This is a genomic window from Nocardiopsis sp. NPDC058789, from assembly GCF_042745575.1.
Taxonomy (GTDB): domain Bacteria; phylum Actinomycetota; class Actinomycetes; order Streptosporangiales; family Streptosporangiaceae; genus Nocardiopsis; species Nocardiopsis eucommiae.
On record NZ_JBHYOW010000001.1, the window covers coordinates 369,710 to 427,380 of the forward strand.

The following is a 57,671-nucleotide window of genomic DNA, read 5'->3' on the forward strand; positions in this document are numbered from 1 at the left end:
GCGACTGCGGGTTGAACTCGTCCAGCACCGCGGACTCCGCCCCCTCGAACCGGGGGTCGGTGAGCTTGAGGACGTCCAGACCGCGCTGCATGTCGGACGAGTAGACGTGCCCGTTGTAGTAGTACGCGGACCAGGATCCGGCGGTGACCAGCTGCCCGGGGTCGAGCGGGCCACGGTCGAAGTGCCCCACCTCGACCGGCGCGTCGGGGTCGGTGAGGTCGATGACCGAGACCCCGCCCTGGTACCAGGACTGCACGAAGTAGTCCTCGCCGGGGACCGGGATCAGCGAACCGTTGTGGGCCACACAGTTCTCGGTATCGGTCTGGTGGCGAGGCAATTTGTAGTAACTCCGAAATTCCAGTTCAGGGCTCTCCCCCGACGTGTCCAACGAGTGGACGGCGTTGGCCCCGCGCTCGGGACCGATCCTCTCGTTGCAGGTCGCGGCGGAACCCGAGCCGAGTTCGTCGGTGAAGACCACGTTCCGCGCGTCGTTGGTGAAGGTCGCGGAGTGCCAGAAGGCGAAGTTCTCGTCCTGGACGCGCTCCACCACCTCCGGCCGGAGCGGGTCCGTGATGTCGAGCAGCAGGCCGTCGCCCAGGCAGGCCGCGGCGGCCAGGCCGCGCGCGGGGTAGGCGGTGATGTCGTGGCAGCCCGTGGTGCTGGTGTGGCCCCCGTCCGGGAACAGCACCGGCTCGCTGACCAGTGCGGCCTTCTCGGGGGCGTCGTGCGGCACCTCGATGACGCCGATTTTGTCGTGCGGCGGCTGGCAGTTCGGGAAGGCCTCCGACGGCGAGTACGAGGACACGTACACCACGTCGCTGCGCCCGTCCGCCCCCGGCACCAGGGTGTTGGTGTGCGAGCCGCAGTCGGTGGCCACAGCCGCGACGTACCTCGGGTTCGCCTTGTCCGAGATGTCGAAGATCCGTAGTCCCTCGAAGCCGCTTGGGTCCGTGGCCGGAACGGACGGCGCCCCGCACTCGTCGCTCGCGCGCGGGTAGTCCACCGAGAAGTACAGGAGGTCGCCGCTGACGGAGACGTCGCCCTGGCCGCCCGGACACACCACCTCGGAGACGATCGTGGGCGACGCCGGTTCGGAGATGTCGTAGACGACGAAGCCGTCGTAGTTGCCGCCGATCAGGTAGTCACCGGTGAAGGCCAGGTCGGAGTTGGGCGACCCGTCCAGCGCCTCGGGCTTGGGCACGTTGGCCAGGTGCACCACTCCCCCGCCGGTGCTCACGCCGTCGTCGGCGCTGGCGCCCGGAACCGTCATCCCGGCCGCCGCGACCACGGCGAGCGCGACCGCCCCGTGACGCCGTCCCGTTGCCGAAGCCATGCGGCCACCCCCCAAAACAACCCAAAGAAGTCATCTGACTACAATGGGTTGTACTATCCGCAGAGTGCACAAGCCAGGCGAAACGCCGAGAACGGACGCCTCGGGGAACCCGGCGTACGGACACGGCGCCGACGACACACCCGCGACACTGGACAAAACACCCTTCGAGTGAGTAGAAAACCCGCAGGACGTCGGGTCAGCCGACACCGGTGGGCGACCGCTCCACCGACCCCCACCCCTGGAGGAGACCTCGTGCGCCGCCTGGCACTCGCAGCCGGAACCGCCCTCGTGCTGCTCGGAGTCTCGGCCTGTTCCGGTGACGAGGGACAGCAGTCCGCCAACGTCATCGCCCCGGGCGCGCCCGGCGAGGCCTCGACGCCCGCCACGGCCGACCAGATCGCCGCACTGGCCGAGGAGCAGGGCCACAACGAAGCGGACGTGACCTATCTGGTGAAGATGATCGAGCACCACCGGCAGGCCCTGGAGATGACCGACCTGGTCGCGGACCGCTACGAGCGCGACGGCATCGAGCGCATCGCGGACCGCATCGCCGCCGCGCAGGGCCCCGAGATCACCGCCATGGAGAGCTGGCTGGAGGTGAACGTCTTCGGCCCCGCCCGGGAGAACCCCGCCCACCAGAACTTCTGCGGCCTGGAGGGTGACGGCACCCACCACTCCACCGACGACGACGTGGTCGCCTGCGACCTCCAGGTCGACCACGACGACATGGAGGGCATGGTCTCCGACGAGGACATGGAACGCCTGGCCGACGCCGACGGCGACGCGTTCGACCAGCTCTTCGTGGAGCTCATGACCGCCCACCACGAGGGCGCGGTCACCATGGCCGAGGAGGCCATGGCGGAGGGCAAGGACCAGGAGGTCCTGCGGATGGCCAACGACCTCATCGCCGAGCAGAACACCGAGATCGCCCGCATGGAGGGGGTCCTCGAAGGCGGAGGGTGACCGGTCCGCGCCGGACACGAGAAGGGGCGCCCTTCCCGCGGGAAGGGCGCCCCTGAGCTCACGGCGGCCGCGCCGCGCGGTCCCAGCCGCTCACGGCGGCGCGGACCCGCCGGTCAGGCCGACTTCTCCTGGCGGCCGTCCTCGTCCGCCTCCAGCTGGGCGCGCGGCACGATCGTCGGGTTCACGTGCTGCTCCACCGACTCACGGGTGATGATCACCTGGCCGACGTCCTCCCGGCTGGGCACCTCGTACATCACCGAGAGCAGGACCTCCTCGATGATGGCGCGCAGACCACGGGCACCGGTCCCCCGGATGATGCCCTGCTCCGCGATGGCCTCCAGGGCGTCCTGGGTGAACTCCAGCTCGACGTTGTCCAGCTCGAACAGCCGCTGGTACTGCTTGACCAGGGCGTTCCGGGGCTCGGTGAGGATCTGGATCAGCGCGGCCTTGTCCAGGTTGTGCACGCTGGTGATCACCGGCAGACGGCCGATGAACTCCGGGATCATCCCGAACTTGAGCAGGTCCTCCGGCATGACCTCGCCGAACAGCGCGGTCCCGGCCATCTCGCTCTTGGGCCGCAGCACGGCGTTGAAGCCCATGCCCTGCTGCCCCGTGCGGGACTCGATGATCTTCTCCAGCCCCGCGAAGGCGCCACCACAGATGAACAGCACGTTCGTGGTGTCGATCTGGATGAACTCCTGGTGCGGGTGCTTGCGGCCGCCCTGCGGGGGCACGCTCGCGGTGGTCCCCTCCAGGATCTTCAGCAGCGCCTGCTGGACGCCCTCACCGGAGACGTCGCGCGTGATCGACGGGTTCTCGCTCTTGCGGGCGACCTTGTCGACCTCGTCGATGTAGATGATGCCGGTCTCGGCCTTCTTGACGTCGTAGTCAGCGGCCTGGATCAGCTTCAGCAGGATGTTCTCGACGTCCTCGCCCACGTAGCCCGCCTCGGTGAGGGCGGTGGCGTCCGCGATGGCGAAGGGGACGTTGAGGATCTTCGCCAGGGTCTGCGCCAGCAGGGTCTTGCCCGAACCGGTGGGACCCAGCAGGAGGATGTTCGACTTGGCGATCTCGACGTCCTCGTCACCGGGACGGTCGGTCTCCGAACGCACTCTCTTGTAGTGGTTGTACACCGCCACGGAGAGGGCCTTCTTCGCCTGCTCCTGACCGATCACGTACGAGTCCAGGAAGTCGAAGATCTCCCGGGGCTTGGGAAGGGAGTCCCACGTGAGCTCGGTGGCGTCGGCGAGTTCCTCTTCGATGATCTCGTTGCACAGATCGATGCACTCATCGCAGATGTAGACGCCGGGGCCAGCGATGAGCTTCTTCACCTGCTTCTGGCTCTTACCGCAGAATGAGCACTTCAGCAGGTCCCCGCCGTCGCCGATGCGTGCCACCCAGCCACTCCTCAAAACTAAGGCCGCCCCGTTCCGGGCGTACTCGGCGCCGAACGGACGGAAGGACTCGACTCCCGTGTTCGTTCGCGACCGGCCAGCCACGAACGGGGCGATCTGTGCGTCGCTCTCCGCCAGACTAAGCGAAAAACCGGACCGGCTTCACCACCGGGCTGTCCCAGGCGGGTCAGAAACCGGACCGGTGAGTACTTCGTGGCGCCGGATTCCCCCCGGTGGGGCGCCGTTCGCTCTCGCGAGACGCCCCGGCCGGGAGGGAACGGCCGCCGTGGTCCCCGTTACTTCAGGGAGGCCTTGCGGTAGGGCAGGACGAAGTCGATGAGACCGTACTCCACGGCCTCCTCGGCGGTGAGGATCTTGTCCCGCTCGATGTCCTTCGAGACCTGCTCGTGGGAGCGACCCGTGTGCTTGGCCAGAGTGGTCTCCAGCTGCGTACGGATACGGGTGATCTCGTTGGCCTGGATCTCGATGTCGCTGGCCTGACCGTGCATACCCTCGGTCGCGGGCTGGTGGATCATCATCCGGGCGTTGGGCAGGGCACCACGCTTGCCCTTGGTGCCGCCCGCCAGCAGGATCGCGGCGGCCGACGCGGCCTGTCCGATGCACACCGTCTGGATGTCGGGGCGCACGAACTGCATGGTGTCGTAGATCGCCATGAGGGAGGTGAAGGAACCCCCCGGCGAGTTGATGTACATCTGGATGTCCCGCTCGGAGTCGAGCTGCTCAAGGGTGATGAGCTGGGCCATCAGATCGTTGGCCGAAGTGTCGTCGATCTGGACGCCGACGAAGATGATCCGCTCTTCGAAGAGCTTGTTGTACGGATTCATCTCCTTGACGCCGTACGACGTACGCTCCACGTAGGACGGCAGGACGTAGCGGCTCTGAGGAGCCATCGAGGCCGCGCCGCCGATGAGACTGGGGTTGAACTCGGTCATTTCACGCCTTCCACGCACTGCGCCGATTCATGGACTGGGCCAGGTCAGCTCAGGACTGTCAGCTGGTCACGTCGAGCGTGCCCTCGAGCACCTCGTCGATGAAGCCGTACTCCTTGGCCTCCTGAGCCGTGAACCAGCGGTCCCGGTCGGCGTCCTTCTCGATCTGTTCGACCGACTGCCCGGTGTGCTCGGAGATCTTCTGGATGAACATCTTCTTCACGTAGAGCAGCTGGTCAGCCAGGATCCGGATGTCGGAGGCGGTGCCCCCGATGCCACCGGACGGCTGGTGCATCATGACGCGGGTGTGCGGCAGCGCGTAACGCTTGCCGGGCGCACCGGCGCACAGGAGCATCTGGCCCATCGACGCGGCCATACCGATACCCACGGTGCGCACGTCGTTGGGGATGTACTGCATGACGTCGTAGATCGCCATACCCGCCGTCACGGAACCACCCGGCGAGTTGATGTACATCGTGATGTCCCGCTGGCGGTCCTCCGCGGACAGCAGCAGGAGCTCACCGACGAGGCGGTTGGCGATGTCATCGTCGACCTGCTGGCCGAGGAACACGATTCGCTGGCGCAACAGGCGCTGAGGCGTCTGCTCAATAAAAGGGGAAAGCTGCTGATCCGACGTACGAGCGTCGAATCGCTGGGACTCATCAAAGGTCGGCGGCACTCTCGTCACCTGCTCCGGAATCGAAACGGTTGCGATACAGCGACACTAACGCCGACAGACGCCAGGCTCGTCCGGATACCGTCCCTGTTCGCTTTGAGCGCAGGGTGGGGCCGGTCGGGAACACACCCTTTCTCCTGACAGCGAACACCGTGCCGGGAGCGGAAGGGAAAGGGCCCCGACCGTCCCGTAACGGGTCGGCCAGGGCCCCTGGGAGCCATGGTGCCTCGCGGCGCCGTGAAGCCTCGGACTACTTGGAGTCGGCCTTGTCGGCGTCCTCGTCGGCCTCGGCCTTCTCCTCGGCCTGGTCGGCCTCGGTGACCTCGGCGGAGGCAGCGGCGGCGGCCCTGACGGCCTCGGCCAGGGCCTGGTCGTCGGTGGCCTCGACGATCTCCTGCTCGACGACGTTGCCGTCCTCGTCGGTCACCTTGGCACCGGCCAGGACGACGTCCATGGCCTTGCCGCGGACGACCTCGGTGAAGGCGACGCGGATCTGGTTCGACTCGACCAGGTGCTGGGCCAGCTGGTCCGGGCTGACGCCCATGCGCTGGGCCTGCTCGAACACGTACTGGCTGAGCTCACCCTGGTCGGCGCTGAGGTCCTCCTGGAGGGCCAGCTGGTCGAGGATGAAACCGGCCTTGACCGCCGAGTTGGCGCCGGTCTTCAGCTCCTCCTCGAACTCCTCCTCGGTCTTCTCCTGCGACTCGAGGTAGGCCTCCTTGGTCAGACCGCTCTGGGCGAGCTGCTGCTCGAGGCTCTGGCGACGGCGGGTGATCTCCTCGTCGACGACCGCGTCGGGCAGCGGGATCTCGACGGACTCGATCAGCTTCTCCAGCGCCTTGTCACGGGCGGCGGACAGCTGCTGCATCCGACGGACGTCGGCCATGCGCTTGCGCACGTCCTCACGCAGCTCGTCGATGGTGTCGAACTCGGAGGCCAGCTGGGCGAACTCGTCGTCCAGCTCGGGCAGCTCCTTCACCTTCACCGAGTGCACGGTGACGGTGACGTCCGCCTCCTTGCCCTCGTGCTCACCACCGACGAGGGTGGTCTTGAAGGTGGCCTCGCCACCGGACTCCATGCCGCGCAGGGTCTCGTCGAGGCCCTCCAGCATGGTGTTGGTGCCGACCTCGTAGGAGTAGCCGCTGACGGCGACGTCCTCGAGCTTCTCACCGTCGATGGCGGCGACCAGGTCGATGGAGAGGTGGTCACCGTCCTCGACGGGACGGTCGGCGCCAACGAGGGTGGAGAAGCGCTCGCGCAGGGTGCCGATCTGCTCGTCGACCTGCTCGTCGGTGACGGTCGCGTTGTCGACGGTCACCTCGATGCCCTTGTAGTCCTTCACCTCGAACTTGGGTCGGATGTCGACCTCGGCGGTGAAGGCGAGCTCGTCGTTGTCCTCCAGCTTGGTGACCTCCACGTCGGGCTGGCCGAGCGCGAAGATCTCCTCCTTCTGGATGGCTTCGTTGTAGAGCTCCGGAACGGCGTGGTTGACCGCTTCGCTGATCACCGCGCCACGGCCGACGTAGCGGTCGATCAGACGCGCCGGTGCCTTGCCCGGGCGGAAGCCCTTGATCCGAACCTGCTTGGCGAGCGACTTGTAGGTCACGTCGAAAGCGTGCTCGAGCTCCTCGAAGGGCACCTCGATGGTCAGCTTGACCCGGGTCGGGCTGAGCTCCTCGACATCGGTCTTCACGGGGCGGTACTCCTAGGTTTGCCGGCTGGTGTCCGCGTCGGCCCGCAGGCGCACCACACGAACGGCGAATGCACGCGCGCACCCCCGGTCGGTGATGACCACGTTCCTCGGGGTGCCCTGCGACGGGCTGGGACTTACAGTTTCCTGCTGATCGCACCAAGTCTAGGGCAGACAGACAGGGGGCCACGGCGCTCGGCCCGGAGGCCGAACCGCCGTGGACGGTTTCGTCGGGGTGGCGGGATTCGAACCCGCGGCCTCATGCTCCCAAAGCATGCGCGCTAACCAAGCTGCGCTACACCCCGTCACCCGGCGCGGACACACCTCACCGAAAACGGGTGTGCGACCAACGCCCCAGAGACTGTACTCTTGTCTCCGTCGGCTCCACGAGTCTAGAGGAAACTCAGGGGCTCCGATGCCACGCGGGCGTAGTTCAATGGTAGAACCCCAGCCTTCCAAGCTGGTCATGCGAGTTCGATTCTCGTCGCCCGCTCCACTCGAAGCGAGCTGCGTGCCTGACGGCACCAGCTCGTTTCGCCGTCCCACCCGGGGAGCGACCCCCGAAACCCCCGCACCACTCGAAGCGAGCTGCGTGCCTGACGGCACCAGCTCGTTTCGCCGTCCCACCCGGGGAGCGACCCCCGCACCACCCGAAACGAACCGTGCGCCTGACAGCACCCGTTCGCTTCGCCGTCTCACCCCGGAACGATCCGCTCGGCCACGGTGAGGCGGAAGTGGAAGTCGCTCGTGGCCCCGTCCACGTTCACCAGGTACTCGTCGGGCGAGATCCGGTAGGCCTGTCGGTCCCGCTCCGACCACGGATGCCCCGGAGCGTGCGCCGAGGTCAGACACAGCGCCTCCGCCCTGGCCTCCTCCCCGGTCGCGAACTCGGTGTCACGTCGCCCGTCGAACGACGGCGGGACCAGGCCCCAGCGCTGGCGGTCACCGCTCCCCCGGATCTCCTCGATCAGCACCACCCAGGACATGGACACCTCTTCCTCTCGACGCGGATTCCGGTGATGGGACTCACCTCCGCCCCCGGGGGTTCCCGGTGACGTGGCGCACACCGTCAGAACTCGGTTCGGTTTCACCGGCCCACGAGGCGGAATACCGAGCTTGAACGGGTACGTTGACCTTTCGGGCGGACCCGTCGGCGCGACCTGGAACGGGCGCCACTCGGGTTCGGTGGAACGGGGGCCAGATGACGGACACGGACGGCACGGGCGAGCAGGCGACGCCGCTCCGCCTGCTGTGGTTCCAACGACCGGAGCCGCCGGAGCGGCCGGTCGTCGTGACCGGTGTCTTCGACGTCCTGCACGTCGGGCACGTGCGCTTCCTCCAGTCCATCGCCGCCCGCGGCCTCCCCCTCGTCGTGGGGATCGAGTCCGACGAGCGCGTCCGGGCCTGGAAGGGCCCCGGACGCCCGGTCAATCCCGACGCGGAACGGTCCGAGACCATCGCCGCCCTGGGCTGTGTGGCCGGATCGTTCGTGATCGAGGGCCCGCCCTCCGTGGCGGACTGGGCTGCCTACGCCGAACTGCTGCGCCCCCTCTCCCCCGCCGCCCTGGCCTTCACCGCCGGAGACCGCTACACCCAGGCCAAGATCCGGGGCGCCGACGCCCTGGGCGCGCAGACCTGGGAACTGCCGTTCACCCCCGGCCGGTCCACGACCGCCGCGCTCGGCCGCCTCGCCTCGTCCCTCTGACCGCCCCGCATTCCCGCGGACTCCCTCGGTCATCCCACACCGGACCAGGGAAGCAGCGCCCTCCCTCCGGCGTTGAGGCTTGGGTGGCGAGTGGCGAACGGAAACGAGGCTGCGGATGATGTCAGGGAGGCCCTCCTACAGGGCACTGGTCAACGACGGAAGCGCGCGGGGGCAGGAACTGCCCCCGGGGCTCACCAGGCGCGTGATGTCCTACGCGACACCGCACTGGCGGCAGATCCTGCTCTTCCTCGCGGTGACCGCGGTGGGCGCGGCCGTGGTGGTGGCCAACCCGCTGCTGCTGCGGGCCATCATCGACCAGGGCATCCTCCCGGGGAACACCTCCGTGGTGGTCTGGTTGGCGGTGGCGGCGGCGGTTCTGGCGCTCGTGGAGGGCGTCATCACCCTGACCGGCCGGTGGCTGTCCTCCAGGATCGGTGAGGGCGTCATCTACCTGCTGCGTACCCAGGTGTTCTCACACGTGCAGCGGATGCCGATCTCCTTCTTCACCCGGACCCAGACGGGCTCGCTGATCAGCCGCCTGAACACGGACGTGGTCGGCGCGCAGCGCGCCATCACCTCGGTGCTCCAGTCGGTGGTGTCCAACCTGATCAGCGTGGTGGCGGTGCTCATCACGATGCTGGCGCTCTCCTGGCAGGTGACCCTGCTGGCGCTGGTCCTGGTACCGCTGTTCATCGTCCCCGCGAAGCTGCTGGGCCGCAGGCTCGCGAACATCTCCCGTGACGCGATGGACAACAACGCGTCGATGAGCTCGCTGATGACCGAGCGCTTCAACGTGGGCGGCGCCATGCTGGTCAAGCTCTACGGCCGCCCCGACGAGGAGTCCCGCGCCTTCTCCGACCGGGCGGCGCGCGTGCGCGACCTCGGGGTGCGCCAGTCGGTGATCGGCGGTCTGCTGTTCACGATGCTGGCCACCATCACGGCGCTGGCCATGGCGATGGTCTACGGCGTGGGCGGAGTGCTCGCGGTGGACGGTTCGTTCGAAGTGGGCACCCTGGTGGCGCTGACCACCCTCCTGGCCAGGCTCTACGGTCCGATCACCACGCTGTCCAACGTGCACGTGGAGATCATGACGGCCCTGGTCTCCTTCGACCGGGTCTTCGAGGTGCTGGACCTGGAGCCGCAGATCAAGGAGAGCCCGGACGCGGAGCCGCTGCCCTCGGGGCCGCTGAGCGTCGAGTTCGACCGGGTGTCCTTCCGCTACCCGGGCGCCTCGGAGACGTCGGTGGCGTCCCTGGAACTGACCCCCCAGGCCGAGGCGGCCGACGACACCCAGGTGCTGAGCGAGGTGTCCTTCCGCGCCGAACCCGGCCAGATGGTGGCCCTGGTGGGCCCGTCCGGGGCGGGCAAGTCGACCCTGACGCACCTGGTCTCGCGCCTGTACGACCCGAGCGAGGGCGCGGTGCGGATCGGGGGGCTCGACCTCCGGGAGACCACCGGCGACTCCCTCAGGGAAGCCGTGGGAGTGGTGACGCAGGACGCGCAGCTCTTCCACGACACCGTGGGCGCCAACCTGCGCTACGCCCGGCCGGAGGCGACCGACGCGGAGCTGGAGGAGGCGCTGCGGATGGCGCGGTTGGGCGTGCTCCTGGAGCAGCTGCCCAACGGGCTCGACACGATGGTCGGGGACCGGGGGTACCGCCTCTCCGGCGGGGAGAAGCAGCGTCTGGCGATCGCTCGGCTGCTCTTGAAGGCGCCGTCCGTGGTGGTCCTGGACGAGGCCACCGCCCACCTGGACTCCGAGTCGGAGGCGGCTGTGCAGGAGGCGCTGGCGGTGGCTCTGGAGGGGCGCACCTCGCTGGTGATCGCGCACCGGCTGGCCACCGTCCGTGAGGCGGACCAGATCCTGGTGCTGGAGGACGGTCGCGTCCTGGAGCGCGGGACACACGAGGAGCTGCTGGAGGCGGGGGGCCTGTACACGGCGCTGTACCGCACCCAGTTCGCGTCCCAGTCGGGCTAGGGGTCGAGGGGCGGCTGCCATCGGGAGGAGTGCGTAGCCGCCCCCTCAGGCCTTCCCGGCCTTCTTCCCGGCCTTCTCCTTCTTTTTCTTTTCGGCCTTCTTCGCCCGCTTCTTGTCCTTCTTGGCCTTCTTGCTCTTCTTCTCCTTCTGGACGGATCCGGGACCGGGCTCCCCCGACTTCGCCCGCTTCTTCGCCTTCTTCGATTTCTTCGGCTTCTTGGCGTCCTTGGAGGTGACGTGCTCCTCCAGCGCGGCGGGGAGCGGGGCGATTCCGGGACCGCCGTCGAAGATCCAGTCGTCGAGCTCCTCCAGGAGGCGGTCCTCGGTCATCCGCCCCAGCCAGACCGGTCGCCCACCGGCGGCGCGGCCCTCATGCGAGGGCTGGACCACGACGACGTTGGCCTCGAAGCAGATGTCGAGGCACTTGCTGGTGCGGACCGGGACACGGCGGGCGGCATGGTCGTCGATGGCGCTGAGGCGGGCGAGCTGCGCCTTGTGGTCGACACCGGGCACCTTCTTGCGCGTGCCGCAGCAGCAGCCCCGGCAGACCGTGAGCTTGCAGGGCGCACCGTCGATCGCGCTCACCACACCTCCTCGTTAGGCTTGCCTTACCTCAGTCCAGGATATTCCGCCGCGGCACCGACCCGACCAGGTGGTACGTGCTCGGGACCGGCCACCTCCACCGGCCGCCAGGTCTCCGGAAGCCCCTCGAACTCCGGGTCCCCCGCTTTCCAGCCGCGCCGCCAGACCATGGGCAGCCCGGCCGCGAAGAGCGGGTGCGACAGGTCCATCAACTGCACCCGTACCTGCGGTTCGGTGCAGGCGCCCGAGTTCCCGCACGCGGCGATCGGCTGGCCGGACGCCACCCTCTCCCCCGGGGCCACCGTGACGGAGCCCCGCCGCAGATGACCGAGGAGCACGTGAGCGTCCCCGACGTCGATGACCACGTGGTTGCCGATCAACCCCGAGGGGCCGCGTAGCTCGCGCAGGGTGTTCTCGACGACGGAGCCGAGCAGCCACGGCCAGGAGTTGCGGCTGCGGTGGTCCCGCTGGCGGTCGTGCACCCGGACGACGGTGCCCCCGGCAGGCGCGTAGACGGGCGCGCCGAAGGCCGGAAACTCCTCCGGGGGGCGGCTGAGCGGTCGCCACCCGATGTCCGGCCGTGTGCCGTCCTCGGCCACGAGGCCGAGCGCGTGGGTCTGCCCGTAGGCGTGTGTGCCCTGGCTCGGGACGGCGTCCACGGGGCTGGTCAGCGGCATCCAGCGGCCGCGCACCGGTGGGTCCAGCACGCGCGGGGCGCACTTCGGGGTGCCCAGCCGCAGGTGCACGGCGAGAGCCACCACCAGCAGCGTCCCGCCGACCCACCACGACAGGCCGAGGTACCCGGCCAGGAGCGCGGCCATCGCCGCCCACATCAGGGGCATGCGGATCCGGGCGAGCAGGACGGGGAGGGGGCGCGGAGCGGAGGAGGCCATGCCCCATTGTGGGGCAGCCGTCCCCGCTCCGTGCCACGGGTCGGAGCTCCCCCGCTACTCCTGGCCCTTGTCCCTCTTGTTCTCCTGTGCGCGCTTGCGCAGGTAGTCGGTGGCGGCCCCGGCTCCCTTGTCGATCTTGTCGTCGTGGGACCCGCCGGTCGCCTTCTTCGCGGCGTCCGCCACCTTCCCGACGACCCCCTCGGCCTTGTCGGCGTGGTCGTTGACGGCCTTCTTGAGCCGGTCGAACGTTCCTCCGGTATCGGACATGGAATCCCCCTAGAGCGTTCTGCCTGGTGGTGCGATACCCGTTTCACGTGGACTTCAAGCGAAACGTCCGCACCGGGTCACAGCCCCAGCACCATACGCGCCACCGAGAAGTAGATGAGGAGTCCGGTGGCGTCCACGAGCGTCGCGACCATCGGTGAGGAGACCACGGCGGGGTCCACCCCCACCTTGCGGGCGAGCAGGGGCATGGCGGAGCCGATGATCGCCGCCCAGGTACAGATGGCGATCACCGAGAGGGCGACCACCACGGCGACGTCGAACCCGACCAGGAGCGACCCGATGGCCAGGGCGATCCCCGCGAGCATGACGCCCAGGAGCAGCCCGACCCTGCCCTCCTTCCAGATCACCGCCGGGAGGTCGCGCACCCGCACCTCACCGACCGCGAGGGCGCGCACGATCGCCGTCGCGGACTGGGCGCCCACGTTCCCGCCCGTGCCGATGAGCATCGGCACGAAGATCGCCAGGGCCGTGACCTCCTCCAGGGTGGCCTCGTAGGCCTGCATGACGTTGACGGTCAGGGTCGCGGCGACGATGAGCAGCATCAGCCACACCGAGCGGGCGCCGACCAGGCGCAGCACCCCGACGGACACGTAGTGGTCGTCGATGGGGCTGGCACCGGACTGGCGGGCCATGTCCTCGGAGTCGGCCGCCTCGATGACCTCCAGGGCGTCGTCGAAGGTGAAGAGGCCGACGAAGCGGTCCTCGGAGTCCACCACCGGGAGGGAGACCAGGTTGGCCTCCTGGATGAGCCGGGCGGCGTCCTCGACCGGTTCGCTCACGCCCACCCGGGGGGCCAGGACGTCCACCAGGTCCTTGAGGAGGCGGTCGTCGTCGCTGACGACGAGGTCGCTCAGGGTGATGGTGCCGACCAGTCGGCGGCCGTCGCTGACCACCGGCAGGGTGTAGATCGTCTCGGCGTCGGCTCCTTTGGCACGCACCACCTCCAGGGCGCGGCCCACGGTGAGGTCCCGGTGCAGGATGACCGTCTCCGGTGTCATGTACCGGCCGACCGAGTCCTCGGGGTAGCCCAGGAGCGCGGCGGTCATCTTGCGTTCGGCGGGGCTCAGCCCGGCGAGGGCCCGGGTGGCGATCTTGGCCGGGGCCTCCCCGATCAGACGGGCCCGGTCGTCCGGGTCCATCTCCTCCAGGATGTCGTGGAAGTCCGTGCCGCGCAGGCCGAGGAGGATGGCCTGCTGTTGGCCCGGGTCCAGTTCCTCGAAGACCTCCAGTTCCCGGTCCTTGTCCAGGAGGCGGAAGGGGATGATCGCCTCTCCGCTGGACATGCGGGCCAGTTCGTCCGCGATCTCGTGGGGCCGGTGTTCGGCCAACCAGAGCCTGATCCCGGTCAGGTCGTTGTTCTCGACCAGATCGATGAGTTCTTCAGCGCGCTCGTCCATGCGAAGCACCCCCTTGCGTCTCCATCGCCCGGCGGGCACGCCCGCGGGGCCGCGAAAATCCGGTGAGTCCGGGTCCTGGGGACCGGTCCGGCCCCTCGTCACTGGTGTGGTGGTCCGTGCGGGCGTCGGCGCCCAGGGGGCGGAGAGGGGCGGGCACGGAGGTCCGTGAACGGGTACGAAGACCTCGTACCGGGGTCGGGGAACATGTCGACCCTACCGTCAGGAACGGCTCGTACGGCTCACACCCTGCCGGTGCCGGAGCCGGTTCGGGTCAGGTGCGCCAGAGGACCACGAGCGCGCAGTCGTCGTTCTTGTCCTTGCTGAGGGTGTCCACGACCTCGCTCGCGCCGGTGGCGAAACCCTGCGTGACCAGCGTGTCGGCGGCTCCCAGGAGACGGTCGATGCCCGCGTCGAGATCCTCTCCGGGGGTCTCGATGAGACCGTCGGTGCACAGCATGATCGCGTCCCCGGGACGGAGCTTGCCCGGGACTGAGGTGTACGTCATCTCGGGGATGACGCCCAGGACCACGCCCTTGGCCTCCGTCGTGCTCCACACACCGCCCCCGCTGTCGAAGTGCAGGGCGGGCGGGTGTCCGGCGGAGGTGACCTGGTACTCGCCGGTCTCGGTGTCCACACTGAGGTGGACGGCGGTCACGAACCCCTCACCGCCGCTGTTGCGCATGAGGTAGTCGTTGCAGTGGGCGAGGAAGTCGCCCGCGGGAACGGCGCCGATGAGTCCGCTGAACGCACCGGAGAGCATCAGGGCGCGGGTGCCGGCGTCCACGCCCTTGCCGGAGACGTCGACGACGGCGATGTCGAGCCGGTGCTCGCGGCGGATGGAGACGACGAAGTCACCGCCGAACGAGGAGCCGCCCGCCTGGCGCAGGACGGCGGTGCGCCCCCAACCCGAGGGGACCTGCGGGAGTTTGCCCTGGTCGCGCAGGCGGTCGCGGAGGTCCAGCAGCATCATCTCGCCGCTGAGGCCCTGGACGCCCAGGCGTTCGCGCACGCCGGACAGCAGGTAGGACATGACCGCGGTGACGCCGATGGTGACCACCAGGCCCGGGCCGACCTGGCCGAAGTCGAGCATGAAGGCCACGAACAGCAGGACGGCCACGACGACCCCGAGCAGGAAGGCGAGGCTCTTGCGCTTGAGCAGCAGCCCGCCGGCCAGGACGGTGAGGATGGTGGAGCTGGGCGGGAACCAGCCGGTGGGGCCCCAGACGGCGCCCACGCCGATGCCCACGGCGATGGCGACCAGGGTGATGAGGACGAGGCGATAGCGGAAGAGCACCTTGCGCCTGAGCACCGCGACGATGCGCTGCACGGTGGATCGCAGCAGTCGGGTGGCCCTGGCGGTCGGTGTGGGGTTCATTGATCCTCTAGGCTCGGCACGCCCGCTCACCGCGGGGGTCACTCCTGGTCGTGGTACGGCACACCGGTGCGTTCACGGTCGCGTCGGGGGCCGGGTCTGGGGTCGGCGGAGGGGGCGCTGTGTGGGGGCACGGCCCGGTTCGCGGAGGCTGGTTCCGCCGAGGGGCGGGCACCGATGGACGCGGACAACACGGTGTCTCGGACTACGATGGCCCGCCGCTGTGCACGAACTGTAGCGCTTGGGGTGCTGGCCTGGCACGTACGACCAGCGGCGATCCGCCCCATAACCCCGGGTTTGGGTTCCGCCTAAACCCGTGTGCGCGGGGTCGGACTCACGCACCCGTAGGGGAACTTCCCGGTGATTTCGGGAACTCACCCCTCTCTCGGACACGACTCGCGGGCCGGGTGTGTCCCGGACGCGGTCGCGCGCTTCACGAAGAACCCACACCGGACGGAGCGGGCCACTCCCGGACAAGGATCCCACAACGCCCCGACCAAGGACAGGTCCTCTGTCCCGAACCGGACACGGCCCCGGGGCTCCCGAGACAGGTCCGCCCCCGCGTGCCGGGCACGCGGGGGCGGGCTGGCGGCCCCGCACGGAGGCGGGACCACGGACGGGTTACGGAAGCGGGGGCAGCTCGCCGGTGTGCTCGTAGTCGCTCAGCATGGCGATGCGACGGGTGTGCCGCTCCTCGTCGCTGTACGGCGTGGCGAGGAAGAGCTCCACGAACCGGGTCGCCTCCTCCAGGGAGTGCATCCGGCCACCGATGCCGAGCACGTTCGCGTCGTTGTGCTCACGCGCCAGCTTGGCGGTGTCCTCACTCCAGGCCAGGGCGGCGCGGACGCCGGTGACCTTGTTGGCCGCGATCTGCTCTCCGTTGCCGGAGCCGCCGATCACGATGCCCAGGGACCCCGGGTCCTTGGCGACGCCCTCGGCGGCGCGCAGGACGAACGGGGGGTAGTCGTCCACCGCGTCGTAGACGGCCGGACCGGCGTCGACGACCTCGTGGCCGTTCTCCTTCAACCAGGAGACGAGGTGTTCTTTGAGCTCGAAGCCCGCATGATCTGATCCAAGGTAAACACGCACGTCACCAGTGTGACACCTCCCGGGAACGAACGGCGCCGCGCCCCCGGACCGGTCGGAGTGACCGTCGGGGGCGCGGCGCGCGTCGTGTGGGTCGCGGGGGTTCAGGCCCCGGCGGCGGCCGCCGCCACGCTCAGACCGAGGGCGGCGAAGCCGGCCATCGACAGGATCGCGATCAGGTTGTACACGAGGATCGACTTGAGGTCCTTACCGAGAGGACCTGCCTTGGAGACCGCGGGCTTGTTGCTCAACTCACACCTCGATTGGGTTCGACCAGGGGATGACCAGTCGGAATCTTTCCACACGGCACAACGCGCGCGTCACCGGGTCCGATTCCGCCGGGGTGGGTCTCGCAGCGGTGAGTCCGGCCACAGGGATCACCTCTGCACGGCCTTGACCTCGCAGAACTCCACCAGTCCGGGCAGGCCCCACTCACGCCCGTTGCCGGAGCGCTTGTACCCGCCGAAGGGAGCGCGCGGGTTCAGGGCACCGCCGTTGAGCTCCACCTGACCTGCCCGCAGTCGGCGGGCGACCGCCAGCCCCTCGTCGGGGTCGGCGGCCCACACGGCGGCGCTGAGGCCGTAGACGGTGTCGTTGGCGATCCCCACCGCCTCCTCCACCGTGTCGTAGGGGATGAGGACGAGCACCGGACCGAAGATCTCCTCCTGGGCGATACGCATGTCGTTGCGCACGTCCGCGAAGACGGTCGGGCGGACGTAGTAGCCGGTGCCGGGCTCCTCGACGGGGTCGGAGCCCCCCACGACCAGACGGGCGCCCTCCGCGACGCCGAGGTCGACGTAGGAGCGGACCCGGTCCCGCTGCGCGGCGGAGACCAGCGGACCCAGGCGGGTGTCCCCGTCCGTGGGGTCACCCGGCACGTACCTGGCGGTGGAGGCGGCGGCCAGCTCGACGGCCTCCTCGTAGGAGTCGCGGTGCACGAGCATGCGGGTGAGGGCGTTGCAGCTCTGCCCGGTGTTGCGCATGACGTCCGCGACACCGCGCTTGACCGCCTTGGCGAGGTCGGCCCCGGGCAGGATGACGTTGGGCGACTTCCCGCCCAGTTCCAGGGCGACCCGCTTGACCGTCTCGGCGGCGACCTGGGACACCCGGGTCCCGGCCCCGGTGGAGCCGGTGAAGGAGACCATGTCCACCCGGGGGTGGGCGGCGATCGCCTCGCCCACCACCGGCCCCGTACCGGACACGAGGTTGAACACGCCCGCGGGCAGCCCGGCCTCGTGCAGGACCTCGGTGAGCCAGTAGGCGCTGAGCGGCGCGACCTCGCTCGGCTTGAGGACCACGGTGTTGCCCGCGAGGAGGGCGGGGACGACCTTCAGGACGACCTGGTGGAGCGGGTAGTTCCACGGGGTGATGGCGCCGACCACGCCGACCGGCTCGTGCACCACCAGGGAGTTGTCGACCTCCTCGCCACCGAAGTAGCGCTCGCCGTGCTCCTCGACCAGGTCGATGTAGGTGCGGAACATCCGCGCGGGCAGCCCTGCCTGGACCTTGGTCGCGAAGGTCGCGGGCGCGCCCATGTCGGTGGTCAGCAGGCGTGCGACGTCGTCGAGCCGCGCGTCGAACAGCTCCAGCGCGCGGGCCAGGTGGGTGACGCGCTGGCCCGGGGTGAGCGCGGACCACGCGGGAAGGGCGGACGCGGCGGCCTCGACCGCGGCGTCGACGTCGGCGGTGGCGCCCGCCGGAACGGTGTCGATGACCTGCTCGGTCGCCGGGTTGACCACGTCCAGGGCCTCGTCGGAGGCGGAGTCGCGCCAGGCGCCGTCGATGTAGAGGGATCGCATGGACCCCACTGTCGCAGAACGCGATTCGGGTTGGCCAGGGGCGGAGCGGCCCCGGAAACGGAGGCGGGCGGGCACCCGTGGTTCCACGGATACCCGCCCCGATCGGGCGCCGGGGGTCGGCCCCGGCGCGGCTCCCGGGTCAGCCCCAGTGCGGCGGGCGGTCGGCGATCAGCCGCGCCGAGGAGTCCTCGTCGCTGTCCCCCCACCCCTCGGAGCGTTCGTCGCTCGTGGTGTCGGGCAACAGGTCGAGGTCGTCGAGGAAGGTGGCGCGGCGGTCGTCGTCAGGCCCTGGCATGGGTGCTCCCGGTGAAGTGTCAGTCGAAGATGGGTGAGCGCGTACGGGTGCGCTTGAGCTCGAAGAACCCGTCGGTCCCGGCGACCAGGCGCACACCGTCCCACAGCTTCCCGGCGGCCTCGCCGCGCGGGATCGGGGAGACCACCGGGCCGAAGAAGGCCACGTCCTCCACCTGGATGACGGGTGTGCCGACGTCCTCTCCCACCAGCTTCATCGCCTCGCCGTGCGAGGCGCGCAGGGCCTCATCGTACGCGGTGGAGTCGGCGGCCTCGGCCAGGTCCTCGGGCAGACCGGCGTCGATCAGGGCGGCCCGGACGGTGTCCGTGTCCTTCGCCTCGTCACGGTCGTGGTAACGGGTGCCGAGCGCGGTGTAGAGGGCGCCCAGGACCTCGGGGCCGAAGCGCTGTTCGGCGGCGACGCACACGCGCACCGCACCCCAGGCACGGTCGAGGAACCACCGGTAGTCCTCGGGAAGGTCCCGGCCCTCGTTGAGCACGCTCAGGCTCATCACGTGCCAGCGCACGGTCACGGGTCGGACCTTCTCGACCTCCACCAGCCAGCGGGAGGTGATCCAGGCCCAGGGGCACGCCGGGTCGAACCACATGTCGGCGTACACGTTCTCGCGCTCGCCCGCCTGCGCGGGGGTCTCGGTCATCGCTGCTCCTCGGCTGGGGCCTCTGGGCGCCTGTGGGCCGGGCCCGGGGGAAGGTGTTCTCCGTCGTCCGGGGCCCGAGTGACCGGACCCCGCCATGGATCGACAACCACGGTGATCGGTTGCGCATTCCACCCCCGCGCGTGACAGGATCGAATCGACTACAACGACCTCAGGCCCGACGGCCCACCCCAGCCGGCGGGCTCGACGCGGTCGACAGACGATTTCCGGCCGACGACGAAGACGGCCGTGGAGGGAGCGTGGCGTGGCAGGGAACCTGACACGGGACGAGGCCAAGGAGCGGGCCCGCATTCTCGGCGTGGAGTCCTACGCCGTGGAGCTGGACCTGACCACTGGTGCGGAGACCTTCCGGTCCAGCACCGTGGTGCGCTTCTCCAGTACGGAGCCGGGCGCGCGGACCTTCGTCGACCTGGCCGCGCCGAGAGTCCACAGCGCCGTGCTGAACGGGCGCGCGCTGGACGTGGCCGAGCTGTTCGACGGCGAGCGGCTCACCCTGCCGGACCTGGCCGCCGAGAACGAACTCACGGTGGTCGCGGACGCGGCGTACATGCGCACCGGTGAGGGGCTGCACCGGTTCGTGGACCCGGTGGACGACTCCGTCTACCTGTACAGCCAGTTCGAGACGGCCGACGCGCACCGCATGTTCACGTGCTTCGACCAGCCCGACCTCAAGTCCACGTTCGAGCTCACCGTGTTCGCGCCGCCGTCGTGGGAGGTCGTCTCCAACAGCGCCCCCGACGTGGAGCGCGAGGCTGCGGGTGAGGAGCGGGTGCGCTGGCACTTCCCCGCCACCGAGGTGATGTCCACCTACATCACCGCGCTGATCGCCGGTCCCTACCACGTGGTCCGCGACGAGCACGACGGCATCCCGCTGGGCCTGTACTGCCGTGCCTCGCTCGCGGAGCACCTGGACTCCGAGGCGCTGTTCGAGGTCACCAAGCAGGGCTTCGACTTCTTCCACGGCCTGTTCGACCTGCGCTACCCGTTCGGCAAGTACGACCAGCTGTTCGTGCCCGAGTTCAACGCGGGCGCCATGGAGAACGCGGGCGCGGTCACGTTCCTGGAGGACTACGTCTTCCGCTCCCGCGTGACCGACGCGCGCTACGAGCGCCGCGCCGAGACGATCCTGCACGAGATGGCGCACATGTGGTTCGGTGACCTCGTCACCATGCGCTGGTGGGACGACCTGTGGCTGAACGAGTCGTTCGCGACCTACGCGAGCGTGTACTGCCAGGTCAACGCCACCCAGTGGTCCGACGCCTGGACGACCTTCGCCAACGTGGAGAAGGCGTGGGCACTGCGCCAGGACCAGCTGCCGTCCACGCACCCCATCGCCGCCGACATGGTCGACATCCAGGCGGTCGAGGTGAACTTCGACGGGATCACCTACGCCAAGGGCGCCTCGGTGCTCAAGCAGCTCGCCGCGTACGTGGGCGTGGACGCGTTCTTCGCGGGCGTGCGCGCCTACTTCAAGGAGAACGCGTTCGGCAACACCGAGCTGAGCGACCTCCTCAAGCACCTGGAGTCCGCCTCCGGCCGCGATCTGTCCGCCTGGTCGAAGGAGTGGCTGGAGACCACGGGCGTCAACACCATGCGCCCGGAGTTCGAGGTGGACGCGGACGGGAACTTCGCGTCGTTCGCGGTCCTCCAGGAGGCCGCCTCCGACCACCCCACGCTCCGCTCGCACCGGCTGGCCGTGGGCCTGTACGACCGCACCGACGAGGGCATCGTGCGCCGCGAGCGCGTGGAGCTGGACGTCAGCGGCGCCCGTACCGAGGTCCCCGAGCTGGTCGGGAGGGCCCGGCCGGACCTGGTGCTCATCAACGACGACGACCTGACCTTCACCAAGATCCGCCTGGACGAGCGCTCCCTGCGCACGCTGGTGGAGGGCGCCGGTGAGATCCGCGAGTCGCTGCCGCGCGCGCTGGCGTTCAGCGCCGCCTGGGACATGACCCGCGACGGTGAGATGGCGGCCCGGGACTACGTGGCCCTGGTGGCCTCCGGGATCAGCGGCGTCAACGACGTCACGGTCGCCCAGACCCTGCTCCGCCAGGCCTCGGGCGCGCTCTTCAACTACGCCGACCCCGCGTGGCGCCCGGTCGGGTTCGAGCTGCTGGCCGACCGGCTGAGCGAGCTGCTGTCGGCCGCCGAGCCCGGCGGCGACCTCCAGCTGGCCTACGTCAACGCCCTGGCCGACGCCGCCGTGACCGACGCCCACCTGTCCCTGCTGCGGGGCCTGCTGGACGGCGCGATCACCGTGGACGGCCTGGAGGTCGACACCGACCTGCGCTGGACCCTGCTGCGCCGCCTGGTCGCCGCGGGGAAGGCGGGCGAGGCGGAGATCGCCGCCGAGCTGGAGGCCGACCCGACCGCCACCGGTCAGCGCAACGCCGCCGGCGCCCGGGCCGCGATCCCCACGGCCGAGGCCAAGGAGACCGCCTGGGAGCGGATCGTGGGCGGGGACCTGGCCAACGCCGAGTTCCGTGCCACGCTGCTGGGCTTCACCGAGCCGCGCCAGGCGGAGCTGTACCGCCCCTACCTGGAGCGGTACTTCGCCCAGCTCGCCCCGGCCTGGGAGAAGTGGACGGGTGAGTTCGCGCAGACCTTCGCCGAGGTGGTCTACCCGAGCCAGCTGGTGGAGGAGGCGACCCTGGAGCGCACCGACGCCTACATCGCGGACAACTCCCCGGCCCCGGCGCTGCACCGCCTGCTGATCGAGGGGCGGGCCGGTGTGGAGCGCGCCCTGCGCGCCCGCGCCACGGACGTCGCCGCCGGTCGGAACCGCTGACGACCACGGCGTACGCGACGGTGTGACGGCCCCCGGGGAACGCGTTCCCCGGGGGCCGTCCCGTGTCCTGCGGCGGGCTGGTTCCCGTGACCGTCCCCGGTCTACAGGCCCCGACCCTGGTGTCCGAGCGGACCCAGCGTGCGGCGGACGCGGGCGACCATCCTGGGGTCGGCCAGCAGCTCGTCGACCAGGACCGGCTCACCCTCGCCGCTGGTGAGCGGGATCCGCCAGTTCGGGTACTCGGTGCTCGTACCCGGCTGGTTCTGCATCCGCCGCTCCCCGACCACGTCGGTGAGAGCCACGCCCAGCATCCGGGCCGGTGTCGCCGCCAGGTAGGCGTGCATCGCGGCGACTACTGAGGCCGGGTCGCCCACCGGATCGGCGTCCTCCTCCAACAACCCCAGGTACACCAGCAGCGCGCACCACTGGGCCACGCGGGCCTCGGAGGCGGTGCGCTCCTCGGCCACGGGCCGGTCGAGCAGCCCGAGGCGGTCGCGCAGCTCCACGTGCTCGGCGGACAGGTACGAGGAGACCGGTGGCAGGTCGTGCGTGGCCACGGTGGCCAGGCAGTCCCTGCGCCATCTGTCGGGAGGGAGCGGTTCGCCGTCCCGGTCGTTCTCGAACCACAGCACGGAGGTTCCGAGGACGCCCCGGTCGGCGAGGTGGTCGCGGACCCAGGGCTCGACGGTGCCCAGGTCCTCGCCGACGATCACCGCGTCGGCGCGCCGGGCCTCCAGCACCAGCGTGCCCACCATGCCCTCGTGGTCGAAGCGGAGGTAGGTGCCCTGGTCGGCGGTGGCCCCCTCGGGGACGCACCACAGCCGGAACAGGCCCATGACGTGGTCCATCCGCAGGCCGCCCGCGTGCCGCAACCCCTGGGAGAGGATCTGGCGGAAGGGGCCGTAGCCCAGCTGGGCCAGGCGGGTCGGGTTCCAGGGGGGTTGCCCCCAGTCCTGTCCCCGCTGGTTGAACTCGTCCGGCGGGGCGCCCACGTGCAGGCCGTGGACGAGGGCGTCGCCGTACATCCACGCGTCCGCCCCGCCACCCTGCACGCCGATGGCGAGGTCGTGCACGATCCCCACGTCCATGCCGCTGTCCAGGGCGCTTCCCTGCGCCTGGCCGAGCTGTTCGTCCAGGATCCACTGGAGCCAGCGGTGGAACTCCACGCGCGGCCACAGCTCCAGGGCCTTCCGGCCGACCGTGAGCGAACCGACGTCGCGCAGTTCCGAGGGCCAGGTCCGGAAGTCGGAACCGTGCTCCTCGGCCAGCGCGGACCAGGTGGCGAACTCGACCAGGGGCTGCCCCTCGCGCTCCAGGTAGTGGCGGAGCGACTCCTCCCGGCCCGGTGCGCGCGCTACCTGGAAGAGGATCTCCAGCGCGGTGCGCTTGGCCTCCCAGACGGCGTCGCGGTCGAGGAGGTCGGCGGTGCGGCCCCGTTCACGCAGCGGCCGGGCCAGGCGTTGGATGCCCTCGCGCTGGGACGGGTCCAGCCGCGCGTACTCGGGCACGTCCTCCACGCGCACGTAGAGGGGGCTGGCGTAGCGGCGGCTGACCGGCAGGTAGGGCGAGGGTTCGAGCGGTGTGTCGGGTTCGGTGGCGTGCACCGGGTTGATCAGGGTGAAGTCCGCGCCGAGGTCCCGGGCGCTCCATTCAGCGAGCTCGGAGAGGTCACGCAGGTCACCGGTGCCCCAGGAGGCCCGGGAGCGGACGCTGTAGATCTGGGCCATCAGCCCCCACAGGCGGGGGTTCTCCCGCAGCGCGGACGGATCGATCCGGTCGGGGACCACCAGCAGGGGCGCGTCGTGCTCGGTCCCCTGGTCGGTCACCCTCAGGGTGTGCACGCCCAGGGGCAGGCCGGGATCGAACGGCAGCAGCGCGCCGTCCGAGGTCTCCACGGAACTGCGGGCGCCTTCGGGCAGCACCAGGTCCGGTGCCTTGCCCTCGCGGACCACCACGGCGGGCGGCAACGGCCCGCGCCCCGGTGCCGCGTCGGGGTCGGTCGGATCCACCCCCAGAGCGGTCAGCACATGGCGGATCGTGTCGGGGCTGACGGGCACCCGTCTGCCCCGCCAGTCCTCGTACGCGGTCGCGACCCCGTGGCGCTCGGCCACCCGGCTCAGCTGAACGTCCCTCACAGACACCGATCATGCCCCACGGCGGCGCGCGTACACCGCAGGACGACCCGGCGTGGGCTCGGAACATGTGTCCCTTCCCCGTTCCTGGGCCGTGGCTCTACCTCCCCTTTCCCCTGGCTTTCCCCTGGCCCCGCGCGCACCCCCGGTCCGGGCGGGGAAACCCTTGGCGGAGTGCCCGGTGGGAGCTGCATAATCGAACACGTGCTCGCCAACTACCGACGGCTCTTCGCCGTGCCCCACGTCCTGTCCCTGTTGACCTGGTCCCTGGCCGCCCGGTTCTACACACCGGGACTGATGATCGCGGTCACCTTCCTCGTCCAGGGCTGGACCGGTTCCTACACCCTGGCCGGCCTGGTGGCGGGCGCGTTCACGCTGGGCATGGCGATGGTGGGGCCGTTGCGCGGGCGCATGGCCGACCGGGGCGACAGTGATCGCCTGGTGCTGGTGTGCGGTGTGGTGTTCACCGTCGGTCTGGTCACGCTGGCGCTGCTCCCCGCCTCGCTGTGGTGGGTCTCGATCCCTCTGGCTCTGGGCACCGGTCTGTTCGGCACCCCGGCCAACCAGATCGTGCGCGCGCTGTGGCCCCGGCTGACCACGGGTTCGGAGCGGCAGGCGATCTACGCGGCCGAGGCCACCACCCAGGAGCTGGTCTTCGTCTTCTCACCGATCCTCACCGCCGGTGTGGTGGCGCTGGCCGGACCACGCTGGGCCCTGTTGCTTCTGGGCATTCTGGGGCTGATGGGCGCGGTGGGGTTCGCCCTGTCCCTGCGCCGCGCGGGCGTGACCGGCCCGGCCGAACCAGACCGTCCCGGGGCCGTCCCGCGGGACGCGGGCGGCGGGGCCGACCGCACGGCCGCCCCGGCGGACCGCAGCCTGCTCTTCCACCCCGTGCTCTGCCTGCTGTTCGTGATGTGCGCGACGATCGTCTCCGGCGTGGTCGGCATGGACCTGGTCATCGTGGCCTGGGCCAACGAGCTGGAGGCCCCCCACTACGTGATGGTGCTGGCCTCGATCTGGGCACTGGGCTCCCTGGTGGGCGGTGCGGTGGCGGGCGCGCTCCGAGGCACGCCGAGGCTGCCGCTGCGCGCCTTCGGCGCCGCCCTGGGCATCGCGGTGCTGGTCCCCTTCCTGCCGCCGGTCAGCCACCTGCCGACCCCGCTGCTGATCACCCCGCTGCTCTTCGTCTCGGGCCTGGCGCTCGCACCCACCCTCGCCGCGGTGATGGGGCGTCTGGGCGACGCGGCCCCCGCCCACCGCCGGGCGGAGGCGTTCGGCTGGATGGCGACGGCCATGGGCATCGGCGCCGCGCTGGCGGGGCCGCTGACCGGTGCTCTGGTGGACACCAACGGGATCGCCGGAGGTGCGCTGGGCGCGACCGTGCTGGTGCTGGTGGCCGCCGTCCTCAGCCTGTTCCTGAGCCGGCTGTCGGGGTCCACCTCGCCCGTCCCGGCGGAGCGGGGCGCCGCCCCGTCGGGCCCGGTCAGTCCGTCCAGCCCCCGGGAACCCGGTGTGCCCACGGACGGGCCCGCTCCAGCTGCGCCGACAGGGACAGCAGGGTCCCCTCACCGCCCATCCGCCCCGTGAGCATGGAGCCGATCGGCAGACCGCTCGGCGACCAGTGCAGCGGGACGCTCACCGAGGGCTGCCCGGTCACGTTGTAGATCGAGGTGAACGGGGTGAACTCGGTCATGAGCCGGAACTCCTCCTCCGGTCCGCCCGAGGTGAAGTGCCCGATCGGCACCGGCGGCCGGGCCAGGGTGGGGCTCAGGACGGCGTCGAAGCGTTCGGTGGCCGTGAGCATCGCTCGGGTGCCGCGCTGGAGGCGTGCGACGGCCCCCACGTGGTCGGGCACGGTGGTCTGGCGGGCGCGTTCGCGGAGCCACCGGTAGATCGGTGTGAGCTCGCCCTCGCGGGCCGGGTCGACGGGTGTGGCCGAGGCGATGGCCGCCCACAGGTACGGGAAGTCCTCGGCGAAGGCCCCTCCGAAGGCGGACTCGAAGGGGTTGTCGATCTCCTCGACCTCGTGGCCCAGCTCCAGGAGCAGCCGGGTGGTCTCCTCGTGGGCGGCGAGCACGTCGGGGTGGACGGGGATGCCCGTGGACCCGGTGTCGGAGTAGCGGGCGAGGCGCAGCTGTCCGGGTTCGCGCCGGGCGTGGTCGGCGAAGGTCTCGCCGGGGGGCAGAGGCGGAGCGGTGAACAGGTCGCCCGGGAGGTTGACCGCCATGGCGTCCAGCATCAGGGCGGCGTCCAGGACCGAGCGGGTGATCGGTCCCGCCGTGGACAGTCCGTTGAGGTCGGCGCGGTCGGGTCCGAGAGAGATCCGCCCCCGTGTGGGCTTGAGCCCGAAGAGGCCGCAGACACTCGCCGGAATGCGGATGGACCCGCCGCCGTCGCTGCCCTGGGCCACGGGCGCGAGCCCGGCGGCCACCGCCGCGGCGGCGCCCCCGCTGGAGCCGCCCGGTGAGCGGCTGGTGTCCCAGGGGTTGCGGGTGGGCGGGGCGACGGCGTTCTCGGTGTGGCACGTGGCGCCGAACTCGGGGGTGTTGGTCTTGCCGAGGAAGACCGCGCCCGCGTCGCGCAGCTGGGCGACCACTGCGGAATCGGTGGGGGCCACGAGGTCGGGGAAGGCGCGTGAGCCGAAGGTGACGAGGACACCGGCGACGGTGTCGAGGTCCTTGATGGGCAGGGGGACGCCGAGGAGCGGGGGCAGATCCTCCGGCGTGTCGCTCATGGCGCGTTTCTGCGCGTTTCGGGCCTGCTCCAGAGCCAATTCTTCAGTGACCGTTATATAGGCGCCATATCGGTCGTCCAACCTCCGAATCCGCTGGAGGTAGTGCTCAGCGATCTCAACAGGCGACAGTTCACGACTGCGGACCAACGCGGCGAGTCGGTGCGCGGGAAGTTCATGAATTCTGGTCATGGCACCCGAGGTTAACCGGGTAGGGCAACGGGCACCACGCCGAAGAACGGTACTTCTCCAGAGAGGTGGCGAAAGGTCAATCCTTCCCCGTTCCGGCGCCCCGGACACGCTTGGGCGCCAGAACACCAGGGAAGAAAAGTGTGAGAAGTCATGCACTAGGACTCGGATATGGATGGAACTAACCTGTCCGTCGTGGAATCGGCAACCAGAGTGAACGGTCGTAGCTCGTCGTCCGAAGGGTCGGAGCCCGAACGACCCGAGGCCCTCTTCTTCCCCAACCAACGCAAGGAAGGCGGCGCGGCCAGCACCAAGGCCCTCTACGGGGCCCTGAGGTCGAACGACTCCGTCCGCCGCTGGATCTTCCGGAGCGTTCCGGCGGGGGCCGTGGCGGGCGCCTTCGGCATGCTCACCGGGGACTGGAGGGTCGGCGTCACCCTCGGCCTCATCGTCCTGGTGGCGGTGATGGTCTGGAGCGCCCGTCGCGAGTCGGAGATCCCCCGCTGGCGCAAGCCCTCGGCCGCCCAGCGACGCACCGAGGCACAGCTCAAACTCATGAAGCAGCTCGGCTACCGCGTCCTCCACGCGCGCGCCGTCCCCGGCGGCAACGGCCAGATCGACCACTTCATCGTGGGTCGTCGCGGCGCGTTCGCCATCGACTCGGAGTCCTGGGACAAGCGGCTCCCGCTGCGCAACAAGCTGGAGAAGCTCTACCACGGCCGCTTCAGCAAGAACGAGCGGATCGATGAGGCCCTGGAGGAGGCCAAGCGCGCGGAGGAGCTCATCAGCAAGGAGCTCGGCCGCGACATCTCGGTGCGCGCCTCCCTGGCCATCTACGGTCCGGGCATGCCCTGGGACAGCCACCGGCTGCGGGGCGTGGACATCATCACCGGAACCAAGGTCCGCAAGTGGCTGCGCAGCGGGCGCGATCGTCTGAGCGAGACCGAGATCGAGGAGATCTATCAGGCCGCGAAGAAGGCCCTGCCGCCACGTTACTGACCCCGTCCCCCCTCGTCCGTCCCGGGCCCGGAGCCAGCCACACCGTCGTGGCCTCCGGGCCTCTCGCGTGTCCGGCCTCCGCCGACGACCCCGCGGGCAGGCCGCGAACCGGAGCCCCCACCTCGGTTAATCTCACCATCCGGGACTCCTGTCTCTTCCGGCGAGACCGAAGCTGTCCCTGAGGGGGACTACCATCGTGGGGAAACACCCGTAACGATGGGAGTGCACCCCATGCCAGCCCTACGCTCACGCACGGTCACCCACGGCAGGAACATGGCAGGTGCCCGCGCCCTCATGCGCGCCACCGGTGTGGAGCGCGAGGACTTCGGCAAGCCCATCGTGGCCGTGGCCAACAGCTTCACGGAGTTCGTGCCCGGACACGTGCACCTGCGCGAGGTCGCCGAGGTCGTCGCGAACGCCATCCGCCAGGCGGGCGGCGTGCCCCGCGAGTTCAACTCCATCGCCGTCGACGACGGTATCGCGATGGGCCACGGCGGCATGCTCTACTCGCTGCCCAGCCGCGAGCTGATCGCCGACTCCGTCGAGTACATGGTCAACGCGCACTGTGCCGACGCCCTCGTGTGCGTCTCCAACTGCGACAAGATCACCCCGGGCATGCTGCTCGCCGCGATGCGGCTGAACATCCCCACCGTGTTCGTCTCCGGCGGCCCCATGGAGGCCGGGAAGGTCACGGTGGTCGACGGCACCGCCACCACGGTCCGCAAGCTCGACCTCATCAACCCCATGATCGCGGCGGCGGACGAGAGCGTCTCCCAGGCCGAGCTGGACGAGATGGAGGAGAACGCCTGCCCCACCTGCGGCTCCTGCTCGGGGATGTTCACCGCCAACTCGATGAACTGCCTCACCGAGGCCATGGGGCTGGCCCTCCCCGGCAACGGCACGGTCCTGGCCACGCACACGGCGCGGCGGGCCCTCTACGAGGACGCCGGGCGCCTGGTCGTGGAGGCCGCCCAGCGCTACTACCGCGACGACGACGCCTCGGTGCTGCCGCTCTCCATCGCCACCCCCGCCGCCTTCGCCAACGCCATGGCGCTGGACGTCGCCATGGGCGGCTCCACCAACACGATCCTGCACCTGCTGGCCACCGCCACCGAGGCCGGTGTGGACTTCGGGCTCCCCGAGATCGACGCCATCTCCCGCCGCGTCCCGTGCCTGTGCAAGGTCGCGCCGAACACCGAGAAGTACCACATCGAGGACGTCCACCGGGCGGGCGGCATCCCCGGCATCCTGGGCGAGCTGGCCCGGGGCGGCCTGCTCGACACCTCGCTGCCCACCGTGCACGGCAAGACCGTGGGCGAGTTCCTGGCCGAGTGGGACATCACCTCCGAGACGGCGCTGCCCGAGGCCGTGGAGCTCTTCCACGCGGCCCCCGGCGGCGTGCGCACGACGAAGGCCTACTCGCAGAGCGTCCGATGGGACACCCTGGACGAGGACCGCGAGAAGGGCTGCATCCGCTCCGTGGAGCACGCCTACACCAAGGACGGCGGCCTGGCCGTGCTGTTCGGCAACCTCGCCCCCGACGGCGCGATCGTCAAGACCGCCGGTGTCGAGGAGGAGCTGTGGACCTTCTCCGGGCCCGCGAAGGTGTTCGAGTCGCAGGACGACGCCGTGGACGGCATCCTCAACAAGCAGATCGAGCCCGGTGACGTGGTCGTCATCCGCTACGAGGGCCCCAAGGGCGGCCCCGGGATGCAGGAGATGCTCTACCCGACCAGCTTCCTCAAGGGCCGCGGCCTGGGCAAGGCCTGCGCGCTCATCACCGACGGCCGCTTCTCCGGCGGCACCTCGGGACTGTCCATCGGCCACGCCTCACCCGAGGCGGCGGCGGGCGGCGACATCGCCCTGGTCGAGGACGGCGACACCATCAGCATCGACATCCCGAACCGGGGCATCGTCCTGGAGGTCTCCGAGGACGAGCTGAACGCGCGCCGGGAGCGCCTGCTCAAGGAGCTGGGCCGGTTCCAGCCGCGCGACCGCCAGCGCCCGGTGACCGCCGCGCTGCGCGCCTACGCGGCGATGGCCACCTCGGCCTCCACCGGCGCGGCGCGTGACGTCACCCAGATCGAGAGGTAGGGCCCCGGCCTCAGCCGCAGCAGCCGCCCCCGCAGCACCCTCCGCCACCGGAGGTGGCGGGGGCGGCGGCGCGTCCGCCCACCGCCACGGTGGACAGCAGGCGCACGGTGTCGTCATGCCCCCGGGGGCAGTCGGCGGGGGCGTCGGAGTCGGCCATGGGGCGGGAGAGCTCGAAGGTGTCGCCGCACTCGCGGCAGCGGAAGTCGTATCGGGGCATGGGACCCAGGATAAGCGGGGGCGGGGCCGTTCTCCAGCCCCCGGCGGGCGCCGTGCACGGGGGCGCCCCCGGCGAACCGACGAGGGGTCGGCTCCCCGGGGGCGTCGTCCGGGCCGGGTGGGACGCCCGGTTCCGACCCTTGTCGCCGCCTAGGCGGCCAGGTGTGCCATGTACGGTTCCCACTGGGGGTCGCCGTGCAGATCACCGTTGATCAACCGCCAGTGGGGGCCCTTCGGCACCTTCGGGGTGATGTGCAGTTCCCAGCCGATCTCGTCCAGGAACTTGTCCGCCTTCCGGTGGTTGCACGGCTTGCATGCCGCCACCACGTTCTCCCACACGTGCGCGCCACCGCGGCTCCGGGGGATGACGTGGTCGATCGTCTCCGCCTTCTTCCCGCAGTAACCGCAGGTGTGCCGGTCCCGCCGCATGAGCGCCACCCGGGTGAGGGGCACCCTCCGGCTGTAGGGGACGCTGATGTAGCGCCGAAGCCTGATCACCGACGGTACGTCGTAGGAGCGCGTCGCCGAGTGCAGCACCGCCCCCGCGCCGTCGTCGTGAACGACCTCCGCCTTCTCGCGCAGGACGAGCAGGATCGCTCTGCGCAGCGGCAGTGTCGTCAGTGGTTCAAAGCTGGCGTTGAGCAGCAGCACGTGGCGGCGGGCGGTGCCTGGACCACCCTCCCGGCTGCGTCGGGCGCTCATCGCGTCGCCCCGGCGGCCGCGTGCGACCGCCATGTCTCTTCCCCGGCCAGCCGATCAGCCAGCCAGGTGACCTCCCTGTGCACCGACCCGAGGATCGGTGTCTCCGTACGCCTTGCCACACGGACCTCCCGGTGGTTCCCGCCGAGTTGCGTCCCGCATTCAGTTTGCTTGTTCGGACCACTCCGGCGCCACCCCAATTTACGGCGGGCCGCCCAGAAAACGCCCGTTGTCGCTTTCTGGAACCCATTGTGCGTCCGGTGAACCCGGATTCATCCTCCCGCCGCGCCGAACACACACAGTGAGATACCGGTGGATAGGGTGCGAAGTATGCGCGAACTCCGCTATCCCCCGGCCACACGGCTGGACATCAACGAGACCCTCCACGGACACTCCGTCCACGACCCCTACCGGTGGCTGGAGGAAGCCGACTCCACGGACACCAAGGCGTGGTCCGACGCCCAGGACGACCTGTACGAGAAGCTGTCGAGCGACTACGTGACCCGCGACTGGTTCGCCGGGCAGGTGCGCTCGCTCATGGGCGCCGGACACGTGGGCACCCCCCTCTGGCGCGGCGAGCGGCTCTTCGTCACCCGGCGCGCACCCGGGCAGGAGCACGCCGTGCTCCACGTGCGGGACGGCGACGGCCCCGAACGCGTCCTGATCGACCCCGGAGCCCTGGACCCCTCCGGTCTGACCACCCTCGACGCCTGGCGCCCCTCCCCCGACGGCCGTCTGCTCGCCTACCAGCTCTCCGAGGGCGGCAACGAGGAGTCGTCGCTGCGCGTCGTCGACGTGGACTCCGGCGAGCTGGTCGACGGTCCCCTCGACCGCACGCGCTACAGCCCGGTGGCCTGGCTGCCGGACGCGTCGGCCTTCTACTACGTGCGCCGTCTCCCCCCGGAGGAGGTGCCGGAGGACGAGACCTCCTACCACCGCCGCGTCTACCTGCACCGCCTGGGCACCTCCGGAGACCAGGACGCCCTGGTCTTCGGGCAGGGCCGGGACAAGACCGAGTACTTCGGCGTGGACGTGAGCCAGGACGGCCGGTGGCTGGTCCTGACCTCCGTCCGGGGCACCTCGTCCGCGACCAACGCCTGGGTGGCCGACCTGGAGGAGGGCCCGCTGGAGAGCCCCCGGCTGGTCACCGTCCAGGAAGGGGTCGACTCCGACCTGCGCCCCAGGATGGGGCGGGACGGCCGCCTGTACCTGTTCACCGACCGCGAGGCCCCGCGCGGTCGCCTGTGCGTCGCGGACCCGGCCGAGCCCGGGTACGAGAACTGGACCACGCTGATCCCCGAGGACCCGGAGGCGGTCCTGGAGGGCCACTCCCTGCTGGGCTGGGACGGGCACGGCACCCCCGAGCTCCTGGCCGTGTGGAGCCGCCACGCGATCAGCGAGGTCACCCGGCACGACCCGGCGACCGGTGAACGGCTCGGTGCCCTGCCCATGCCCGGTCTGGGCAGCCTCGCCGGGCTGACCACCAGGCCCGAGGGCGGGCACGAGGCGTGGTTCGGCTACACGGACAACACCCACCCCTCGTCCGTGTACCACTACGACGCGCGGACCGGGCGGGTCGAGCTGTGGGCCGACTTCCCGGGCGAGATCGACCTGCCCGAGGTCCGGACCGAACAGGTCGCGTTCACGTCCGGGGACGGCACCACCGTCCGCATGCTGGTGATCTCCCCCGCCGCACCCGTGGACGGGCCCCGGCCGACCATCCTCTACGGGTACGGCGGCTTCCAGATCTCCCTCACCCCGGGCTACTCCGCCGCGATCCTGGCGTGGGTCCGCGCCGGGGGCGTGTACGCCGTCGCCAACCTGCGCGGCGGTCTGGAGGAGGGCGAGGAGTGGCACCGGGGCGGCATGCTCGCCAACAAGCAGAACGTGTTCGACGACTGCGCCGCGGCCGCCGAGCACCTGATCGGCAGCGGGGTCACCACCCCGGAACAGCTGGCGGTCATGGGCGGCAGCAACGGCGGGCTGCTGGTGGGCTCGATGGTCACCCAGCGCCCGGACCTGTTCGCGGCCGCCGTGTGCTCCGCACCGCTGCTCGACATGGTGCGCTACGAGAGGTTCGGGCTGGGCCAGCTGTGGAACGTGGAGTTCGGCAGCGCCGAGGACCCCGAGCAGCTGGGCTGGCTGCTCGGCTACTCCCCGTACCACAACGTGCGTGAGGGGACCCGGTACCCGGCCACCCTGTTCACGGTGTTCGACAACGACACCCGCGTGGACCCGCTGCACGCCCGCAAACTGTGCGCCGAGATGCAGTGGGCCACCTCGGCGCCGGTGGAGGAGAAGCCCATCCTCGTGCGGCGTGAGGCCGAGGTCGGGCACAGCTCGCGGTCGGTGAGCCGGAGCACGGCACTCACCGCCGACCAGCTCGCCTTCCTCGCACACCACCTGGGCCTCTCCACGCCCTGATCCTGCGGCTCTCCTCCGGGTCGCACGCCCGGAGGAGAGCAAGGACACAGAACGGGAGCCTCCCGCGCCTGGGCCCGACCAGGTGGTCTTTGGGACAATCTTCGGAGGCCGGGGCGGTTCCGCACCACGTGGTGCGGGGCGCGCCCACCCCGCGGAGAGGATGCAGCGTGACACAGACCGAGGTCGAGAACACCGCGACCACCGGGCCCCAGCGGTACGTACACCTGGCCCAGGTGCGCTACGCCGACCTCGACCCGCAGCAGCACGTCAACAACGTCCGGATGCTGACGTACCTGGAGGACGCCCGCGTCGGCTTCCTCCACTTCGGAGTGGGGGATCACCCCGAGGCGTTCGGTGCGACCGTGGTGGCCCGCCAGGAGGCCGACTACGTCGCCCCCCTGCTGCCCCGCGTCGAACCCGTGCGCGTGGAGCTCTGGGTGACCGAGGTACGCAACGCCAGCTTCACCATGGACTACGAGATCCTCGACGACGACCGCGTCTACCTGCGTGCCCGGACGGTCCTGGTCGGCTTCGACGTGGCGACGCAGAGCGCCCGGCGCCTCAACGACGCCGAGCGCTCGCTCCTTCACCGGTTCTCCTGAGGGAGCCGGTCACCGTTTGAGGGAGATGGTGACGGCCTCGCCGTCGTCATCGTCGCCCGCGTCCCCGGAGTCGCGCCGCACCTTCCCGTCGCCGCCCACCCGCAGTGAGGTCGGCTTGGTCACCGCCGGGGGCGTGGCGTCCTCGGCGACGTTGACCATGCTGTGCGCGGCCATGACCATGTACTCCCAGAGCTGACGCTCCAGGGCCTCGTGCAGGTCCAGGGAGTCCACGGCGTCACGCATGTGCCTGAGCCACAGGTCGCGCTCGGCCGCTCCGATACGGAACGGCACGTGGCGCATGCGCAGGCGCGGGTGGCCGCGCTGCTCGTTGTAGGTGCGGGGGCCGCCCCAGTACTGGATGAGGAACAGGCGCAGCCGTTCCTCGGCGGGCCCCAGGTCCTCCTCGGGGTACATGGGCCGCAGCACGGGGTCGTCGGCGACGCCCTCGTAGAAACGGCGGACCAGGCGGGTGAAGGTCTCCTCACCGCCCACGGCCTCGTAGAACGTCATTCGCACGGGCTCTTCGCCCGCGCCCTGGTGGTCATCACGCGCGGAAGTCATCGACCCCAGGGTATGCCACGTCCGCGTCCCCTCCCCTGGGCCTTCCCCGAGGGAGTACCCAGGGGAACAAACGAAGGGCCCCGCCGTCCGGAGGTCCGGTCGGCGGGGCCCTGACGACGCACCCGTGACTAGTCGCGGGTGAGCTTGCGGTGCGTGACCGCGTGCGGGCGCGCGGCCTCCGGACCGAGGCGCTCGACCTTGTTCTTCTCGTAGGACTCGAAGTTGCCCTCGAACCAGAACCAGGAGGAGCCGCCCTCCCAGGCCAGGATGTGGGTGGCGACGCGGTCCAGGAACCAGCGGTCGTGGGAGGTGATCACGGCACAGCCCGGGAAGTCCAGGATGGCGTTCTCCAGCGAGCCGAGGGTCTCGACGTCCAGGTCGTTGGTGGGCTCGTCCAGGAGCAGCAGGTTGCCGCCCTGCTTGAGGGTGAGCGCCAGGTTCACCCGGTTGCGCTCACCACCGGAGAGCACACCGGCGGACTTCTGCTGGTCCGAGCCCTTGAAACCGAAGGCGGCGACGTAGGCGCGGCTGGGGATCTCGACCTTGCCGACCTCGATGAAGGTCTCCCCGTCGGAGATGGTCTCCCAGACGTTCTTGGTGTCGTCGATCCGGCCCCGGTACTGGTCGACGTAGGAGATCTCGACCGTGTCACCGACGGTGATCTTGCCCTCGTCCGGGGTCTCCTCACCGACGATCATCTTGAACAGGGTCGTCTTGCCGACACCGTTCGGACCGATGATGCCGACGATGCCGTTGGGCGGCAGCGAGAAGCTGAGGTCCTCGATGAGCACCCGGTCCTCGAAGCCCTTGGTGAGGTTCTTGACCTCGACCACGGTGTTGCCCAGACGCGGACCCGGCGGGATCTGGATCTCCTCGAAGTCCAGCTTGCGGGTCTTGTCGGCCTCGGCGGCCATCTCCTCGTAGCGGGCCAGACGCGACTTGCTCTTCGTCTGGCGGGCCTTGGCGTTGGAGCGGACCCACTCCAGCTCGTCCTTGAGGCGCTTGGCCTTCTTGACGTCCTTCTGTCCCTCAACCTTCAGGCGGGCCTGCTTGGTCTCCAGGTAGGTGCTGTAGTTGCCCTCGTAGGGGTAGAACTGGCCGCGGTCCAGCTCCAGGATCCAGGTGGCGACGTGGTCCAGGAAGTACCTGTCGTGTGTGATCGCGATGACGGTGCCCGCGTACTTGGACAGGTGCTGCTCCAACCAGTTCACGCTCTCGGCGTCCAGGTGGTTGGTGGGCTCGTCCAGCAGCAGGAGGTCAGGGGCCTCCAGCAGGAGCTTGCAGAGCGCCACGCGGCGCTTCTCGCCACCGGAGAGCTGGGTGACGGAGGCGTCCCCGGGCGGGCAGCGCAGGGCGTCCATGGCCTGCGCCAGCTGGCTGTCCAGGTCCCAGGCGTTGCGGTGGTCGAGCTGCTCCTGGAGCTTGCCCATCTCCTCGAGCAGGTCGTCGGAGTAGTCCGTCGCCATCTGCTCGGCGATCTCGTTGAAGCGGTTCAGCATCGCCTTGGTCTCGGCGACGCCGTCCTCGACGTTCTCCAGGACCGTCTTGCTCTCGTCGAGCCGCGGTTCCTGGGCGAGCAGACCCACGGTGAACCCGGGCATGAGCCGCGCCTCACCGTTGGACGGCTGCTCGATGCCGGCCAGGATCTTCAGCAGCGTCGACTTACCCGCCCCGTTCGGGCCAACGACACCGATCTTGGCTCCGGGCAGGAACGACCCCGAGACATTGTCAAGGACGACCTTGTCGCCGTGCGCCTTGCGCACGTTTTGCATGGTGTAGATGTACTCCGGCATGCCTCCAAGCCTAGGGCGTCCGGGCCGGTGCCCCCGCCATCACAGGCGATCAGGGTGCGCGGCGGTACCGGCCGGAGGACCCCGGGGAAGGGTCACCGGGCAGAGGGCACCCAGGGCCCCGATCCCCTCGGCCCTCGTGCGACGGACTCAGGCGGAGGGCACCGAGACCTCCACACGTTCCCGTGTCCCCCGGTCCGCGACCCTTCGGCAGCTCAACATCGCGAAGAGGTACGGGGGACGCGGCACCCACATCCGCCGGACCGGCACGTCCGTGGGCGGCGTGGACGAGTCGCCGCACAGTGCCGGGGACGCGGTGCCGGGAGCGCGGTGCCGGAGACACCAGTCCCCCACGTGACGCGGGGTTCTCTCCGGGTCCTCGGGGACGTCCCCGTCGTCGGTGCGGGCGGCCAGGAAGCCCCGCCAGCGCTCGGCGGGCAGCCCGGTCTCCAGGGCGCGGGCCATGAGTACCGCCATCGCGTACCCGGGCTCCGCCTCCAGTGCCACGTTCACGGCGGCGCGGGCCAGATCGAGGTCGTCCTCCTGCCAGGCGGCCACGGCCAGCAGGGCGGCCGGGGCCGGTCGGTGGCGGTCCGGGACGTGGCGCACCACCCGGGACCAGAGCCGGACGTGGAGTGCGGCGGTCTCCGGGGTGATGCGGGTCCACACGGCGTCCCGCACCGGAACGCGGGTGAGGTGGACGCCGAGCCGGGCGAGGGCCGCCGGGGCGGTGACCCGGTGACGCGCCTCCTCGCGCAGGGTCTCCAGCACCACGGCGGTGTGCCGTTCCACCTGGTCGGCGCCGCCCAGGCGCTCCTCCTCGGCGGCGGCCTCCTCGGCCACCTCGGACCGCACCGACGCGTGCACGGGCTCCAGCAGGAACCCGACCCGCGCGGAGGGATCCCGGACGACCGGCACCAGTCCGCGCACCACCGCCCCGGCCGGGACCGGGGACGCGTCCGGGTCGAAGCGCCTCCCTTCGGCGGGGCAGCAGTCGGGGTCGTGGCAGAGGTAGGACCAGTAGCGGTCCCCGGCCACCCGCAGCGCCTCCAGGACGGGGAGTCCCCGGGCGCGGGCCTCGTGCAGGAGCGCGCGCACGTGCGGGGTGATCCGCGCGGAGTGACCGAAACCGGCCACCAGCAGGGCACCGCCGCCCTCGCCCAGCGCGGCGTCCACCGCCGCCCGGCCGCTGCGGTCCGGGGTCAGGACGTGGTCCAGGTGGTCGAGTCCGCCGTACAGGACCCCGAGGACGCTCTCCTGCCTGAGCACCAGGGCGACCACCGCGTCGTCCAGCGGTTGGTGCACCAGGTAGGGCAGGGCCGCGAGGAGGTCGGTGGGGGTACGCAGGCGCAGTGGAGCGGAGGTGGGGTCGTGGCGGCCGACGGTGGGGTCGTGGGGGCCGACGGTGGGGTCGTGCTGTTCACCGGGCATGGTTCCACGTTCGGTCACCGGGGGTGGCGGCGCAACCGGTGGGGCGGGCCTGTGGACAACTCGCCCGGAGCCGCGTCCTCCTCGCCGGTCAGCGGATCAGAAGGGTTCCCCCGGGCTGTTGGCGGGGTCGGTGATCTGTCCCTCTCGGGGGCCGGGGATCTGCCCGGACACCTCGGAGCGCCCGGCGGGCAGGCACACGCGGTCGCGGCCGGTCTCCTTCGCCCGGTAGAGCGCGAGGTCGGCCGCGGTCAGCAGTTCGACGAGGTCGTTGCCGTGGTCACCAGCGACGGCGACGCCGATCGAGATGGTGATGGAGACCTGGACGTCCTCCACGGCGATCTCCATCCGCCCGACCTGCGAGCGCAGCCGTTCGGCCGCCTGCCAGGCCTCGGTCACGTCGGCGCCGGGCAGGAGGACCACGAACTCCTCACCGCCGAACCGGCCGAGCAGGTCCGACTGGCGCAGCTGCTGGGCGATGGTCGTCGCGACGCCCAGCAGGACCTGGTCACCGAAGAGGTGGCCGTAGCTGTCGTTCACTCGCTTGAAGTGGTCGATGTCCACTATGAGCACCGCGGCACGGCCGCGCGTGGCGCGGGCCCGGACGATTTCGGCGGCCGCCTCCTGCTCCCAGGTCGGGGCGTTGAGCAGGCCGGTCTTCGGGTCGGTCCGCGCGGCGGTCTGGAGCTGCTGGTAGACCAGGCTCCGCTGGAGCAACAGGACCGGCGGAACCGCGATGACCAGGAGGAACATCGACAGCTGCGCGAGGATGGCGACGGTGACGCCGACACATAACTCGGCCGAGTCCACCAGGAAGGCCTCGCGGTCCCACATGGTCCGCATGCTGTCCGACCCGCCGCTGAGCCTGGTGCCAAGGAACACCAGGAGCGTGTTCATGACGGTGAACCCCGCGCAGCAGGCCAGGGCCAGGACCACGCCGCTGAGGGAGAGCAGGGACTCGTGGGCGTTCGGGAGTCCGCTGATCCCGGCGAGCAGTCCGCCCTGCGTGCCGTGCCAGACCACCGAGGCGAGGAACCCGGAGACTCCGATGGAGGCGGCGTTGAAGACGCGCCGGTGCGGCAGCGTGCGCCTGCTCCGGCGCTGGAGCAGCAGGTAGGCGGGGACCGGGATGAGGAGCGAGTACACCGGGGGCAGCAGGAGCATCGCGGGGAACCACCAGGCTCCCAGGAGGTCGCGGGTGATTCCGGCGGGGAGGTCGATCCGGCGAATCGCCTCGACGCACACCACCGCGGAGATCACCAGGGCGAGGAACAGGGAGAGGTCGGAGATGGTGGGAACCGTCTGCGCGGCGGCCACCCCGAAGAGGAACAACGCGACGAAGACCAGCAGGAACAACAACAGGACCATGCCCAGGGGCTGCTGGAAGATCGGCCAGGACCGGCGCTCCCCGAAAGGGACGCCCTCGGCCGCCATCGGCTTCTCCGAGATGCTCACCGTTCCCTCCTCCCTCCCTGTGTCACCCGCGGCCTCCGGACCCCCGCACTCGACTCTGATGCGCTCACCGCCTCTCACGGTTCTCCTTTCGACGAACCGGACTCGCCCCGCGTTCCCTCACGGTGCCACTCGGTGACCAGGGAACCCGCATCATCCCTGGTAGGCGACTGGGAAGTACACCCCCCTCACTTTACATTACTTTGGGTAATAACTTAATCGCCTATTGTATGTGACCCGCAGGCCGAGGCTACCTTAGTGGTCACCCTGTGTTCCAGGGGGGTTGGTTAGCGTCACGTTGTAGGGCATCCTGCCAGAGGGCATCGCCGGTTTCGGCCAGAAGCTGGCCGGTCCGCCTCTCGCTGCCGTCCGCCGTGCCGACCGCCCGATGATCCAGTAGTTCTCAGCACTCAACCGAAGGAGCATCACATGGCCAAGAAGGTCGTCAACTGGACGTAGGTCCCCCTCCATGACGCGAGACGGGGACCGGCGGTCCATGCCGCCCGTCCCCGTCTCACCGGGCCGGCCGGGGCGCGTCCCCGACCGGCCCTCCCGTCGTCCGGCCCCGTCTCACCGCTCCGCCCGGTCCGTGCGGACCGCCGGGGCCGGGACTCACTCCTGGACCCGCGCCACCTCGTAGGCGGCCCGGAAGGCCCGGTAGCGGGCCAGCTCCTCCTCCATCGGAGCCACGACCCGCAGTCCGGCGATCTCCCGGACCCGCGTCTGGGCCGCGCGCTCCACCTCCTCGCGGCGCTGGACGGCGGCGACCTCCACGAGGTTCCCGCAGCCCACCCCGGTCAGCCAGCCCACCAGCAGACCGGCCACGACCACGGCGCCCGCGTAGGCGGCGAAGATCGGATCGTCGAACGCCCGCAGCCCGGTGATACCGCCGCCGAGCCAGCTCAGCAGGGACACCACGGCCCAGGCGACACCGGCTCCGGCCACCGCGAGCAACGCGTACTGCACGGTCCGGGCCATCCGCCACCACGAGGGGCTGCTGTCGGGGTCCCCGACCGCGCCGGAGACCGCCTCGCCGAGTTCGCTCGGCAGCTCGGCCACCCCGCTGCGGGCCGCCGCGCGCATCCTCCGGCGCCACGGTCCGGGCATCCCCTCGGACACCTGGTCCGCCGCCTCGCCCAGCGCGGTCTCCAGTTCGGCCTCGTGCGCGTCGACCGGTCCGCCCACACCCGGTTCGTCCCGGCGCAGGAAGTCCAGTTGGACGGCGGCGAGCGGATCCTTGCGCAGCTTGGCTGCCCTGCGGGCCACCGGCCAGCCGACCCTGCGCCTGCCCCGGCGCACGTCGTTGGTCTCCACCACGTCGGCCACGGCCGTGACCCCGGCCGCGTTGGCCAGGCCCTCCTGCACCTGGGACCGCACCTCGGCGGAGACCGTCGCGGGCACCTCCCCTTCGCCGTAGAACTCCTCGAACGGCGCGATGACCTGGTCCAGGTCCGCGACCAGACGGTCGACCAGGGCCCGGCGCTCGACGACGGTCTCCCCCAGGAACTCGCGCACGTCACGGATGCCCTGCCCGGTGACGGTGGAGGTCGTGATCACCCTGGGGTGCACCCCGGACTCCGTCTCCAGAAGGCGGCGCAGGTCGGTGAGGAGCTCCTCCAGCTCGTCCGGGGCCACCCGGTCCACCTGGTTGAGCACCGCGACGGTGACCGCCCCGTGCCCCGCCATCTTGGCCAGGTATCGGTGGTGGACGGCGGCGTCGGCGTACTTCTGCGGGTCGAGCACCCACACGAGCAGGTCCACCGAGCCGATGAGCCGGTCGGCCTCGGCGGTGTGCAGGCTGCGGACCGAGTCGTGGTCCGGCAGGTCGAGCAGGACCAGCCCGGTCAGCTCCGAGTTGCTGGTGTCCAGGACCCCCGTGCGCGAGTGGCGGTAGCGGTTGGGGACCCCCAGCCAGCTGAGCAGCGCGTCGGCGCCCTCGTGCCCCCACACGCAGGCGTGCGCCTTGGAGGTGGTGGGACGGGTGACGCCGGTCTGGGAGAGTTCGAGCCCGCACAAAGCGTTGAACAGCGAGGACTTCCCGCTTCCGGTGCCTCCGGCCAGCGCCACCACGGTGTGGTCGCCGGACAGGCGCAGGCGGGCCCCGGCGTGGTCGAGCAGCTGCCCGGCCTGGCCGAGGACCTTCTCCGGGAGGTCGCCCTGGCCGAGTTCGGTCAGGGTGCTCAACGCGTCCAGCCGCTCGATGAGCTCGGCGCGGCTGGTGGTGCTGGTGGGTTGCCAGTGGTCGCCACTGGTGGGGCGGTACTCCTCGTCGTCGTCCTCCTCGGGAGCGGAGCCCGCCGGTGCGGGCACGGAGTCGGAGACCGGTTCCGGAGCGACGGTGTCGGCACCGATCGCCCGGAAGGCGCCCGAGACCGCCGAGGGTCCGGGAACCCGGCGGGGCAGGGGTTCGGGGCCGTCGTCGGCCGCCTCCGCCGGTTCCTGGGTGTCGGCGGACCCCTCCGTGCCGGAGGTCGCGGGGCCCACCGGGACCGTGGCCGTCCGCGCGGCACCGGTGCCGTCGCCGTCGAGCAGGTCGAACCCGGTCTCGGCGGCCCCCTGTGGGGCGGCCTCGGGTGCTTCCCCGGAGTCCTCCCCGGCCTCGGTGCTCTCGTCCTCGGGTTCGGGCACCCAGGTGGCGGTGGAGGGACGTGCCGGACCGGGCTCCGGACGGGAGGTGTGGCGACGCGGCGTCCCCTCGCCCTCGGGGGCCTGCTCGTCCTGCTCCCGTTCGTCCCCGTCGGTGCCGTCGACACCGTCCCGACCCGCGTCGATCCGGTCCCGCCTGCTGCGGGCGCGATCGCCGCGTCCACCCTCGGTCCGGTCGCGCCCGCCGCGCGTACGCCCGTCCTTGCCGCCCCCGTTCCGGGTGCGTTCTCCCTGTTCGTCGGGGCGTTCGGTCTCCGGTGTGATCACCGGGAAGCTGCCCGTGTGGCGTCCGGCGATCCGGGTGTCGTCGGCCGCCTCCGTGAGGCTGCCGACCCAGCCCGCGAGCCCGTCCGGGTCGTCGTGGTCGTCGTCGCCCTGACGGCGTCTCTGCGCGGCCCCGTTCGCCTCCGTGTCCTGGGCCCCCGGGGAGGAGGAGCGCGCGTGGCGTCCGAACCTCCGCTGACGGGCCCCCGCGGACTCGGCGGACTCGGACCGGGGGTCCGGCGCGGCGCCGTCGTCGGTGTCGGTGCCGGTCCCCTCCTCGTCCGTGTCCTCCGAGGGAGCGGTCCTCTGCGACGCGGCCTGCACGGCACCGGCTCCGGACGGGTCCGGGTAGCCGGTGATCCCGTCGTAGGCGGGCGGGTCGTAGGCGGAGGTGGGGTTCTCCTCGGCCGCCCGCTCACGCTCCTCGGCGTGCTCGGGGTGCTCGGGCACCGGCATCGTGTAGCCGCGCCAGGGGCCGCTCTGGTAGGGAGTGGGGTCCTCGTCTTCGGCGGACCGGTCCGGGTCCCGCGCCGGCGAGGGACCGTCGTTCCACGGTCCGCTCACGGCGGAACCCCGTGCGGCGGAGCCGCGCTGGTCCGTACCCCGCCCGGCGGGCGCGCCCTCGCGCTCCTCGCCCTCGGCTCGGTCACGGTCCGGGCCGGTGCCCCCCGCGTGCGCGGGGTTCCACTGAGTTGTCATCGTGCGATCTCAAGGTTGTACGTGGCCTGATAGAGCTGGACGGCGCTGTCGTCGGACGGGATGCCCGCCTTGGACAGGGCGTGGTCGAAGGGCACGCGCTCGTGGGAGAGCAGCCCGAGGACCCGCTGGCGCAGGTTCTCCCGCGCCGACCCGCCGATGCTGCGCAACGACTGGGCGCCGAACAGCCCCTTGAGCAGGCGCTGTGGGGATGGGCCGGAGGCGTCGGCCGCGCGGGCGCCGCCTCCGGAGTGGGAACTTTCGAAGCCGAGCAGGTCGATGATGAGGACCAGGGCGACGACGTCGTGGTCGAAGGTGACGAAGCGGGCCACTGACCTCTTGGTGGCACCGTTGGCCGCGGTCATCTCCGCGATCTCACGCTGCCACTCGGTGATCTCCTGGCGCACCTGTTTGGCGATCAGGCCCCTGCCGGGCTGGTCGAGGGCGCGGTCCACGAGCTCACCGCCGCCGGGGACCTCCCGCCACTGCTCCTCGATCTGCTCCCAGGCACGGTCGTTGGCGGAGACCACCAGGGCCTCCAGGGAGTCGCGTACGGCGCGCTCCAGCGCGCTGACCCGCTGGCCGCGCTCGGCCTGTTCGGCACGGCCCTTGCGGGCCTTCTTGCCGCGCAGGCGCAGGCTCTTGGCGAGCTCTCCGCTGGCCGCGACCTCCTGCCACCGGGCGAGGAGCGAGCCGCGCAGCAGGGAGCCGTCTCCCAGGGCCGTGTCGATCCGCTCGGTCGCGCCCGCGTAGGCGTCGTCGACGGAGGCGCCCAGCGAACGCCCGGTCTCGATCTGCGCCTCGACCTGGCGGGCCAGCTCGGGGACACGGGAGCGGAAGCTGTCGATGACCCCGATGAACGTGCGTCGGGACACCCGGTCGCGCTGCTCGGCCTCGCCGGCCACGTCCGCCAGGTACTCGCGGATGTGGTCGGCGACGTTGGAGGTGAAGCGCTCACCCTCGATCTGGTCGGTCTCCGGGATCGCGAAGCGCGCGGCGGCGCCCAGACCGTTGGCCTCCAGCATGGCGCCGAAGTGGTCCAGCAGCTGGCGGCGTCCCTTGCGGGGCACCCGGGAGAGCACGACCGCCAGTGAGGTGTCGCGGTCCCGGGCCACCTGGAGGAACTCCCACACACGGGCGTCCGCGTACCGGCCTGAGGTGGTGACGAACACCCACAGGTCGGCCGCGTCCAGGAACTTGGCGGCGAACTCGTGGTGCGCGGCGACGGCGGAGTCGACGTCGGGAGTGTCGAGCAGGGCGACGCCCGGGGGCATGGCCTCGGTGGCGGCGAGCACCAGCATGCCGTCCTTGCCGGGCATCGCCAGACCCTGCTGGCGTACACGGGGCAGGGACGGGATGAAGGAGGCCTCGCTGAACCAGTCCACGTCGGCCGGGTTGCAGGCCAGCACCGGGCTGTTGGTGGTGGGCCTGCGCACGCCGGTGGTGGTGACCTGCTCACCGACCAGGCTGTTGACCAGGGTCGACTTGCCCGCGCCGGTCGAACCGGCGACGGCGATGAGCAGCGGGATGTCGGGGCGGCGCACGCGGGGCAGCACGTAGTCGGAGAGCTGGGCCAGGACGTCGGCCTGGAGAACCCGCCCCTCCTCGGCTCCGGCCAGTCCCTCGGCGAACTCCAGGTCCCGGATCTGCTTGCGCAGTGACTCCAGGACCTGCTCGAAGCGGTCGTCCTCGTTGGTGGGGGCGCGGTGCTTGGCGGGCCTGACGGGCACGGGGACGGTGGGCCCCCGGCGCTCGCTTTCAGGGACTCCGGCCAGCGGCGCGGATGCGGGGCCCGGTGCGGCGGGCGGGGCGGAGGCGGCGTCCGGTCCGGTTCCGAACCGGTCCGAGGCACCCTCGCCCGAGGCGTTCGGTGCGGCCGACGGCCGGGTCATGATCGGTAGGCCCTCCTCATCGGTACTGGGAATCCCCCGGCGGCGTGGCTCGCGCGCACCGCCACGGGGGTCTCACTGAAGATCGCGCCCGGTGGCCAGTCGATCGGTCTCGAACTGGACTCCCGTGTGCAGTATGTCAAGATCCCGCGCAGTTTTGACCACTTCTCCGATGATCACCACGGCGGGCGGCCGCACTTGGGCCGATCGGACCGAGGCGGCGATGTCCGCCAGCGTACCCGTCACCGTTCGCTGACCCGGCAGCGTGGCGTCCTGGACCACCGCCGCGGGCGTGTCCGGGGAGCGCCCGTGCTCGACGAGGGCGGCGGCGATGGCCTCGATGCGCTGGACTCCCATGAGGACGACCACGGTCCCGCCCGCCCTGGCCAGCCCGGCCCAGTCCACGGTGGAACGTTCGTCGCCGGGGGCGACGTGCGCGGAGACGACGTGCACGTCCTGCGCCACACCACGGTGGGTGGCGGGGATCCCGGCGCTCGCCGGGCCGGCGAGGGCGCTGGTCACACCCGGGACGACGATCACGGGGATCCCGGCCGCCGCGCACGCGGCGGCCTCCTCGCCCCCGCGCCCGAAGAGGAAGGGGTCCCCGCCCTTGAGTCGGACCACGAACCGGCCCTCGCGGGCCCGTTCGACGAGGACGGCGTTGATGTCCTCCTGGGTCATGGAACGGCCGTAGGGGACCTTGGAGGCGTCCACGATCTCGACCTCCGGAGGGAGGCGGTCCAGGAGCGGGGTGGGGGCGAGGCGGTCCACCACCACGACGTCGGCCTGGGAGAGCAGCTGCTGGCCCCGGACCGTGATGAGACCGGGGTCGCCGGGTCCGCCGCCGACGAGGGCGACGCCCCGCAGGCGTTCGCGCCCGCGTCGGGCGTCCAGGGTGCCGTCGGCCAGACCGTCGACCACGGCGTCCCGCAGCCCGGCGGAGCGGCGGGGGTCACCCGAGGCGACGACGCCCACGGTGACACCGTTGGCGGAGCCGCTGGCCGGGGTCCACGCGGAGGAGGCGTGGCGGTCGTCGGCACGGACGCTCCAGATCCGGGACGCCTCGGCCTCCTCGGTGACGGCCGCGTTGGTCTCCGGGGAGTCGGTGGCGGCGTGCACGAGCCAGTAGGCGGGGGCACCCGGTCCGCTGACGTCCCCGGGGCGCCAGGCGCGGCGGTGCCAGGTCAGGCGCCCCGCGTCGGCGAGGTCCTCCAGCGCGGCGGACGCCTCGGGGGAGACCAGGGTGACGCGGGCACCGGCCTCCAGCAGGACGGGGACCCGGCGTTGGGCCACCCTCCCGCCTCCGACGACGAGGACGTCGCGGTCCCGCATGCGCAGGCCCAGGAGATAGGTCACGGATCGCACCCCTTCGGTCGTCCGCACCGGCCCCCGGCTCCGTCGACGGGGTGCGCGCGCGGACGGGCCCGGCGCGCCGCCAGCGATGTTCGGTGATGGCTCCAAAGTAGCTTGTCAACGCGGCATCACATGGAGGTAAAGGGTGACGGCGGTCCGGAGTGACACGCGCCGCATCGGCCCGACCGGAGTGTGGGCCGAGGTGACCCGCCCGGGGTGTGGGCTCGGCGTGTGCCCGTCGCGGCGCCCGGACGGCGCGGGACCCCGCCACCCTCGTCGGTGGCGGGGTCCCGTCGTCTCACCGGGCGCCCCGGCCCGGACCGCGACTCACCGGCCGGTGGTCACACCGGCGTTGTCGAAGGTGGCGACGTCGCGCAGCGCGCGCACCGCACCCTGGAGCAGCGGCAGGGCGAGCAGCGCACCGGAGCCCTCGCCGAGCCGCATCTCCAGGTCCACCAGCGGCGTCAGGCCCAGGTGCTCCAGGGCGATGGCGTGGCCCGGCTCGGTCGACCGGTGACCGGCGAAGCAGGCGCTCCGGGAGTCCGGTGAGATCGCGGCGGCGGCGAGCGCGGCCGAACCGGCGATCACGCCGTCCAGGAGGACCGGCACCCGCAGCGCCGCCCCGCCCAGGACGAACCCGGCCAGTGCGGCGTGCTCCAGGCCGCCGAGCGCGGCGAGGGTCCCGATCGGGTCCGCCTCGTCCACCGGGTTGGCCTTGAGCGCCTGACGGACCGCCTCCACCTTGCGTTCGTAGGTGGGATCGTCCACGCCGGTGCCCCGGCCGGTCGCCACGGCGGGGTCGGCGCCGGTGAACGCGCAGATCAGGGCGGCGGCCGGGGTCGTGTTCCCGATCCCCATGTCCCCGGTGACCAGGCAGCGGTTGCCCGCCGAGACCAGGTCCCGGGCGATCTCGATGCCGCCCTCCAGCGCCTGGAGTGCCTGGTCCCGGGTCATCGCCGGACCCTGGGTGAAGTCGGCGGTGCCCCGCGCGACCTTGCGCGGGAGCAGGCCCGTGCCGCGGGGCAGGTCACCGACCACACCGACGTCGACGACGGTCACCTCGGCGCCCACCTGCTTGGCGAAGGCGTTGACCACGGCACCGCCGTCGAGGAAGTTGCGCACCATCTGCGCGGTGACCTCCTGCGGCCAGGCGGTCACCCCCTGGGCGTACACGCCGTGGTCACCGGCGAACACCGCCACCGCGGCGGGCTCGGGAACCGGCGGCGGGCACTCCCCGACCAGCCCGGCGAGCCGTACCGAGACGTCCTCCAGCACGCCGAGGGAGCCCTGGGGCTTGGTCATCCGGTCCTGCCGGTCCCGGGCCTCCTCCACGGCTCGGGCGTTGAGCGCTCCGATGGCGGTGATGGTCTCCTCCAGCAGGGTGGTCGGCTCCTGGCCGGGCAGACCTCGGCGCCCGTAGCGGTCGCGGTGCACGGCCCAGGACAGGGGGCGTCCCCTGGCCCAGCCGGCGAGGCCGAGTTCGGGTTCGGTGGGGAAGTCCTCGACGTAGCCGACGCACAGGTACGCGACGAGTTCGAGGTGGGAGGGGAGTTCGAGGACACTGGCGACGTCGCGTTCGTCGGTGAAGGCGACCCAGCCGACGCCGAGCCCCTCCGCGCGGGCCGCGAGCCACAGGTTCTCCACGGCGAGGGCCGCGGAGTAGGAGGCGGGTTTGGAGTGCCGTCCGGGGCTGTGCGGGCCTCGGCTGGGGTCGACGGTGACGGCGACGTTGATCGGGCTCTCCAGCACCGCCTCGACCTTGAGCCCGGAGAAGGCCTGCGCGCGGGTGCCGGGCCGGGTGTGGCCCTGGGCCTCGCGCTGGACCCGGGCGAGCTCGCGCACCTGCCCCCGGATCTGGGGGTCGTCGATGACCAGGAAATCCCACGGCTGCGTGTGTCCGACGCTCGGGGCCTGGTGCGCGGCCTCCAGGACGCGGGTGAGGACGTCGGCGGGGACCGGCTCGGGCAGGAAGCCCGCCCGGACGTCGCGCCGCTCACGGATGGCGCGGTAGACGGCGGCGCGTTCTGCGTCGTCGAAGGCGTGGCCGGATCCTCCTCCCCATGGGTCGGGGGGAGTGTCCGCCGCTTCGGGAGTCCGCTCGGCTCCCCGTGTCTCGGCGTTCAGCGCCTCACGAGCGGCCTGGATGGCGGGGACCAGGGCCGGGGCCGCCGCCGTCCGGGTTTCCTCCGGTTCGGGCCGCTGGTGCGGACCCGAGTGCTGCGGTACCTCCAGGGGTGCCGCTGCTTCGTGTGCGTGCACGGTGTCGCTCTGCTTCGGTTCGGCGGCCGCGCGGTTCTCTTCCACGGGGCCGGGGTTCGTGATGGGCTCGGGCCGCTCGGTCCCGGTCCCGGCGGCCTCGGGGGGCGCGGGGTCGGGCTGGGGGGCTTCGGCCGGGGTGGGGGGTTCGGGTTGCGCGGGGCCGGAGTGGCGGCTGCCCGAGCGGAAGGGGATGACGTTGAACCGGGGGTCGCGCTCAGGGGCGACGGGAGGCTCGTGCTGCTCGGCGGTCCGTGTCTGACGTGGTTCGGCCTGTGCCGCTCCGGTCGGGGGCCGGGGTTCGGGGTGGGCCTGGTGCCTGGCCTGCTGCGGGCGTGTGGTGAAGGCCGTGGGCGCCGGAGCCGGGGGCGTGGGCTCGACGGCGGAAGGGTGGCCGGGCGCGTGCGGCGGAGGCTCGGCCCCCGGGAACGAGTTCCGGAACGGGTTCTGCTGCGGTGCGACCGGGCCGGGAGCGCGCGCCTGGGCGCCCTTGCCGCTCTCGGGCAGTCCGTCCAGGAGGCCGCCGAGGCCGGGCAGGGGGCCGGTGCCCCTGTGCCACGAGCCCTCCTGCTCACCGCGACGGAGGTCCTCGCGGTCGTCGTTGGTCATGGTCACTCCCCGAAGAAGAGAAGAGAAGAAGAGGTCAGTGAGCTGCCCGGTTCCACCTGGTCCGTGACGATCCGGCCCAGCGTAGTCCGCGGCGGTCATGCCGCTCGCACGGGTCCCCCCGACCCGGCGCGGCTCGCCCCGGCAGAAATGCCGGGGTCCTCAAGTCACCATCAACTGTGCCAGAGTCCGCCCCGGTGCGGGCTGTGTACGGGAGTCACGGTCCGCGACCGGAGGGGTTCGCACCCCGTCCACGGGCGGTCGCCGCCCGTCCGGGGCGGGGCACGGACGGGCTGAGCCCTCCCTGGCGGGACGCGCCACACCGCCCCCACCAGGCAAAACTTGGAACCGAGTACCGACCTTCCACCCCGCCACCGCACTGAGCAACGACTCGAACACCCTCCGTATATTTTCTGGCCTCCGGGGCCGGGCATCGGTCCAGGTAAGGGCTTTCGGTTCGGGCAGACCCACGGTTACGGCCAGGACCTGACCCGGCGCCGCGACCCATGACGGGATCGTCAACGCCCGCGCGGCGGGCGCCGGGCGTCACTCCCCTGTGGCACGCTTTTCCGTACCCGAAAGCCCCTGAACCCGGCATCAGCCCCCACAAGAACGGAACGAACCCTCCATGCGACGGCGTCACTTCCTCGCCGGTGCCACCACGGTCACCGGCCTGTCCGCGCTCGCCCCCGCACTGCTCGCCTCCGCCAGCGCCTCCGCACGGACCACCACGGAGACCTCCACGACCCTGACCGCGCCCAGGGTCCTCGCCGAGGAGGCCCGCTCCACCGGCACCCTCGTACGCCCCGAGCGCCGCTTCGACCTCGTCTCCGTCACCCAGGCGCCCACGGCCGTCTCCGAGGGGGCCGCCGTGCGCTTCGAGACCGCCGAGGGAGACCTGAGCGACTGGCGGGAACTGCACTTCCACACGGCCGGACCCGAACACCTGGCGCCCACGGCCTCCGCCATGGCGCGGGCGCCCCAGGGCGCGACCGGCTACGAGGTGCGCGGCGCGGACGGCGCCGACCTCACCGCCGTGAACCTGCACGACGGTGAGGAGCTGCGGTTCGGCGGACAGGAGCGGGTGTCCCTGTCCGCCGAGGACGACGGGGTCACCACCCTCACCGGCGGATCCACCCTGCGGGTGCGCACCCGGGCGGGGTGGGGCGCCGACGAGTCGCTGCGCTTCGGCGACGAGGGCGAGGACCTCTGGCCCGCCCAGTTCCACCGCGTGCAGGCGCTGACCGTGCACCACACGGCGATGGCGACCACCGACGACCACGCGGCGGACATGCGGGCCGTGTACCACCTGCACGCCGTCCAACAGGGGTGGGGCGACGTCGGTTACCACCTGCTGGTGGACCCCCGGGGCGTGGTCTACGAGGGGCGCCACTCGGGCGGCGGTCTCCCGATCTTCCGAGGGGTTCCCCTGCCCGGCCTGGCCGAGTCCGTGACGGCCGGCCACGCGTTCGGGTTCAACCACGGCAACATCGGCGTGTGCCTGCTCGGTGACTTCACCGACGAGCTGCCGACCCAGGCGGCCCAGGACTCCCTCGTCGACGTCCTGCGGATCCTGTGCGCGCTCACCGGCGTGGACCCGTCCGAGAGGATCGAGTACGTCCACCCGGACACCGGTGCGGCGACCGAACAGGAGGCGGTGGCACGGCACCGGGACTGGCTCCAGACCGAGTGCCCGGGCAACGCCTTCTCCGAGGTGTTCGACACGGTCATCCGCCAGCGGGTCGCGCGCGGCCTGCTCTGAACCCCCGCGGTGGCGGGACGTTCCGGCGTTCCGCCACCGGGCCGGTCGGGTGCGGGGGACGGTGCACCGCCGTACCCCGCACCCCCGGGAGGCGTATCTTGAGCGATGCCCGGAACGGCCGTCCGTACGCAACAGGGGGAACACTCGCATGGCCACCGTCCAGAGCGCTCCGATCATGCCCGCGGTGATCCTGGAGACCGAGCGCCTGCGCCTGCGGTCCCTGCTCGAACGGGACATCGACGACGTCCACGCCTCGTGCGTGGACCCCGAGCTCCAGCGGTGGATCCCGCTGCCCGCGCCCGGGCTGCCCTACACGCGGGAGTCGGCCGAGCACTTCTGTCTGCGCCTCGCCCCGGCCATCCGCACCGGAGGCGACGGCCAGCACTGGGCCGTGGTCGACCGGGAGTCCGGTCGGTTCACGGGGTCGGTGGCGCTGCTGCGTACGCAGTGGGCGGCGATGGTCACCGAGATCGGCTACTGGATCTCGCCGTGGGGCCGGGGTCGCGGACTGGCCACCGAGGCCGTCGTGGCGGTGTCCCGATGGGCCCTCGGCCAGGGGTTCCAGCGCGTGGAACTCAAGGCCGCCACCGGAAACACCGGCTCGTGCCGGGTGGCCGAGGCCGCCGGGTTCCAGCGGGAGGGCACCGACCGGAACGCGATGCCCCTGCACGAGGGCCGCTCGGACCTGGCCTCGTACGGACTGGTCCCGAGCGACATCCTCTGAGGGGGCCGCACCCGACGAGCCTTCCCGCCGCTCACCGCGCGCGGGAGCCGCCTCCCCGCCCGGGGGCACCCGAGGAACCCGCCCGAGGACGCGCGGGAACCGGCCGGGTGCACGAGAGCCGCCCGAGGACGTGCGGGGAGGCGGTGTCGTGCGCTCAGCCCCAGACGCGGCTGAGCGTCCACTCGCCGGTCGTGCCGTCGTGCCGGAGTTCGTACACGCCCTGCGCGTAGGCGGAGCCCGCCTCCACCCGCCAGTGTCCGCGTTCGGGAACCTGTGACCCGTTGCCGGGAGTCCAGTCACGCCGCAGGGTGACCCAGTGGTCGATGATCCTCCGCACCCCGTACACGCGACCGTCCCAGGTGAACCGGGTGGGTCGGCCCCCGTCCTCGACGACCGTGACCTTCGCCCCGAAGTACCGTCCCACGACAGTTCCCCCCAGCATCGACCGACTCCTCCTGGCTGGTGTCCGGCCGCGCGTACGAGGCACGCCGCCGGAGCGCCCGTCCGTGGGGAAGTACGGCCAGGCGTTCGAACACGTATTCGAATCCTAGCGAAGGCGGGGGTTCCGTGGAACCTATTCCGCGTTCCCGACATCACCTCCCGTAGCACCCCCGCGCCCGAACCCGACCGGCGTCGCGGAACCGTCCGCCACGACTCGCATCGGCCCAGTTCCGACCCGCTTCCGCGCCCGGAACGGCCGTCAACAACCGGAACGCGTCGGCGTGTCGAGATCGGTACGCTGTTAGACGCGAATCACACGATCCATACAAGGGACCCCCAACTGTGACGTCCAACGGACACGAAAGCGGCAAACCCCTGCGCGCCGGAGACCCGCGCGAACTCGACGGCTACCGCATCGTCGGCCGTCTGGGACGCGGTGGCATGGGCACCGTGTACCTGGCCAGGGACGCCGCCGACCGTGCCGTGGCCGTCAAGCTGATCCACCCCGACCTGGCCGACGACGAGTCCTTCCGACTGCGCTTCGCCCGCGAGGTCGCCTCCGCGCGCCGGGTCGCCCGCTTCTCCACGGCCGGGGTCATCGACGCCCGCCTGGAGGGAGAACCCCTCTTCATCGTCTCGGAGTACGTGCCGGGCCCCAACCTGGACCAGGCGGTGCGCGGTGGCGAGCCGATGCACGGCGGGACCCTGGACGGGCTGGCGATGGGCGTCGCGGCGGCGCTGACCGCCATCCACGGTTCGGGGATCGTGCACCGGGACCTCAAGCCCGCCAACGTCCTGCTGTCCCCGGTCGGCCCGAAGGTGATCGACTTCGGGATCGCCCGTGCCCTGGACGACGCCAGCGACGCGGTCACCCGCTCAAGCCAGCTCATGGGCACCCCCTCCTACATGGCGCCGGAACTGATCCTGGGCGAACAGGCCACGGCGGCGGCCGACGTCTTCGCGTGGGGCTGTCTGGTCGCCTTCGCGGGCATCGGTCGGGCGCCCTTCGACGCGGGCACCGTCCCGGCGGTCCTGCACAACATCTCCACCGCGTCACCCAAGCTGGACGGGCTCGACCCCAGCCTGGTGGACCTGGTCACGGCGGCGCTGGACAAGAAGCCCGAGAACCGCCCCACCTCCCAGCAGCTGCTGGCCCACCTGACCGGGCAGCAGGATCCGGAGGAGGCGGAGGTGCGTCGGACGATCACCACGTCGTGGGCGCCGCCGAGCAGCACCCCGGTGCCGGGCCAGCCTCCGGAGCCCACCGAACCGGGCCTCCAGGAACAGGGGCGCCAGGAACAGGTTCCGGCCGAGGCCGCCTCCACGCCGCCCGACGGCCAGCCGTCGGCCTCCGACCCGGGCGCCGTCCTGCCAACACGGCACGAGGACACGCACCAGCGACCCACGCCGCCGCAGGCCCCGCGGACCCAGCTCCACCAGGCCCCGTTCCCACCGCCCGTGCCGCCCGGTGAGCACCCGCAGCAGTACCCCCCGGTTCCCTCCCACCCCCAGGCACCGTGGTCCGGCCCACAGCAGGGTGGATACGGACACCAGGGACCCAGCGGCGGCTACCGGCCGCCGCACCACGACGCCGGGCACGGCCCCGTGCCGCAGAACCGTGTCGGCCCGGGCCAGTACCAGCAGCCCGGGTCGGGGAACTCCCCCTCCCACGGGATCCCCGCCCACACCGGGCACGCCGGGTACCCGCCCCCCAACGGTCCGACCGGCCCCCGCGGCCCCGAGCAGCCCCCGGCCCCGCCCCACGGCGGGAACCCGGGCCGCAGGAAGGTGCTGCTCATCGGCGGCGCCGTCCTCGCGGTGGTCCTCGTCGCGGGGGTGGGCGCGACCGTCCTGCTCTCCCGATCGGACGAACCGCCGGTGGACACCACCAGCATCTACGTCACGGACTTCGCCACCGACCCGGGGTGGTCGGACACCCGGACCTTCGACCCCGGGGACCCGGACTACTCGGACGGCTACTGGGCCGAGCAGAACGCCGTGGTGTTCCAGCTCGACCCCACGCTCTACCCCTCACGGGGCACGATCGTGCCCTTCGACAGGGAGACGCCGGACCGCGTCCTCATCAGCACCAACGTGGTACCGATCCAGGGCCCCGCCGAGTCCAGCCTGGGCGTGCGCTGCTGGGACCAGGACGGCGAGGAGGAACGCACCATGTACGAGGCCCTCCTGCGCTTCGACGGCGCCCAGGCGCAGATCCGCCGGGTGACCGAGGAGAGCGGGGACACCGCGATCGCCGAGACCACCGAGGTGGCCGGGTTCGAGCCCTTCGACCTCCACGACGAGGAGTCCGCGGTCGAGGGCCTGCCCTACGACGTCCGGGTCGAGGACCTCGTCACCAACAACCTCAAGTTCGCCTGTGAGTACGTGGCCGAGGAGGGCGAGGACCCGTACATGGACCTGCGCATGTGGGTCAACGACGAGCTCGTGCTCTCCAGCACGGACCAGCAGCCGCTGCCGGACGACGGCGACCTCGACGACGAGGAGCGGCGCCGGGTCGGTGTCGTCATGCGCCCCGGTGCGGGCACCGAGCCGCTCGCCGCGCTCTACACGGACTACGCTCTCCACAGGATCAACGTCGACTGAGCCGGGCCTCCGACGCGGGCGCCGTGACGGCCCCGCACCGGCCCGGCGGTGTCCCGCCCCGGAGGAGAACCATGCGCGCGATCGTGATCGAGGAGTACGGCGGACCCGAGGTCCTGCGACTGACCGAGGCCGAGAGCCCCACTCCGGGCCCCGGTGAGGCGCTCGTGGACGTCGAGGCGCGAGGCGTCAACTTCATCGACGTCTACCAGCGCTCGGGCGCCTACCGGGTTCCGCTCCCCTACGTCCCCGGGATGGAGGCCGCCGGGACGGTCTCCGCCCTGGGAGAGGGCGTCACCGACCTCCGGGTCGGCCAGAGGGTCGCCTGGGCGATGGCGCCGGGCGGGTACGCCGACCAGGCCGTGGTCAGGGCGTCCCTGCTCGTTCCGGTCCCCGACGCCGTCAGCACCGAACAGGCCGCCGCGCTCATGCTCCAGGGCATGACCGCCCACTACCTCACCCACGCGGTCCACCCCGTGGCCGAGGGCGAGACCGTGCTGGTGCACGCCGCCGCGGGCGGCACCGGGCTGCTCGTCACCCAGCTGGCCAAGGCGCGCGGCGCCCGGGTGATCGGCACCGTGTCCACCGACGAGAAGGAGCGGATCGCCCGGGAGGCGGGTGCCGACGAGATCATCCGGTACACCCGGACCCCGGTGGCCCCGGCCGTCCGCGAGCTCACCGGCGGCGAGGGCGTGGCGGCGGTGTACGACGGGGTCGGCCGCGACACCTTCGACGCCAGCCTGGAGTCCCTGCGCCCGCGCGGTGTCCTGGCCCTGTTCGGGCAGTCCAGCGGCGCGGTGGAACCCGTGGACCCGCAGCGGCTCAACAGCGCGGGCTCGGTGTACCTGACCCGGCCTTCGCTCGCCTACTTCGTGGCCGACCGCCAGGAGCTTCTGGGACGCGCGGGTGACCTGTTCTCCCTGATGGAGAAGGGCGGCCTGGACGTGCGGATCGGTGGCCGGTACACCCTGGACGAGGCGGGGGCGGCGCAGTCCGCGCTCGCCTCGCGGGGCACCAGCGGCAAGCTGCTGCTGGTCTGAGCCCCGCCCGACGGGTACGGAACGGCCCCTGGGGCTGCTCCTCGGGGCCGCTGAGCCCCGCCTGGCGGTCACACGACCCCTCACCACACGACGGCGGGCCCCTCACGGAGGCCCGCCGTCGCCGTTCCACCCCTCACTCCTGCTCGCGCGGGTCCGGAGGCGTTCCCAACCGCGCACCCGCCTTGCGCACGTCGTCGCGGGCGTCGGCGACGGCCTGCTCGGCGGCCTCGGCGGCCTCCTGCGCCGCCTGCGCGGAGGCGGAGGCCTGGGCCGGATCCGGGCCGGTGATCTGCGCGGGACCATCCGACTCGCCTTCCTGGGCCTGTTCCTTGGTGGTGGAGGGCGCGGACATGGCGGCGTCCCCGGCGAAGGCGTGGCTCACGTTCTTCACCGCCTCGGTCAGCTCACCCGGGATCACCCAGAAGGTGTTGCCCTCGCCCTCGGCCAGGCTCGGCAGAGTCTCCAGGTACTTGTAGGCGAGCACCTTGGCGTCGGCGTTGTTGGTGTGCACGGCCTGGAAGACGCGTTCGATCGCCTTGGCCTCACCGTCGGCCCGCAGGATGGCCGCCTGCTGGTCACCCTGGGCCTCCAGGATGGCCTGCTGGCGCGCGCCCTCCGCCTTGAGGATGCGGGCCTGCCGCTCACCCTCGGCGTGCAGGATGGCCGCGCGCTTGTCGCGGTCGGCCCGCATCTGCTTCTCCATCGCCTCCTTGATGGTGGGCGGCGGGTCGATCGCCTTGATCTCGACCCGGTTGATCCGGATACCCCACTTGCCGGTGGTCTCGTCCAGGACCCCGCGCAGCCGGGTGTTGATCTCCTCGCGCGAGGTGAGCGTCTTCTCCAGGTCCATGGAACCGATGACGTTGCGCAGCGTGGTGACGGTGAGCTGGTCTATGGCCTGTATGTAGTTGGCCACCTCGTAGGCGGCGGCCTTGGGCTGGGTCACCTGGTAGTAGAGGACGGTGTCGATGTTGACGACGAGGTTGTCCTCGGTGATGACCGGCTGGGGGCGCGAGGTGAAGACCTGTTCACGCAGGTCGAACTTGGTGTTCACCCGGTCCACCCCCGGGATGATGAAGTTCAGTCCCGGGTCGAGGGTGCGGATGAAGCGCCCGAAGCGCTCGATGTTGTAGGCGCGCGCCTGCGGGACGATCCGGATCGCCGACAAGGCGACGGCTACCAGCAGGACGGCGAGGATGATGAGCGGTATCGCAGATTCCATGTTCCGCACCTCGTCCGGGGATGTGGCTGTGGTCGTGGTTCCGTGTTCGGTTGGGGAGCTCGCGGCTCGGCGGCGGGTGCGCCGCGCCCGTCCCGGTCAGTCCTGGTCGGGACGGTTCCGTTCGGGCAGTTCGGGTGGGTCCGGCAGGGCCTCGCGCGGGTAGACGACGGCGGTCGCGCCGTCGATCTCCATGACGTCGACGTGCGCCCCCACCGGGATCACCAGGTCCTCGTCCAGGCTGCGTGCCGACCACTCCTCTCCTTGGAGCTTGACCCTGCCGCTGTCGGCGTCCACCTTCTGGAGGACGACGCCGGAGCGGCCCACCAGCGCGGCCGTGCCGGAACGGACGTCCGGACCGCGCTTGAGCTGGCGGTCCATGATCGGTTTGACCAGGATCAGTCCGGCGGCGGACGCGGCGGCGAAACCGATGATCTGCACGACCACCGGGAGGCCGATGGCGCCGAGGACTCCGGCGACCAGGGCTGCGGCCGCCAGGAGTCCCAGCACGAAGGTCAGGGTGAGGAACTCCGCGACGCCGAGACCGGCCGCGAGGATGATCCAGATCAGCCAGACAGGCATGTTCCCGTGGCCCTCCCGCTGTGGTTTCGGGTAGTCCTTAAGCTACCCACACAAACCCGTCACACCACAAGATCCCCCCAACGGATGCACGATCGCGGCCCGCGACTCCCCCGTCGTCGAGGGGTCGCGGGCCGCGTCCGTCACCGCCGGGACCGGTCCCCGGTCACCTGCCGCCGGAGAACTGGTAGACGAGCTGGTAGGTGGGCCTGTTCTGCCAGGCGATCGGCCACATGTCGATGCCGCCCACCGACTGGTGGATCACGGTGTCCGCGCAGAGCTGGTCACCGGCCGAGCAGTGGCCGTCACCGGGGTAGACGTCGCCCGCCGGGGTGGCGGCGGCCGCCGCGAGGCTGTCCAGGAGCACCGTGCGGCAGGAGTCGACGTCACCCTCGCCGCAGTAGACCTGGTCTCCGAGC

45 protein-coding genes and 2 tRNA genes (2 of these 47 running past the window's edge) are annotated in these 57,671 nt (G+C 71.3%); 14 read left to right on the top strand and 33 right to left on the bottom strand.

The features are described from left to right. Positions 1 to 1,333 carry the 5' portion of an LVIVD repeat-containing protein gene (locus ACFW3L_RS01630; RefSeq protein WP_378735155.1) on the bottom strand. Its footprint begins 23 nt before the window's first position, so the window shows 1,333 of its 1,356 coding nt (coding positions 1-1,333); the start codon lies at positions 1,331 to 1,333; its stop codon lies off the left edge, out of view. Between the two features lie 252 nt (positions 1,334 to 1,585). Here ACFW3L_RS01630 and ACFW3L_RS01635 point away from each other — a divergent pair, with 252 nt between their 5' ends. After that, positions 1,586 to 2,296 (top strand): DUF305 domain-containing protein, encoded by a 711-nt coding sequence (locus ACFW3L_RS01635; protein WP_378735157.1) that lies wholly within the window; start codon positions 1,586 to 1,588, stop codon positions 2,294 to 2,296. 113 nt (positions 2,297 to 2,409) lie between these two features. On the opposite strand, the gene clpX is transcribed toward ACFW3L_RS01635, so the two are convergent. The 5 genes from clpX to ACFW3L_RS01660 all read right to left on the bottom strand — a co-directional run bounded on the left by clpX (position 2,410) and on the right by ACFW3L_RS01660 (position 7,311). Beyond that, the gene (clpX, locus tag ACFW3L_RS01640; protein ID WP_378735160.1) at positions 2,410 to 3,693 is read right to left on the bottom strand and encodes an ATP-dependent Clp protease ATP-binding subunit ClpX; all 1,284 of its coding nucleotides are present in this window, start codon (positions 3,691 to 3,693) and stop codon (positions 2,410 to 2,412) included. 293 nt (positions 3,694 to 3,986) lie between these two features. Next, positions 3,987 to 4,643: an ATP-dependent Clp protease proteolytic subunit gene (locus ACFW3L_RS01645; protein ID WP_017545193.1), complete on the bottom strand. Its 657-nt coding sequence runs from the start codon at positions 4,641 to 4,643 to the stop codon at positions 3,987 to 3,989. Positions 4,644 to 4,701: 58 nt separating this feature from the next. Next, positions 4,702 to 5,250, bottom strand: a complete 549-nt coding sequence (locus ACFW3L_RS01650; RefSeq protein WP_082206236.1) for a ClpP family protease — start codon at positions 5,248 to 5,250, stop codon at positions 4,702 to 4,704. Positions 5,251 to 5,566: 316 nt separating this feature from the next. Beyond that, positions 5,567 to 7,009: a trigger factor gene (gene tig, locus ACFW3L_RS01655; protein WP_378735162.1), complete on the bottom strand. Its 1,443-nt coding sequence runs from the start codon at positions 7,007 to 7,009 to the stop codon at positions 5,567 to 5,569. Between the two features lie 227 nt (positions 7,010 to 7,236). Next, positions 7,237 to 7,311: transfer RNA gene (locus tag ACFW3L_RS01660), tRNA-Pro, on the bottom strand. A gap of 117 nt (positions 7,312 to 7,428) precedes the next feature. On the opposite strand from ACFW3L_RS01660, the gene ACFW3L_RS01665 reads away from it, so the two are divergent. After that, a tRNA-Gly gene (locus ACFW3L_RS01665) sits at positions 7,429 to 7,502 on the top strand. A gap of 199 nt (positions 7,503 to 7,701) precedes the next feature. Here ACFW3L_RS01665 and ACFW3L_RS01670 read toward each other — a convergent pair. Further along, entirely contained in the window at positions 7,702 to 7,992 is a 291-nt protein-coding gene (locus tag ACFW3L_RS01670; RefSeq protein ID WP_378735164.1) for a hypothetical protein, read from the bottom strand. Positions 7,993 to 8,207: 215 nt separating this feature from the next. On the opposite strand from ACFW3L_RS01670, the gene ACFW3L_RS01675 reads away from it, so the two are divergent. Together ACFW3L_RS01675 and ACFW3L_RS01680 are read left to right on the top strand one after the other, a co-directional pair. After that, positions 8,208 to 8,711, top strand: a complete 504-nt coding sequence (locus ACFW3L_RS01675; RefSeq protein WP_378735166.1) for an adenylyltransferase/cytidyltransferase family protein — start codon at positions 8,208 to 8,210, stop codon at positions 8,709 to 8,711. A gap of 115 nt (positions 8,712 to 8,826) precedes the next feature. After that, positions 8,827 to 10,689, top strand: coding sequence for an ABC transporter ATP-binding protein (locus tag ACFW3L_RS01680; RefSeq protein WP_378735168.1), 1,863 nt, complete (start codon positions 8,827 to 8,829; stop codon positions 10,687 to 10,689). A 45-nt stretch (positions 10,690 to 10,734) separates the two neighbouring features. Here ACFW3L_RS01680 and ACFW3L_RS01685 read toward each other — a convergent pair whose 3' ends face one another. The 10 genes from ACFW3L_RS01685 to ACFW3L_RS01730 all read right to left on the bottom strand — a co-directional run bounded on the left by ACFW3L_RS01685 (position 10,735) and on the right by ACFW3L_RS01730 (position 19,053). Next, positions 10,735 to 11,277 (bottom strand): (2Fe-2S) ferredoxin domain-containing protein, encoded by a 543-nt coding sequence (locus tag ACFW3L_RS01685; RefSeq protein WP_378735171.1) that lies wholly within the window; start codon positions 11,275 to 11,277, stop codon positions 10,735 to 10,737. Between the two features lie 20 nt (positions 11,278 to 11,297). After that, the gene (locus tag ACFW3L_RS01690; RefSeq protein WP_378735173.1) at positions 11,298 to 12,164 is read right to left on the bottom strand and encodes a peptidoglycan DD-metalloendopeptidase family protein; all 867 of its coding nucleotides are present in this window, start codon (positions 12,162 to 12,164) and stop codon (positions 11,298 to 11,300) included. Positions 12,165 to 12,218: 54 nt separating this feature from the next. Continuing rightward, entirely contained in the window at positions 12,219 to 12,431 is a 213-nt protein-coding gene (locus ACFW3L_RS01695) for an antitoxin (protein WP_378735175.1), read from the bottom strand. Between the two features lie 77 nt (positions 12,432 to 12,508). Further along, positions 12,509 to 13,846 carry a magnesium transporter gene (gene mgtE / locus ACFW3L_RS01700; protein WP_378735177.1) on the bottom strand — a complete coding sequence of 446 codons (1,338 nt, stop codon included), beginning with the start codon at positions 13,844 to 13,846 and terminating at the stop codon, positions 12,509 to 12,511. A 271-nt stretch (positions 13,847 to 14,117) separates the two neighbouring features. Beyond that, entirely contained in the window at positions 14,118 to 15,221 is a 1,104-nt protein-coding gene (locus ACFW3L_RS01705; RefSeq protein WP_378735179.1) for a PP2C family protein-serine/threonine phosphatase, read from the bottom strand. 618 nt (positions 15,222 to 15,839) lie between these two features. Beyond that, complete coding sequence (locus ACFW3L_RS01710) at positions 15,840 to 16,307, bottom strand: ribose-5-phosphate isomerase (RefSeq protein WP_378735181.1); 468 nt, start codon at positions 16,305 to 16,307, stop codon at positions 15,840 to 15,842. Positions 16,308 to 16,408: 101 nt separating this feature from the next. Further along, entirely contained in the window at positions 16,409 to 16,555 is a 147-nt protein-coding gene (locus ACFW3L_RS01715; RefSeq protein ID WP_378735183.1) for a hypothetical protein, read from the bottom strand. Between the two features lie 126 nt (positions 16,556 to 16,681). Continuing rightward, entirely contained in the window at positions 16,682 to 18,103 is a 1,422-nt protein-coding gene (locus ACFW3L_RS01720) for an aldehyde dehydrogenase family protein (protein ID WP_378735185.1), read from the bottom strand. 139 nt (positions 18,104 to 18,242) lie between these two features. After that, the gene (locus ACFW3L_RS01725) at positions 18,243 to 18,398 is read right to left on the bottom strand and encodes a hypothetical protein (protein WP_378735187.1); all 156 of its coding nucleotides are present in this window, start codon (positions 18,396 to 18,398) and stop codon (positions 18,243 to 18,245) included. Between the two features lie 19 nt (positions 18,399 to 18,417). Then, the gene (locus ACFW3L_RS01730; protein WP_378735189.1) at positions 18,418 to 19,053 is read right to left on the bottom strand and encodes a DsbA family protein; all 636 of its coding nucleotides are present in this window, start codon (positions 19,051 to 19,053) and stop codon (positions 18,418 to 18,420) included. 262 nt (positions 19,054 to 19,315) lie between these two features. Between ACFW3L_RS01730 and pepN the strand changes: the two genes are divergently transcribed. Then, positions 19,316 to 21,859 carry an aminopeptidase N gene (pepN, locus tag ACFW3L_RS01735; RefSeq protein WP_378735191.1) on the top strand — a complete coding sequence of 848 codons (2,544 nt, stop codon included), beginning with the start codon at positions 19,316 to 19,318 and terminating at the stop codon, positions 21,857 to 21,859. A 101-nt stretch (positions 21,860 to 21,960) separates the two neighbouring features. Here pepN and malQ read toward each other — a convergent pair whose 3' ends face one another. Then, a complete protein-coding gene (malQ, locus tag ACFW3L_RS01740) occupies positions 21,961 to 23,994 on the bottom strand; it encodes a 4-alpha-glucanotransferase (protein ID WP_378735193.1) in 2,034 nt (677 codons plus the stop codon). Between the two features lie 201 nt (positions 23,995 to 24,195). Between malQ and ACFW3L_RS01745 the strand changes: the two genes are divergently transcribed. Further along, positions 24,196 to 25,578: an MFS transporter gene (locus ACFW3L_RS01745; RefSeq protein WP_378735195.1), complete on the top strand. Its 1,383-nt coding sequence runs from the start codon at positions 24,196 to 24,198 to the stop codon at positions 25,576 to 25,578. Here the strand turns inward: ACFW3L_RS01745 and ACFW3L_RS01750 are convergent. Then, positions 25,475 to 26,914: an amidase gene (locus ACFW3L_RS01750; RefSeq protein WP_378735197.1), complete on the bottom strand. Its 1,440-nt coding sequence runs from the start codon at positions 26,912 to 26,914 to the stop codon at positions 25,475 to 25,477. The genes ACFW3L_RS01745 and ACFW3L_RS01750 overlap by 104 nt on opposite strands. Before the next feature lie 210 nt (positions 26,915 to 27,124). On the opposite strand from ACFW3L_RS01750, the gene ACFW3L_RS01755 reads away from it, so the two are divergent. Both ACFW3L_RS01755 and ilvD read left to right on the top strand, forming a co-directional pair. Then, positions 27,125 to 27,910, top strand: a complete 786-nt coding sequence (locus ACFW3L_RS01755; protein ID WP_378735389.1) for a nuclease-related domain-containing protein — start codon at positions 27,125 to 27,127, stop codon at positions 27,908 to 27,910. 231 nt (positions 27,911 to 28,141) lie between these two features. After that, the gene (ilvD, locus tag ACFW3L_RS01760; protein ID WP_378735199.1) at positions 28,142 to 30,004 is read left to right on the top strand and encodes a dihydroxy-acid dehydratase; all 1,863 of its coding nucleotides are present in this window, start codon (positions 28,142 to 28,144) and stop codon (positions 30,002 to 30,004) included. A gap of 10 nt (positions 30,005 to 30,014) precedes the next feature. Here ilvD and ACFW3L_RS01765 read toward each other — a convergent pair whose 3' ends face one another. Continuing rightward, the gene (locus ACFW3L_RS01765; protein ID WP_378735201.1) at positions 30,015 to 30,221 is read right to left on the bottom strand and encodes a zinc ribbon domain-containing protein; all 207 of its coding nucleotides are present in this window, start codon (positions 30,219 to 30,221) and stop codon (positions 30,015 to 30,017) included. A gap of 149 nt (positions 30,222 to 30,370) precedes the next feature. Continuing rightward, positions 30,371 to 30,871, bottom strand: a complete 501-nt coding sequence (locus ACFW3L_RS01770; RefSeq protein ID WP_378735391.1) for an HNH endonuclease — start codon at positions 30,869 to 30,871, stop codon at positions 30,371 to 30,373. A 378-nt stretch (positions 30,872 to 31,249) separates the two neighbouring features. Between ACFW3L_RS01770 and ACFW3L_RS01775 the strand changes: the two genes are divergently transcribed. Beyond that, entirely contained in the window at positions 31,250 to 33,343 is a 2,094-nt protein-coding gene (locus ACFW3L_RS01775; RefSeq protein WP_378735203.1) for a prolyl oligopeptidase family protein, read from the top strand. A gap of 167 nt (positions 33,344 to 33,510) precedes the next feature. Next, the gene (locus ACFW3L_RS01780; RefSeq protein ID WP_378735205.1) at positions 33,511 to 33,945 is read left to right on the top strand and encodes an acyl-CoA thioesterase; all 435 of its coding nucleotides are present in this window, start codon (positions 33,511 to 33,513) and stop codon (positions 33,943 to 33,945) included. A gap of 9 nt (positions 33,946 to 33,954) precedes the next feature. Here the strand turns inward: ACFW3L_RS01780 and ACFW3L_RS01785 are convergent, their stop codons facing one another. The 8 genes from ACFW3L_RS01785 to cobT all read right to left on the bottom strand — a co-directional run bounded on the left by ACFW3L_RS01785 (position 33,955) and on the right by cobT (position 48,889). Then, complete coding sequence (locus tag ACFW3L_RS01785; protein WP_378735206.1) at positions 33,955 to 34,506, bottom strand: globin; 552 nt, start codon at positions 34,504 to 34,506, stop codon at positions 33,955 to 33,957. Between the two features lie 128 nt (positions 34,507 to 34,634). Beyond that, on the bottom strand, positions 34,635 to 36,299 hold the full coding sequence (gene ettA / locus ACFW3L_RS01790) for an energy-dependent translational throttle protein EttA (RefSeq protein ID WP_378735208.1): 1,665 nt from the start codon (positions 36,297 to 36,299) through the stop codon (positions 34,635 to 34,637). 147 nt (positions 36,300 to 36,446) lie between these two features. Then, positions 36,447 to 37,727 (bottom strand): DUF4192 domain-containing protein, encoded by a 1,281-nt coding sequence (locus ACFW3L_RS01795; RefSeq protein ID WP_378735210.1) that lies wholly within the window; start codon positions 37,725 to 37,727, stop codon positions 36,447 to 36,449. A 96-nt stretch (positions 37,728 to 37,823) separates the two neighbouring features. Then, a complete protein-coding gene (locus tag ACFW3L_RS01800) occupies positions 37,824 to 39,179 on the bottom strand; it encodes a GGDEF domain-containing protein (protein WP_378735212.1) in 1,356 nt (451 codons plus the stop codon). Positions 39,180 to 39,788: 609 nt separating this feature from the next. Then, a complete protein-coding gene (locus tag ACFW3L_RS01805) occupies positions 39,789 to 42,785 on the bottom strand; it encodes a GTPase (RefSeq protein ID WP_378735215.1) in 2,997 nt (998 codons plus the stop codon). After that, a complete protein-coding gene (locus ACFW3L_RS01810) occupies positions 42,782 to 44,674 on the bottom strand; it encodes a dynamin family protein (protein WP_378735217.1) in 1,893 nt (630 codons plus the stop codon). Before ACFW3L_RS01810 ends, ACFW3L_RS01805 begins: the two co-directional genes overlap by 4 nt. A 72-nt stretch (positions 44,675 to 44,746) precedes the next feature. Next, the gene (cobA, locus tag ACFW3L_RS01815; protein ID WP_378735219.1) at positions 44,747 to 46,027 is read right to left on the bottom strand and encodes a uroporphyrinogen-III C-methyltransferase; all 1,281 of its coding nucleotides are present in this window, start codon (positions 46,025 to 46,027) and stop codon (positions 44,747 to 44,749) included. A gap of 324 nt (positions 46,028 to 46,351) precedes the next feature. Beyond that, positions 46,352 to 48,889: a nicotinate-nucleotide--dimethylbenzimidazole phosphoribosyltransferase gene (gene cobT / locus ACFW3L_RS01820; RefSeq protein ID WP_378735221.1), complete on the bottom strand. Its 2,538-nt coding sequence runs from the start codon at positions 48,887 to 48,889 to the stop codon at positions 46,352 to 46,354. 625 nt (positions 48,890 to 49,514) lie between these two features. Here cobT and ACFW3L_RS01825 point away from each other — a divergent pair. Beyond that, positions 49,515 to 50,648: a peptidoglycan recognition family protein gene (locus ACFW3L_RS01825; RefSeq protein ID WP_378735223.1), complete on the top strand. Its 1,134-nt coding sequence runs from the start codon at positions 49,515 to 49,517 to the stop codon at positions 50,646 to 50,648. 148 nt (positions 50,649 to 50,796) lie between these two features. Then, complete coding sequence (locus ACFW3L_RS01830) at positions 50,797 to 51,372, top strand: GNAT family N-acetyltransferase (protein WP_378735225.1); 576 nt, start codon at positions 50,797 to 50,799, stop codon at positions 51,370 to 51,372. A gap of 154 nt (positions 51,373 to 51,526) precedes the next feature. On the opposite strand, the gene ACFW3L_RS01835 is transcribed toward ACFW3L_RS01830, so the two are convergent. Then, positions 51,527 to 51,814, bottom strand: coding sequence for a DUF6504 family protein (locus ACFW3L_RS01835; protein ID WP_378735227.1), 288 nt, complete (start codon positions 51,812 to 51,814; stop codon positions 51,527 to 51,529). Positions 51,815 to 52,155: 341 nt separating this feature from the next. On the opposite strand from ACFW3L_RS01835, the gene ACFW3L_RS01840 reads away from it, so the two are divergent. Beyond that, positions 52,156 to 54,417 carry a protein kinase gene (locus tag ACFW3L_RS01840; protein ID WP_378735229.1) on the top strand — a complete coding sequence of 754 codons (2,262 nt, stop codon included), beginning with the start codon at positions 52,156 to 52,158 and terminating at the stop codon, positions 54,415 to 54,417. Between the two features lie 71 nt (positions 54,418 to 54,488). Then, on the top strand, positions 54,489 to 55,454 hold the full coding sequence (locus ACFW3L_RS01845) for a quinone oxidoreductase family protein (protein ID WP_378735231.1): 966 nt from the start codon (positions 54,489 to 54,491) through the stop codon (positions 55,452 to 55,454). Positions 55,455 to 55,587: 133 nt separating this feature from the next. On the opposite strand, the gene ACFW3L_RS01850 is transcribed toward ACFW3L_RS01845, so the two are convergent. From ACFW3L_RS01850 to ACFW3L_RS01860, 3 genes are all read right to left on the bottom strand, one after another. Continuing rightward, positions 55,588 to 56,676: an SPFH domain-containing protein gene (locus ACFW3L_RS01850; RefSeq protein ID WP_378735233.1), complete on the bottom strand. Its 1,089-nt coding sequence runs from the start codon at positions 56,674 to 56,676 to the stop codon at positions 55,588 to 55,590. A 96-nt stretch (positions 56,677 to 56,772) separates the two neighbouring features. After that, the gene (locus ACFW3L_RS01855) at positions 56,773 to 57,255 is read right to left on the bottom strand and encodes an NfeD family protein (protein ID WP_378735235.1); all 483 of its coding nucleotides are present in this window, start codon (positions 57,253 to 57,255) and stop codon (positions 56,773 to 56,775) included. Between the two features lie 163 nt (positions 57,256 to 57,418). Then, on the bottom strand, positions 57,419 to 57,671 hold the 3' portion of the coding sequence (locus ACFW3L_RS01860; RefSeq protein WP_378735394.1) for a penicillin acylase family protein. It continues 2,624 nt past the right edge of the window; only the last 253 of its 2,877 coding nucleotides appear in the window; its start codon lies off the right edge, out of view; its stop codon occupies positions 57,419 to 57,421.

Excerpts from the sequence above, each read along its gene's own strand:
- ACFW3L_RS01645 (WP_017545193.1), bottom strand. The coding sequence starts at position 4,643 with ATGACCGAGTTCAACCCCAGTCTCATCGGCGGCGCGGCCTCGATGGCT.
- ACFW3L_RS01670 (WP_378735164.1), bottom strand. The coding sequence starts at position 7,992 with ATGTCCTGGGTGGTGCTGATCGAGGAGATCCGGGGGAGCGGTGACCGC.
- ACFW3L_RS01675 (WP_378735166.1), top strand. The coding sequence starts at position 8,208 with ATGACGGACACGGACGGCACGGGCGAGCAGGCGACGCCGCTCCGCCTG.
- ACFW3L_RS01680 (WP_378735168.1), top strand. The coding sequence starts at position 8,827 with ATGATGTCAGGGAGGCCCTCCTACAGGGCACTGGTCAACGACGGAAGC.
- ACFW3L_RS01690 (WP_378735173.1), bottom strand. The coding sequence starts at position 12,164 with ATGGCCTCCTCCGCTCCGCGCCCCCTCCCCGTCCTGCTCGCCCGGATC.
- ACFW3L_RS01695 (WP_378735175.1), bottom strand. The coding sequence starts at position 12,431 with ATGTCCGATACCGGAGGAACGTTCGACCGGCTCAAGAAGGCCGTCAAC.
- mgtE (WP_378735177.1), bottom strand. The coding sequence starts at position 13,846 with ATGGACGAGCGCGCTGAAGAACTCATCGATCTGGTCGAGAACAACGAC.
- ACFW3L_RS01705 (WP_378735179.1), bottom strand. The coding sequence starts at position 15,221 with ATGAACCCCACACCGACCGCCAGGGCCACCCGACTGCTGCGATCCACC.
- ACFW3L_RS01720 (WP_378735185.1), bottom strand. The coding sequence starts at position 18,103 with ATGCGATCCCTCTACATCGACGGCGCCTGGCGCGACTCCGCCTCCGAC.
- ACFW3L_RS01725 (WP_378735187.1), bottom strand. The coding sequence starts at position 18,398 with ATGCCAGGGCCTGACGACGACCGCCGCGCCACCTTCCTCGACGACCTC.
- ACFW3L_RS01730 (WP_378735189.1), bottom strand. The coding sequence starts at position 19,053 with ATGACCGAGACCCCCGCGCAGGCGGGCGAGCGCGAGAACGTGTACGCC.
- ACFW3L_RS01750 (WP_378735197.1), bottom strand. The coding sequence starts at position 26,914 with ATGACCAGAATTCATGAACTTCCCGCGCACCGACTCGCCGCGTTGGTC.
- ilvD (WP_378735199.1), top strand. The coding sequence starts at position 28,142 with ATGCCAGCCCTACGCTCACGCACGGTCACCCACGGCAGGAACATGGCA.
- ACFW3L_RS01765 (WP_378735201.1), bottom strand. The coding sequence starts at position 30,221 with ATGCCCCGATACGACTTCCGCTGCCGCGAGTGCGGCGACACCTTCGAG.
- ACFW3L_RS01775 (WP_378735203.1), top strand. The coding sequence starts at position 31,250 with ATGCGCGAACTCCGCTATCCCCCGGCCACACGGCTGGACATCAACGAG.
- ACFW3L_RS01785 (WP_378735206.1), bottom strand. The coding sequence starts at position 34,506 with ATGACTTCCGCGCGTGATGACCACCAGGGCGCGGGCGAAGAGCCCGTG.
- ettA (WP_378735208.1), bottom strand. The coding sequence starts at position 36,299 with ATGCCGGAGTACATCTACACCATGCAAAACGTGCGCAAGGCGCACGGC.
- ACFW3L_RS01795 (WP_378735210.1), bottom strand. The coding sequence starts at position 37,727 with ATGCCCGGTGAACAGCACGACCCCACCGTCGGCCCCCACGACCCCACC.
- ACFW3L_RS01805 (WP_378735215.1), bottom strand. The coding sequence starts at position 42,785 with ATGACAACTCAGTGGAACCCCGCGCACGCGGGGGGCACCGGCCCGGAC.
- ACFW3L_RS01810 (WP_378735217.1), bottom strand. The coding sequence starts at position 44,674 with ATGACCCGGCCGTCGGCCGCACCGAACGCCTCGGGCGAGGGTGCCTCG.
- cobT (WP_378735221.1), bottom strand. The coding sequence starts at position 48,889 with ATGACCAACGACGACCGCGAGGACCTCCGTCGCGGTGAGCAGGAGGGC.
- ACFW3L_RS01825 (WP_378735223.1), top strand. The coding sequence starts at position 49,515 with ATGCGACGGCGTCACTTCCTCGCCGGTGCCACCACGGTCACCGGCCTG.
- ACFW3L_RS01830 (WP_378735225.1), top strand. The coding sequence starts at position 50,797 with ATGGCCACCGTCCAGAGCGCTCCGATCATGCCCGCGGTGATCCTGGAG.
- ACFW3L_RS01835 (WP_378735227.1), bottom strand. The coding sequence starts at position 51,814 with ATGCTGGGGGGAACTGTCGTGGGACGGTACTTCGGGGCGAAGGTCACG.
- ACFW3L_RS01845 (WP_378735231.1), top strand. The coding sequence starts at position 54,489 with ATGCGCGCGATCGTGATCGAGGAGTACGGCGGACCCGAGGTCCTGCGA.
- ACFW3L_RS01850 (WP_378735233.1), bottom strand. The coding sequence starts at position 56,676 with ATGGAATCTGCGATACCGCTCATCATCCTCGCCGTCCTGCTGGTAGCC.
- ACFW3L_RS01855 (WP_378735235.1), bottom strand. The coding sequence starts at position 57,255 with ATGCCTGTCTGGCTGATCTGGATCATCCTCGCGGCCGGTCTCGGCGTC.